This window comes from Mycolicibacterium austroafricanum (assembly GCF_902705885.1).
Lineage (GTDB): Bacteria > Actinomycetota > Actinomycetes > Mycobacteriales > Mycobacteriaceae > Mycobacterium > Mycobacterium vanbaalenii_A.
This window is the reverse complement of sequence record NZ_CACSIP010000006.1, coordinates 54543-110617: the sequence shown is the minus strand read 5'-3', so window position 1 is coordinate 110617 and position 56075 is coordinate 54543. Positions and strand designations below refer to the sequence as shown.

Here is a 56075-nt window from a genome sequence, read left to right as displayed (position 1 = left end):
CGACGACCACCGTGGTGGCCCGGTAGTTGTTCGAGCTGCAGACCTCGACATAGGTATCGGGCAGCCCAGCGATGATGGCGGTGATGTCGGCGTCGGGAGGAGGGATCGGGCCGCCGGAGATGTGGCCGACGACGTCGGGCTCGACCGCGATCACGACATCGGCGCCGGCGACCCGGCTCGACCCGGACCGCGAGACACCACCTGAGTGCAGCTTGACCGTCATGGCGCGCTCGTGGGCCCACCGCACATACCGCTGCGCCTCGCCGTCGCCCAGCCGGTTCCAGTCGTAGAAGATGAACTTGAGCTGATCGATGCCCTCGCGGTGGGCTCGGTCGAAGTGCTCCTCGGACATCCCGGGCACCAACAGCATGGTGCCGGCGTTCACCTTGACGCCCGAGGGCCGCATCCGCCCGGTGGTGTGCTTCGAGGTGATCGCGATGCTGAGTACCAGCTCGGGAGTCAGTGCGTCGAAATTCAGCCCGGGAATGTGCAATTCGCCGGCGGAGACCATCGACGTCGTGCCGCCGTGCAGATAGTTGCCGATCCAGCCGACGGCGTTCTGGGCGGGGGTCCATTCCCCGAAGGTCGGGTGGATGTGCCCGTCCACCAGCCCGGGCATCACCGTCAACCCGCCGGCCGAGAGCACCCGGTCGGGTGCCGCCACGTCCACGCCGATGCCGGCGATCACGCCGTCCTCCACGAGCAGGGTGGTGTCGCGGATCGGTGCGACCATGGAGTCGCCGTGCACCAGGAGGCCGATGTCCTCCACGAGCAGCGTCGTCACTGAGACCTCCCTGATTGGATTTTGTATACACTATCCGACGAGTCGCGCTCGGAGAAATCGCCCCGGCGGAATCGAGAAGCGATGCGGGTCAACGTCGGAACGCCGAACACCACCACCAGCACTATCGCCGCGCCGGCGAGATTCATCGCAAGGCGCACACCGCCCTCGTACCAGGGAAAGAGCTGGGGATACTCGCTGATCACCAGCAACACCGGTGGACCGGTGACTGCCCACCACGTGTAGTTGACCGGACGCAGTGCCATCGCGAGCGTGAAGAGGACGACGGNCAGGGCCGCCACAACAGGGATCGACGGGTGGGCGCCGAGCAGCACCGCGGCGATCACGGCCCCCACGGTGTTACCCGAGAGTCGCTGGGCCAGACGCATTCCGGTGTCGCCGGCGGTGGGCTGCACGGTGAGGATCACGCTGGTGACGAGCCAGTGCCCACCGATCAGATCCTCGGGTAGTAGGCGTGCCAGTGCCACGGCTGCGGCGACCGCGATGCCGACCCGCAGCACATGTGGCCACTGTTCCCGCCAGGCAGTTGCCGCCGTCCCGGCCACCGGCGGTTCGCCGCGGGCCCGGCGGACAGCCGCGGCGCACCCGAACCACCCGCCCCAGGTGAGCATCACGACCAGCACGCCGAGCGCGTACGGCGTCAGCGCCGCGGCAGCCGCGCCGGGTCCGTATCCCTGCGGCATCCCCGGCAGGTCGACGGCGACCAGGACCACAGCCAGCCCAGCCGTAGGCCCGACACGCGCGAGCGCGGCCCCGCACACCGCGATCGCGACCGTGGCCGCGGCGAGCACCGTGGGGTGTCCGGCGGTCAGCATCGCGACCAGGGCGCCGATCAGCACCGCGCACCCACGGATCACCATCGTGGACAGGGCCGGACGCCAGGCCAGCGGCAGCGACGGGACCGCCGTCAGCACCAACCCCAGGCCGACGGCCGAGCCCCACTCGGCATGACCGAGTGCCGTGGTGACCCCGAGAATCGCGCCGAGCCCCACGGCCAGCCACACGGCCATCCCCCACCGGGGGGCACCGACGGGCTGCAGCATCCGGGCGGCCCGCCGGCGTCCGGCCGACGCGGACACCGCCGGTGCGGCGTCAGGAGTCCGCACCGTCCGCACCGTCCGGCGGCGCGGCCACCGCATCCAGTACGGCGGCCACGATGCCCTGGTATCCGGTACAGCGGCAGATGTTGCCGGACAACGCTTCTCGGACCGAGTCCGCGGTCAACGGCTTCTCGGCATCCGGATCGCGCAGCAGTTCGACGGCAGAAACCAGGAATCCCGGTGTACAGAAGCCACACTGCAGCCCGCCACGCTCGGAGAACGCCCGTCTCAGCCGCGCGGCCTCCTCGAACTGGTCCAGACCTTCGACGGTGTCGACCCGCAGGCCGTCGACCTGGACGGCCAGCATCAGGCAGGCACGCGCCGACCGGCCCTCGACGAACACCGAACACGCGCCGCACACGCCATGTTCACATCCCAGGTGGGTGCCGGTCAGCCCGAGCTCATCGCGCAGGAAGTCGGCCAGGGTCAGCCGTGCGGGCACCGTTCTCCGGATCGGGGTCCCGTTCACCGTGACCGAGACCCTCACCGCCGTAGCATCATTCGTCATCGGATGCCCCTTCCTGCGCGCGGGCCCGCCGGCCGGCATCGGTGAGCGCCTCCTCCAGCGCGGCTTCGCAGAGTCTGCGCGCGTAGTCGACGTCGTCCGCGGTCGGCTCGATCCGGGCCGCCCAGTCGCTCGCCAGATGCTGCCACAAACCTTGCGACGGGAGCTGCCCGACGGCGTCGTCGCCGACGAACAGCAACGGCCGGTCCGCCACGCTGAGCACTCCCGCACGCAGGCCATCGATCCTGCCGTCCGGATCCAGCGTGAGCAGACAACCCGCCCCGGCCAGACCGTAGTCCCCGCGCTGGTGCGCGTATTCGACAAAGCCCCAGCCCTGATCGGGCTTGATCGCCGGCACCGAGATCCAGGTGATCATCTCGTCAGGGGTCAGCGAGTTGGTGTAGAACGACACGAACATCTCGTCGGCGGCGACCTGCCGACGTCCCGAAGACACCGATTCGACATGGAAGGTGGCACCGAGAACCAAGGTAGCCAGCGGCATCTCGGCTGCCGGATCCGAATGGGCCACCGACCCGCCGATGGTGCCGCGGTTGCGGATCCCGACGTGTCCGATGTGGCGCGCCGCATCGGAGAGCAGCGGCACCCGCGCGGCGACAAGCGGGTCCACCTCGACGGTCCGGTGTGTGACCAGCGCCCCCAGAACCAGATCGTCGGTGTCGTCGAAGATCCTGCTCAGCTCGGTGAGGCGGCCGATGTCGATGACCGCCGACGGTCGGGCCAGGCGCAGGTTCATCAGCGTTAGCAGCGACTGACCGCCTGCCAGGAGCTTGGCCTCGGGATCCTCGGCCAGCAGCGTGAGCGCTTCGGCCACCGAATCAGGCCGGTGGTAGACGAATTCGGCGGGCTTCACGATCCCACCCCCGCCAGTGCCCGGCAGAGCTCGCCCGTGGCGACCGGGGTGCTGGTGACGTGGAAGCCGTTTCCCAGCGCGTCGTCGACGGCGGCGGCGACGGCGGAGTAGACCGCGATGGTGCCGCTCTCCCCCGCCCCGCGGACGCCGAGCGGATTGGACGGGGTGTCGACATGCAGATGGGTGACGGTCACATCCGGCATGTCGGTGGTCAGCGGCAGGTGATAAGCCGCGAACGTCGTCGACATCGGTTCGCCCGCAGGCGAGTACCGCCACGCCTCGAACAGCGCCCCGCCGATGCCCTGGGCCACGCCGCCGACGATCTGGCCTTCGACGATGCGCGGATTGATCTCCCGGCCGCCCTCGTGAGACACCGCGTAGCGCAGCACCTTCACGATGCCGGTGCGGCGGTGCACCCCGAGGATGACCGCATGCACGCCCATCGTCCATGTCACGGTGGCCACCCGATAGACGGTCGTGACGTCGAGCGCCGCGGCACGCTCGCGCGACCCCCCGACCCGGGTGGCGGCGGCCAACTCGTCCCAGCCGACGGCCCGGTCCCCGGCGGTGAACCGGCCCGCACAGTAGACGGCGTCACCTACACCCATCAGGTCCGCGGCGTGGCGCGAAGCGAGGTCGATCAGCTCGCCACAGGCCTGGTGCACCGCCGACCCAGCCAGAATGGCCGAGCGGCTGGCGAACGTGCCGACCCCGTCCGGGAGTCGTTCGGTGTCGGCGGCGACGTAGCGCACCCGCGGCAGCGGGACGCCGAGCGCATCGGCAGCAACCTGGGCGAACACGGTTTCGTGGCCTTGGCCCGCCGACGCCGCCCCAGCGGTGACCTCGAACCGGCCGGACGGCAGCAGCCGGACCCGCGCCGTCTCGTGCGGCCCTCGGCCCGTGGCCTCCAGGTAGCAGGACAGGCCGTGACCGATGTGGTGATCCGGGTTCTCCACGGCACACGCGGCGATCTCGGATCGTGGCAGCACGCCGATCACCGACTCCAGACAGGCCAGGTAGTCCCCGCCGTCATAGGCGATCGGCATTCCGTCGCGGTAGGGAATCGGCCGGTGGTAGGGCATGTCGGCGGCCGTCAGCAGGTTGCGCCTGCGGATCTCCGCGCACGAGATGCCCACCGCTGCAGCGGCCGCGTCGAGGCTGCGCTCCAGCGAGAACGTGGCCTCGGGTCTGCCGGCGCCACGGTACTGCGCCACCAGGGTCTTGTTCGTCAGAGCGGCCCGTCCTCGAACGTGGACGGCGGGGATCCGGTACGGCCCCATCAGATGGACCGCGGTGTTGGCGATGATGCCCGCGACCCACAGGCTGCCCGCACCGATGTCCACCACGAAATCGACGTCCCACGCCAGGATCCGGCCTTCGGCGTCGACGGCCAGCCGCGCACGGTGTAGCTGGTCGCGGGCCTGAGCACTGGCCACCAAGTGCTCCTGCCGGTCCTCGACCCAGATCAGCCGCCGACCGGTGTGTCTGGCCAGCACGGCCAGCACGATCTCCTCGCCGTAGACGTTGGCCTTGGTCCCGAAGCCGCCACCGACGTCGGGCACGCTGACCTTGACCGCCTCGTGGTCCCAGCCGGTGACGGCGCAGATCGCGTTGCGCACCATGTGCGGGACCTGCGTGGAGGTGTACACCTCCACCCGGTCCTCGTGGTCGCCGAAATGCGCCAGCACACCGCGGCATTCAAGCGGCACCGCCCCGTGGCGTTCCATCCGGTAGGTGCCCTCGACCACGTGGTCGGCCGTCTCCGACGCGTGGTCAGGGTCCCCGAAGTCGTATTCCAGGTAGGCCGCCTGGTTGTCGGGGAGGTGCGCGAACAGCCTGGCGCTGGTCGGCTCGAGAGCGGCCAGGGCGTCGGTCACCGGCGGCAGTGGCTCGTAGGAGACGACGACGTTCTCGGCGGCGTCCTCGGCGACGTAGCGGTTCTCGGCGACCACGACCGCGATCGGCTGGCCCACGTAGTGCACCCGGTCGGAGGCCAGGATCGCCAACCGCTGCTCGGCTAGCACCAGCGCCGTGGCCGCGGTGAAGCCGGGATCGGGTGTGGTGAGCGACGGAATCGGAGCACCCTCGAGGCCGAGATCGGCGGCGCCGAAGATGCCGTACACGCCGGCCATCCCGTCGGCGGCGGTGGTGTCGACGCCGGTGATCCTGGCGTGGGCCTGGGTGGACCGGATGAACACGACGTGCTGGGCGCCGGCGGCATGGTCGGCGAGGAACCTGCCGTTCCCGCCGAGCATGCGGTCGTCCTCGCGCCGCGGCACCGAGCTGCCGACCCATTCTCGGCCGGTGTCCGGCTTCGATGCATCGGCGGTCAATGGATTCGCTTCTCCCACTGCCACAGGGCGATCGAGATGCCGAACGAGATCGTGATCAGCAGCATGATGGTCGCCACCATCGACGGATAGTCACCGTGGCCGTAAGCCTGCAGCACGACCCGGCCCAGTCCGCGTCGCGTCGCGAAGAACTCCGAGAGCACCACGCCGACGACGGCGAGGCTGACGGCCAGCCGGATGCCGGTGAGCAGCGGCCGCCGGATGGCCGGGAAGATGACGTGCACCAGCGTCTGCCACGCGTTGGCGCGTACCGAACGCGCGAGCTTCCAGTAGACCTTCGGGATCTCCTGCACGCCGGTGGACACGTTGATCAGCACCGGGAACAGCGCGAACAGCACACCCATGACGACCTTGGATCCGGACAGGCTGAAGATGGGCAGCAGCACCGGGTACAGCACGATCTTCGGGATGCCGTTGAGCATGATGATGAGCGGCTCGAAGATCAGTCGCAGCTTGCTCGACAGGCCCAGCAGCAGGCCGATCCCCCCACCGACGGCGGTGCCGACGACAAACGCCATCGCCACCGACTGCGCAGTCACCCGCAGGTCGAACAGGTAGGCCGGGTCGGAGAGGTTCTCGAACAACACGGTGAGCGTCTGCAGCGGTGACGGGATGACAAAGGTCAAACCGGACGTCACCTCCCAGGCGATGACCACCAGCACGGCGAGCAGGCTGGCCCCGACGAACTGGTTGCCCAGGATCTTGCGCGCCGAGAACCGGCGAGGCGCAGCGTGTTCGGTGTCGGGCTGGACAGGAAGCACGGCAGTCATGCGTTCCTCCCCCGCAACAGCACCCGCTCGACCGCGGCGAGTGCGATCGTCAGCAGACAGGACAGCAGGAGCACCACGACGATGTAGGCGAACATCGCGATGTTGTCGAAGATCTCGTACAGATAGCGGATCCGGTATCCGAGACCGGCCTGCGCGGTGGTGAATTCCATCGCGATGGTGCCGATGAGCGCGTATACCACCGCGAGCCGCAGCCCGGCCACGATGTAAGGCCCGGCGGCCGGAATGGCAATGGCGAACAGGGTCTGCTGCGGCGAAGTGCGCAACGAGCGCGCCAGTTTCATGTAGACCGGCGGCATCTGGTTCAGCCCGACGGCGGTGTTGAGTGCCATCGGGATGGCCGCCATGATCGTGGCCAGGATGATCACCGACATCGCGTTGATGCCGACGAGCACGATCATCACCGGGTAGAACAGCACCAGCGGCACGGCGTAGAAGGACACCAGGTAGGGCTCGAACACCCGGCCCAGCAACGGGATCTTCCAGAACAGCAGGCCGGCGGCGAATCCGAGCAGGCAGCCGAACAGGATCGCGGCGGCCACCTCGATGCCGGTGCGGCGGGCGTCGAGCCAGAACTGCGGTTCGGTGAGCAAGCCGCCCAACTCCGCGAAGATCACCGAAGGCGCGGGCAGCACGTGGTCGTTCCACCATCCTGCGCGCGATCCGAGCTCGGCGAACGCGGTGAACAGCAGGATCAGCGCCACCGTCGAGCCCGCGCTGAGCGCCAGCGTGCCGAACCGGTGCCCCCGGCGGGGCGGGCGCGGCGGCTCTCCGGACGAGGACACGGCCTCGGTCGGCAGATCGTCGGCGGCTGCGAAGGACTTGGTGGATGCGGCGGTCACTTCGTCGCCGTCTCCTGCTGCTGGAACCCGCGCATGGACTCGGCCTGCAGCGAACCCCAGATCCGGTTGTGCAGTTCGTTGAATCGCGGGGTGGACACCACGCTCGCGTCGCGCTCGCCCGGCAGATCGATGTCGACGACGTCGATGATGGTGCCGGGCCGGTAGGACATCACCCACACCTGCTGCGACAGCAGGATCGCCTCGGAGATGTCGTGGGTGACGAACATGATCGTCTGCTTGGTCCTGGCCCAGATCTGACGCACCTCCGTTCCGAGAAACAATCGGGTCTGCTGGTCGAGCGCGGCGAACGGCTCGTCCATGAGCACCACCTCGGGCTGCACCGCCAGGGTCCGCGCCAGCGCGACACGCTGGCGCATCCCGCCGGAGAGCTGGGACGGGTAGGACTTCTCGAATCCCCCGAGCCCGACGAGTTCGATGGCGTCGGTGGTCCGCTTACGTCGTTCCGGCTTCGGCGTGCCGATCATCTCCATGGCGAAGGCGACGTTCTCCTCGACGGTGCGCCACGGCAACGTCGAGTCCTCCTGGAACACCATGCCGATCTTGGGATCGGGCCCGGTGACGGGCCGGCCTGCCACGCTGACGGTTCCGGCAGTGGCCTTCTGCAGCCCGGCGACCACCCCCAGCAAGGTGGACTTGCCACAACCGCTCGGTCCGACGATCGAGACGAAGCTCGAGTGCGGCACGCTCTGGTTGATGTCGGTGACCGCCGTGACCCGGCGCACGGCCGTGTCGAATACCACTGTCACACCGGTCATCTCGATACCTTGCGGGTCCAAGACGCTGCCTCTCGTCGATAGGTTGGAGCGGTCGTGGCCTGGGCTCAGAAGCTCGCCCGGTCGTCCTCGGGAAGGTACTGCTGATCCAGCACGGTGGCCCAGTCGACCGGCTCGTCGATCTGGCCGGCGGCCACCATCAGATCTGACAGGTTCCCCAGCCCCTCGGGGTCGACCTTGAGGGAGTATCCCTTGGCGAGGTCCGGGCTGTTCCTGAACGCGGCCTGCATGACCTCGGGTGAGACACCCACCAACGGTCCGATCTCGGCTCCGGCTTCATCCGGGTTGGACACCACCCACTCGTTGAGCCGGTCAGCCACCCGGAAGAACGTCCTGATGTTCTCGGGATTGGCCTCGGCGTAGCTGGTGTTGACCGCGACCAGGTCGGCGGGCAGGTCGCCGAGCACATCGCGAGCGTTCACCAGGATCTCGGCGTTCTCGGTGGCCTGCTTCTCGGCGATGAAGGGCTGCATCGCCCAGCCCGCGGTGATCTGGTTGGCCCTGGCTGCGGTCCAGTTGTCGCCCATTCCGCCCACCGCCTGCGCCTTGACGCCCTGTCCGAGTTCCTGCTCGAGGCCCTTGACCAGTAGCTCCGTCGACGACCCTGCCGAACTGAAGCCGAGTGTGGCGCCCTCGATGGTCCGTCCGGGCGGGCTGATCCAGGAGAAGTCGTTGATCTGGAACCACGGGGCGATCACCGTGAGGTTCGAATCCGGCTGCTGCGCAGCCAGGATCACCGAGGTGTTCCCGGCGATCGCCATGTCGGCGTCACCGCTGGTGACGACACGTAGGGTGTTGCCACCCCCGCCGCCGGAGTAGAGGTCGACCTTCAACCCCTCCTCCTCGAACCACTTCTTGTTGATCCCCGCCTGCAGGATCGCCATGAAGGGCAGGCTGTCCACCCCGGTCGCGGAGATGCTCAACGTGTCGGTGGTGGCGCCACCGCCCTCGGCGGGACCCGCGGATTCGTCGGCACACGCGGTGGCGCCGACGAGGAGGGCGGATGCGGCAGCGAGTGCGCCGATGACCTTCGGGAACCTTGACATCAGAGAAGCCTCCGAGCGTTAGTGGATATTGGATCCAACTATAGAAAGTGGTGTGATCTGCGTCAACCGCTAACTGTTACGTCGACGTGAAATGATCCCGGCGATCTCCAGCCCCACGGCCACCCCGGTCATCGCGGCTGCCGCGACCAGCCCCGCCCCGCCGGTGAACCCTTCTCGGTCTGAATCACGTTGCGGTAGAGCTATTTTGGTGGCAGCACCGGGAACGGCCACGGCATCGACCACGCCGTCGGCCGGTGTCAGTGACCGCTTCAACGCCGGCGGAGCCCCCGGGACGGTGCTGCCCGGCGCGGGATGGGCCGGCGGGACCGGGGCGCCGGACACCGTCACGCCAGACGACCGCGGACGATGTCGGCGAAGGTCCGGATGGTGCCCTCGCGGCTCTGCCCCGGCCTGACGAACGGCACGATCGAGACCTGATCCACGCCCAGCGACTCGATCTCCTTGAGTCGCTGGGCGCACTCCGTCTCGGTGCCTGCCAGCGCGAACAGGTCGACGAGTTCGTCGGGCACCAGATCGGCGTGGGCGGCCTCGGGGTTCATGTGCTCGTAGTAGTTGTACTGCTCCCGGATCCTGTTGATGGCCTTCTCCAGTACCGGGTCCACCTTGGCGGGCAGCGGGCGGATCGCAACGCGGGAGACGTGCGCGCGCACCAGGTCGCGCGCCTCGGTGCTGTCGTCACCGATCGCGGTCGGGGTCCACAGCACGATGTGGAGGTCGTCGAGCGTCCGGCCACTGCGTGCCGCACCACGTTCGATCGTCTGCAGCGCGGCCTCGATGAAGTGCGGTGCGGTACCGACCAACACGATCACCCCGTCGGCGATGCGTCCCGACATCTCGAGGATCTTGGGAGCGGATGCGGCGATGTAGATCGGGACGTCGACCGGGCCGCTCAGATAGTTCAGGTGGTACTCGGCGCCACTGGTGGGCTCGGCGACCTTCTCCCCGCGCAGCAGCGCCCGCAGGTCCTCGATCGAGCGCTCGAGCTCGGCGAGTTTGAGGGGCTTGAGGCCCATCGTGCGCAGCGAGGAATCACCCGTGCCGATCCCGAGAGCGACACGGCCGCCGGTGAACTCGGCGAGCGTCGCCCAAGTGGAAGCCAGCAACGATGGATGCCGGGTGACCGCGTTGGTCACCCCGGTGCCGAAGACGATGCGCTCGGTCCCGACCGCGGCCGCACCCATCACGGTCGACGACTCACGCCAGATGTTCTGGGAGTCACCGAACCAGACGTTGTCATACCCGAGGTCCTCACAGAGTCGGACGTAGGAGCACATCGCTGCCGTCGGTTCGGTGGGAAACAGTCCTACGCCCATGCTCAGCATCCAGCAGCCTCCTCGGGCCATGTCGACGATTGATGTATATCGTATCCAATCGTAAGGTGAGGACATTCGATCCACAACCGCTGACCACCGGGAGACAGCATGCAGCTCGTCAACGAGTTCGCGGTCGACGCACCGCTGCACGCCACGTGGACGGTGCTGACCGACATCGAGACGGTGGTCGGGTGCATTCCGGGCGCAGCGCTCGATCATCGCGACGGTGACGACTTCCACGCCCACGTCGCGGTCAAGGTCGGCCCCATCGGAATGACGTTGGCGGGCACGGCGACGCTGGTGCGGCAGGACGACGCCGCCAGGGAGATGGTCGTACGGGGCAACGCCCGCGACCGCAGGGGAAATGGGTCGACGGAGGCCACCGTCCGGTTGGCGGCCCGAGACGACGGATCCCGATCGGTGGTCACCGTGACCACCGATCTCGAACTCAGCGGCCGCATCGCCCAGTTCGGCAAGGGTGCGATCACGCCGGTGAGCAACCGCATCATCGGACAGTTCGTCGACCAGCTCAACGCCACGATCCTCGGCGACGACGGACCCGCTGCGTCACCTGCGACGGGCCCGGCCCGGACATCGGTCCGCACCCGCCGGCCCGAGTTAATCACCTTGGCGCTCAACGGGTTCGCCGGTGTCGCACTCGGCCTGGCGATCGGTCGGTGGCTGGATCGCCTCAGGATTCGGCGGTAGCCACACCGACCACCAGGTCGAGTTCCACGCAGGCGCCCCCGGGCAACGAGGCGACGCCGATGGCGGTGCGCGCATGCGCACCCACGTCGTCACCGAAGCCGGCGAGCAACACCCGCGAGGCTCCGTCGATCACCGCCGGGTGGGCGTCGAAATCGGGCACTGCGCGGACATAGCCGCGCAGTGCGACGACCATGGTCACCCCGTCGAGGCCGACGGCCGCGTCGATGGCCCCGAGCAGGTTCAGCGCAGCCGACCCGGCCTGCTCGGCAGCTTGTTCCACGTCGACATCGGCGCCCACTACCCCGCGCAAGGCCGGCACGCCCTCCCGGCGGGCGGTGGCGCCCGACACCCACAACTGATCGCCGCAACGGCGACTCGGGAAGTACGCCCCCTTGGGAGCCGGCGGGTCGGGGAGCACCATCCCCAGCGCGAGCAATCTGTCGACCACAGTCATGCCGAGGCGTTGGATTCCTCGTCGAAGATCTGGTGGATCGGTGCGAGGGCATGCGCCCGATGCTCGTGATTGAGCTTCACCATTCGTTCGACGTCCCGCTCGGCCATCGCGTCGATCATCAGCACGTGCTCTTTGCAGACCTTCGGCATGTCGAGCAGGGGCAGATACAGCGGCCGGTATGCGTCGGCGGTGTTCCACAACTGTGTCACGATGCGCTTGGTGCGCGCCATGCCGCTGGCGTGGAAGCTCAGGAAGTGGAACTGCCGGTTGGCCACCCCGACCGCGATCGGGTCACCGGCAGCCTGTGCGGCATCCATTTCCTCGTTGCACGAACGCATCTCGTCGACGATCTCGTCGGTGACATTCGGCATCGCATCGCGGATCAGCGCCTCCTCGAGGATGGTCCGTAGCGTGAACACCTCCACGAGGTCCTCGAGGCTGAGCTTGGTCACCCGGTAGCCGCTGTGCGGAACGTAGGTGATGTACTCCTCTGCCTCCAGGGTCTTGAGTGCTTCCCGAATCGGAATGCGCGACATGCCGAACTGCTCGGCCACGGCTTCCTGGACGATCCAGCTACCTGGGGCCAGCTTGCCGGTCGTGATGTCGTGCCGCAGCGCCTCGGCCACCGCCTGCTGAGCGGTCTTGGGCCGCACGAAGTCCGACCGCCGTCCCCGGACGGCATCACCGGAGTACCCGGCGGGCGTTGCTCGATCTGCGCCCTCGGATTCGGAGCGCTTGGCGGCGGTGCGCGGTGGCATCGGCTCTCGCTTTCAGCTGATATTGGATACTCTATGCGGCCACCCTGGCGGGGAGTCAACTCTGCAGACCATCGTGACCGATCGCCGCGCCCGGCGCCCCTCGGACGCGCCGGTCGTCGCGGCGACGACGCCGTGGTGCCCCTCCGCTGCGCGGTCGCGCCCAAGGGGTGCGGTCATCACCCGATCCGACTGTTCCGTGCGCCCGAGCGATCACCGGCCAACCGCGCTGCGGCGGTGGATTCTTCGGGATGGGTCGGCCCCGGTCAGTCGAGCTGCTGGCTGATCTCCCGCTCACTGACCGAGGTGCCCAACGCAGCCACCCACCCAGTGATCTGGCGAGCGATGTTGCGTTCGGTCAGGCCGACGGCCGCGAGCACCTCTCCGCGGGACGCGTGGTCGAAGAACTCCTGCGGCAGCGCCGCGTCGCGGCACGGAACGTCGACCTCGGCCCGTCGCAGCGCACCCGACACCGCCGAGCCGACGCCGCCGTGCACACCGTTGTCCTCGAGGGTCACCACGAGCTTGTGGCCGGTCGCCAGCGCCGAGATCTCGGCGGGCACCGGCAGCACCCATCGGGGGTCGGCGACAGTCACGCCGATGCCCTGATTACGCAGCAGTTCGGCGATCCCGAGCGCCATCTTCGCGAACGGCCCGACGGCCACGACGAGTACGTCGTCGGACAGGCCGTCGGCCGCAACCGCCAGCACATCGACGCCCCCACGTCGTTCGACCGCCGGAATGTCCTCGCCCACATCCCCTTTCGGGAAGCGGATCGCGGTAGGCCCGTCGTCGACGTCGAGCGCCTCGCCCAGTTCCTCCCGTAGCCGGGCGCCATCGCGGGGCGCTGCGACCCGCATGCCCGGCACGATGCCCAGAATCGAGAGGTCCCACATGCCGTTGTGGCTGGCGCCATCGGGGCCGGTGACTCCGGAGCGGTCCAGCACCATGGTCACCGGCAGCTTGTGCAGGGCCACATCCATCATGATCTGGTCGAATGCCCGGTTGAGGAACGTCGAGTAGATCGCGACCACCGGATGCATGCCACCCATCGCCAGGCCGGCGGCCGACGTCATCGCGTGCTGTTCGGCGATGCCGACGTCGAAGAATCGGTCCGGGAACCGGTCCCGGAAGGCACTGAGCCCGGTGGGCCCTGGCATGGCTGCGGTGATCGCCACAACATCACGACGCTTGCTCGCCAGCCTGATCAGCGCCTCGGCGAAGGTCGAGGTCCACCCGGGCCCGGGAACCGTCGTGGCCAGCCCGGTCTCCGGGTCGATGACGCCGCACGAGTGCATCTGATCGTCTTCGTCGTTCTCCGCCGGCGGGTAGCCCATCCCCTTGCGGGTGACGACGTGCACGACGACCGGGGCGTTGAAACCGCGCGCATGGCGCAGTGCGCTCTCCACCGCGTGCTCGTCGTGACCGTCGATCGGACCGACGTATTTGAGCCCCAGATCGGTGAACATCACCTGGGGGGACAGCGCGTCCTTGATGCCCACCTTGATGCTGTGCATGCACTGGTAGCAGAACTCGCCGATCATCGGCAGACCGCGCACCGCCCTGCGTCCCTCTTCGAGGGCCCGCTCATAGCCCGGCTGCAACCGGAGTCCGGCGAGGTGCTCGGCGAAGCCGCCGATGGTGGGCGCGTAGCTGCGGCCGTTGTCGTTGACGACGATGACCACGGGCCGGCCCGACGCCGCGATGTTGTTCAGCGCCTCCCAGCACATGCCGCCGGTCAGCGCCCCATCACCGACCACGGCGACGACGTGCCGATTGCGGTGTCCGTTCAGCTCGAAGGCCTTGGCCAGGCCGTCGGCGTACGACAGCGACGAACTGGCGTGGCTGGACTCCACCCAGTCGTGTTCGCTCTCACTGCGCGACGGGTAGCCCGACAGACCGTCCTTCTTGCGCAGCGTGTCGAAGTCGCGGGCGCGACCGGTGAGCATCTTGTGCACGTAGGCCTGATGCCCCGTGTCGAACAGGATCGGATCGTGCGGGGAATCGAAGACGCGGTGCAGCGCCAACGTCAACTCCACGACGCCGAGGTTCGGTCCCAGGTGCCCGCCGGTGGCCGCGACCTTGTGGATCAGGAAGTCGCGGATTTCACGGGCCAGTTCGTCCAGCTGCGCCTGCGTCAGGTGCTGCAGATCAGCGGGACCGCGGATCTGTTCAAGCATTCGGCCAGTCTACGCACGGCCAGCACCATCAGTCCTGCCGAGATTGGTAGATGTCGGGCACTCCGTCCTGATCGGCGTCGGCGGTCTCCTGGACGTGAATGCGCCGGTAGGCGCGGTTCCTGGTGAGAAGCACGCTCGCAGCGAGCAGCGCCGCCAGCAGTGACCCACACAACACGCCGACCTTCACCAATTCGTCACGATCGGACCCCAGTCCGTATGCGAGATCGCCGATCAGAAGCGACACGGTGAACCCGATACCGGCGAGCATCGACATGCCGAGCACATCCACCCAGCGCAGCGACGCGTCCAGCGTCGCGCGGGTCACCGAGGCCATCACCCGGGTGACCCCGAGGATGCCGACCGGTTTTCCGATCACCAGGCCCAGCACGATGCCGAGCGCGATGGGGTCGCTGAGTGCATTGGCGAGGCCGCTGAAACCGCCGATGCTCACCCCTGCCGCGAAGAACGCGAACACCGGGATCGCGAGCCCTGCCGAGACCGGCCGGGTGCGGTGCTCGAAGTACTCGGCCATCCCCGACTCCACTTCGACGCCGCGCCGCCGCGCCGACCGCCGCACCGGTACCGCAAATCCCAACAGCACGCCGGCGACCGTGGCGTGCACGCCGGATTCGTGCACCAGCACCCAGGTGACGAGCGCGAGCGGGACCAGCACCCACCACGCCTGCACCCCGCGCTGCACACACACCGTGAACAGCGCCAGCGGCACCAGCGCCAGCCCGAGCGCCACCGCGTTGATGTCCACGGTGTAGAAGATGGCGATCACGGTGATCGCCAGCAGGTCGTCGACGACGGCGAGGGTCAGCAGGAAGGTGCGCAGCGCCGCAGGAAGGTGCGTCGAGATGACCGCCAGCACGGCCACCGCGAACGCGATGTCGGTCGCGGTCGGAATCGCCCAGCCCCGCAGCGCGCCATCACCGGTGTTGAGGTTGACCAGGACGAAGATCAGCGCGGGCACCACCATGCCACCGACGGCCGCGGCGATCGGCAGCGCGGCGCGACCGGGGTCGCGCAGGTCCCCGGCGACGAACTCGCGCTTGAGTTCCAGCCCGACCACCAGGAAGAAGATCGCCAGCAACCCGTCCGCGGCCCATGCGCCGACGGTGAGGTTCAGGTGCAGGCCGAACGGCTCACCGCCGATCTCGAGGTCCCGCAGCGCGAAGTAGCTCTCCGCCCACGGGGTATTCGCCCAGATGAGTGCCGCGCCCGCGGCCACCAGCAGGATGACCCCGCCGACGGTCTCCTTGCGCAGGATCGTGGTGATCCGACTCGTTTCCGACCAGGAACCGCGCGCAAAGAGCGCCGGTTTGCGCACTGGCGGGACACGGTCGGCAGGCATGGTGGGACCCCTCTGTGCTCAAGGCTCGACAAATACGCGCCGACAAGCTTCCCGGCACGCCTATTACGATCAATGTAAGTCATCTCCCACCCACGTACTCGTCGAGCCGGGTTCCGTGCAGTCGGTGAGTTACCGGGAGCCTGACCGCAACGATGCCGCGGTACGCCCGGATCGATGGCATCCGATGCGATGCGGAGCGTGCAGATGACGACACAGTCGCCCGGCCGGCTACCGCAGCTGTCCAAGCGCGGGCGGGGCTGGGCGATCGCGGCGGCTGTGGTTCTCGGGTTGCTTCTGGTCGGCCCACCGGTGCTCGACCTCTACGTCGACTGGCTGTGGTTCGGGGAGGTCGGCTTCCGGTCGGTGTGGGCGACCGTGCTGCTCACCAAGCTGGCCACCTTTGCGACGGTGGCGGTGTTGGTCGGCGGCTGCGTGGCGATCGCCATCGTGTCGGCCTACCGCTCCCGCCCGGTGTTCGTCCCCGAGCGCAAGCCCGAGGATCCGCTGACGACATACCGCACCGCGCTGATGACGCGGCCGGGACTGGTCACCCTCGGCCTCGCCGGCGGCCTCGGTCTGGTGTGCGGGCTGATCGCGCAGTTGAACTGGGCGACGGTGCAGTTGTTCCTGCACGGCGGCGCGTTCGGCATCGTCGATCCGGAATTCGGCCACGACATCGGGTTCTTCGTCTTCGATCTGCCGTTCTACCGGTCGGTGCTGAGCTGGTTGCTGGTCGCCTCCGTGTTGGCACTCGTCGCCAGCCTGGTGACGCACTACCTTTTCGGCGGCTTTCGCGTGGTAGAGGGCAAGGGAACGCTCACCCAGCCCGCGCGCATCCAACTCGCGATGCTCGCCGGCATCGTGATTCTGCTCAAGGCGGCGGCCTACTGGTTCGACCGCTACGAGCTGCTGACCGGCGGCCGAAAGGAACCGACGTTCACCGGCGCGGGTTACACCGACATCAACGCGGTGCTGCCCGCACGACTGGTGCTGTTGGCGATCGCCGTGCTGTGCGCCGCCTCGTTCTTCGCCGTCGTCTTTCTGCGCGACATGCGGATCCCGGCGATGGCCACGGCACTGCTGGTGCTGTCGTCCGTGCTGGTCGGCGGCGTGTGGCCGATGCTGATGGAACAGTTCTCGGTACGTCCCAACGCGGCCGACGTCGAACGGCCCTACATTCAGCGCAACATCGACGCCACCCGACAGGCGTTCCGGCTCGACACAGACGCCGTCGAGTACCGGGCCTATCCGGGCATCGGCACCAAGCCCCCGCAGGAAGTGCCGGCAGACCGGACCACGATCGCCCAGGCACGCCTGCTCGACCCCAACATCCTGTCGCGGACGTTCACCCAGCAGCAGCAGCTCAAGAACTTCTACAGCTTCCCCGACATCCTCGACATCGACCGGTACCGCATCGACGGTCAGTTGCAGGACTACATCGTCGGTGTTCGTGAGCTCTCTCCGGACAGCCTGACCGGCAACCAGACCGACTGGATCAATCGCCACACCGTCTACACACACGGCAACGGCTTTGTCGCCGCCCCGGCCAACCGGGTCAACGCCGCAGTCCGCGATGCCGCCGAGGCATCCGAAACCAACAGCGGCTACCCGATCTACGCGGTGAGTGACATCGCCACGCAGGGATCGGGCAGACAGGTCATCCCCGTGGACCAACCCCGGATCTACTTCGGTGAGGTCATCGCCAGAACCGACCCCGACTACGCCATCGTCGGTGGTGCCCCGGACTCGCCTCCGCGCGAGTACGACACCGACACCTCGACCTACACCTACACCGGTGCCGGCGGTGTCTCGATCGGAAACTGGTTGAATCGCAGCGTGTTCGCGGCGAAGTTCGCCGAACGCAACATCCTGTTCTCCCGGGCGATCGGCTCGGAGTCCAGAGTGCTGTTCCACCGCGACCCGAAAGAACGGGTGCAGCGGGTGGCGCCGTGGCTCACCACTGACGACAACGCCTATCCCGCGGTGGTCGACGGCCGGATCCTGTGGATCGTCGACGCGTACACGACCCTCGACGCCTACCCCTACGCGCAGCGGATGTCGCTCGAGGGGCCGGTCACGACCGACAGCGGCGTCGTGCGAGCGGGTGGTGAAGTCTCGTACGCGCGCAATTCGGTCAAGGCGACCGTCGACGCCTACGACGGCACCGTGACGCTCTACCAGTTCGACACGGACGATCCGGTGCTGGCGGCGTGGATGCGCTCGCTACCCGGCAGCGTCAAAGCCGAAGACGAGATCTCCGACGCGCTGCGGGCCCACTTCCGCTATCCCGAGGACCTCTTCCGGATCCAGCGCGAACTCTTGGCCAAGTACCACGTCAATGAGCCGCGAGAGTTCTTCACCACCAACGCGTTCTGGTCGGTGCCGAGCGATCCGACCGATGATGCGAACCCGGCACAACCACCGTTCTACATCCTCGTCGGGGACGAGGAGACGGCCGAGCCGTCGTTCCGGCTTGCCACTGCGATGGTGGGATACAACCGGGAGTTCCTGTCCGCCTACATCTCTGCGCACTCCGACCCCGACGACTACGGCAAGCTCACCGTGCTGCGCCTGCCGACCGACACCCTGACCCAGGGGCCGCAGCAGATTCAGAACTCGATGATCTCCGACACCAGGGTGGCTTCGGAACGCACGCTGCTCGAACGGTCGAACCGGATCCACTACGGCAATCTGTTGACGCTGCCGATCGCCGACGGCGGCGTGCTCTATGTGGAACCGCTGTACACCGAACGCATCTCGACGAACCCGAACAGCTCGACCTTCCCGCAGCTGTCCCGCGTGCTGGTCAGCTTCCGCGAACCCGATGACGGCGGTGTCCGGGTGGGCTACGGCCCGACGCTGGCCGAGGCGCTCGACCAGGTCTTCGGGCCGGGTACCGGCCGGGTGGCCACCGCGCCCGGCGGCGACGCCGCGTCCGCTCCCCCGCCGGAGCCTGAAGCCGCACCGGGTCAGCCTCCGACGGAAGCCGCACCCCCGGCAGCGGTCCCGGCGCCCGGCCTCGAGGAGCCTGCGACTTCGGCGGCCGAGCTCAGAGAAGCACTCGAGGAGATGCGCGAGGTGCTCGAACGAATGCAGCAGGCAGTCGACGGACTCGAGGCGGAAGGTCCGTAGCGGCGCCGACTCAGCGGGTGAGCACCGCGATGCACTCGACGTGGTGGGTCAGCGGGAACGAGTCGAACGCCTCCAACTTCTCCACGGCGTAGCCATGCCCACGGTAGAGCCCGATATCCCGTGCGAAAGAAGCTGCCTCACAACCGATGTGGACGATGCGCGGCACCTCGGCGGCTGCCAGCAGATCGATCACGTCGCGGCCCGCTCCGGCGCGCGGGGGGTCCAACACCGCGACGTCGGCGCGGCTGCGCTGCCCGGTCAGCGCTCGCCGCACCGAATCGGTGAGAACCTCAACCCAGCTCAGGTCGGCAAGCGCGGTGCGCGCGGCGCGGGAAGCGCCCCGCGAGGTGTCCACGGTGAGCACCCGGCCGGTCTCACCGACCTCCCGGGCCAACGCCGCCGCGAACACGCCTGCGCCACCGTAGAGGTCCCACGCCGTCATCCCCGGTTGCAGCCCCGCCCATTCGGCGACCAGCGAGCTGTAGAGCTGCGGGGCGTCGCGGTGCGCCTGCCAGAACGCCGTCACCGGCACCCGCCAGCTGCGCTCGTCCACCCGCTGCACCGCCTCGTAACCACCTTCGGCCACCGTCGTCTTGCGGGCAGCGCGAGAACCCGACACCACCACGTGGCGGACACCCTCGTCGTCGACGGCCACATGGATCTCCGAACCGGCGGGCCAGCGGGTGTCGGCGATCCCGGCGAGCATGCCCGCCGGCAACTGCGCGCAGTCGAGCCGGCGCACCAGTTCGGCACTGTGATAGCGGTGAAAACCCGCCCGGCCGTCCGCTGAGGTGTCCAACCGCACCCGGGTCCGCCATCCGGTCGCGCCCAGCTCACCCACCGGCGCGGCGGCGGCATCGTCTTCGTCGCGCCAGCGGTAGCCGCCAAGTCGCGCAAGCTGATTGGCCACCACAGCGCCCTTGAGCCGGCGCGCGGCAGCCGGGTCGGCGAACGCGAGGTCGCAGCATCCCGCTGCGTGCACCCCGGCGATCGGACACAGCGACTCGATCCGGTCTGCAGAGGGTTCGAGCACCTCGACGACGTCGGCGTTCCAGTAGGAGCCGCGAGCGCCGGCTCCACCCGTCACCCGGACCCTGACCTTCTCCGACGGCAGCGCGTACCGCACGAACACCACCCTGCCGTCGTGGCGGGCCACGCAGCTGCCACCGTTGGCCGCGGCCCCGGTGGTCAGCGTGAGTTCCTCGGGAGCGGAATCGATGCTCAATCCAGGAACCCCCTGCGTGCATCACCGGGCGCCGACTGCGGTTCCAGCTTCTTCAACCGCTCCGACGACGTCAGCTGCCACGGGACGGAGGTCACCATGACGTTGGGTTCGAACAGCAGCCTGCCCTTCAGCCGCAGCGCACTCTGGTTGTGCAGCAACTGTTCCCACCAGTGGCCCACCACGTACTCGGGGATGAACACGGTGACCACGGTGCGCGGTGAGTCCTTGCTGACCCGTTTGACGTATTCGAGTACCGGACGGGTGATCTCCCGGTACGGCGAGGCGATCACCTTCAACGGCACGCTGATGTCGCTGTGCTCCCACTTGTGCACCAGCGCGCGCGTCTCGGCGTCGTCGACGCTGACCGTGATGGCCTCGATCAGATCGGGGCGGGTGGCGCGGGCGTAGGCCAGCGCGCGCAATGTCGGCAGATGCACGTTGGACACCAGCACGATCGCATGGTTGCGGCTGGGCAGCACGATGTCCTCGGCCTCGGCGGCACGCAGTTCGAGCTCGCGGCTCACCGACGCGTAATGCTTGTGGATGAGTTTCATGATGGCGAACAGCGAACCCATCGCCAGGATCGCGATCCAGGCGCCCGCCAGGAACTTGGTGGCGACGACGATGATCAGCACGGTGCCGGTGCAGATGAAGCCGACGGTGTTGATGATCCGGGAGCGCTTCATCCGGCCGCGGGCATCGGCGTCGGTCTCGGTGCGCAGCAGCCGGGTCCAGTGCCGCATCATGCCCATCTGGCTCAACGTGAACGACACGAACACACCGACGATATAAAGCTGGATCAGGGCGGTGACCTGCGCCTGGAACGCCACGACGAACGCGATCGCGCCGAAGGCCAGAAAGAGGATGCCGTTGGAGAACGCCAGCCGGTCGCCCCGGGTGTGCAGCTGGCGGGGCAGGAAACGGTCCTGCGCCAGAATCGATCCGAGCACCGGGAAACCGTTGAACGCGGTGTTGGCCGCCAGCACCAATATCAGCGCCGTGACACCGGCGATCAGGAACAGCCCGATCGGCGAGCTGTGGAACACCGCGTCGGCCAGCTGCGCCACCAACGTTTTCTGCTCGTAGTTCTCCGGTGCGCCGACGAGCTGTTCGCCCGGGCGCTCCGCGATCTGCACGCCCGTCGCCTGGGCCAGCATGATCACCCCCATGAACATGGTGATCGCGATGATGCCCAGCCCCAGCAGGGTGGTCGCGGCGTTGCGCGACTTGGGCTTGCGGAACGCCGGAACGCCGTTGCTGATCGCCTCGACGCCGGTCAGCGCGGCACTGCCCGACGAGAATGCCCGCGCGACCAGGAACACCAGCGCGAAGCCGAGGATGTCACCGTGCTCGGAGGTCAACTCGAACTCGGCGGACTCGGCACGCAGCGGCTCATCGAGCGCGTAGATCTGGAAGAACCCCCAGACCAGCATCGTGTACATGCCGATCATGAACGCGTAGGTGGGTATCGCGAAGGCGGTCCCCGATTCCCGCACCCCGCGCAGGTTCAGCGAGGCCAGCAGCAGGATCGCCGCGACCGCGAACCACACCTTGTGCTCGTTGACGAACGGCACCGCCGAGCCGATGTTCGACATCGCCGAGGACATCGACACCGCGACCGTCAGCACGTAGTCCACCAGCAGCGCGCTGGCCACGGTGAGGCCGGCGGTGGGACCGAGGTTGGTGTTGGCGACCTCGTAGTCGCCGCCACCCGACGGGTAGGCGTGCACGTTCTGCCGATAGCTGGCGATCACGATGAACATCACCCCCGCCACGGCGAGGCCGATCCACGGCGCCATCGAGTAGGCGGCGAGCCCCGCCACCGACAGCACCAGGAAGATCTCCTCGGGTGCGTAGGCCACCGAGGACAGCGCATCGGAGGCGAAGACCGGCAGGGCTATCCGCTTGGGCAGCAGGGTGTGCGACAGGTTGTCGCTGCGGAAGGGCCGGCCCAGCACTAGCCGCCGTGCGGCGGTAGAAAGCTTGGACACGAGAGCCAAGAGTAGGCCCACAGCGTCATCGCGGTAGCGTTCACACTGCGCAGGTCTAGCAACAGCAGTTCGAGTGAGCCATCGCTGGCTCCGGCCGGAAAGGACCGTCAGGTGCGTGTAGTGGTCATGGGATGTGGCCGGGTGGGCGCATCCCTGTCGGACAGCCTGGCCCGCATCGGCCATGACGTCGCGGTGATCGACCGGGACGGCACGGCTTTTCACCGGCTCTCCCCCGACTTCTCCGGCCAACGGGTACTCGGCATGGGGTTCGACCGGGACGTGTTGCTGCGCGCAGGCATCGAGGATGCCGCCGCCTTCGCGGCGGTGTCATCGGGTGACAACTCGAACATCATCTCCGCGCGGGTGGCCCGGGAGACGTTCGGCGTCGCCCGCGTCGTCGCGCGCATCTACGACGCCAAGCGAGCGGCGGTCTACGAACGGCTCGGCATCCCGACCGTCGCCACCGTGCCCTGGACCACCGACCGGCTGCTCAATGTCCTGACCCGCGAGACCGAGACCACCAAGTGGCGGGACCCGACCGGCAATGTCGGGGTCACCGAACTGGCGCTGCACGAGGACTGGATGGGGCACCGGGTCGCCGAACTCGAAGCCGCCACCTCCGGCCGGGTGTCGTTCATGATCCGCTTCGGCGCCGGCTTGCTGCCCGAGGCCAAGACCGTCATCCAGGCCGGCGACCAGGTGTACCTGGCCGCCGTCTCCGGCCACATCGCCGAGGCGCTGGCCATCGCGGCACTGCCCCCGAGCGAAGATTCGGGCAACGCATGAAGGTCGCCATCGCCGGGGCTGGTGCCGTGGGTCGCTCCATCGCCCGCGAGCTGATCGAGCACCACGAAGTCACGCTGCTGGAGCGCAACCCGGGTCACATCGATGTCGACGCCATCCCGGCGGCGCACTGGCGCCTGGGTGACGCATGCGAGCTCAGCCTGCTGGAATCGGTCAAGCTCGAGGAATTCGACGTGGTGATCGCCGCCACCGGAGACGACAAGGCCAACGTGGTCGTCAGCCTGCTGTCCAAGACCGAGTTCGCGGTCCCGCGGGTGGTGGCCAGGGTCAACGACCCCCGCAACGAATGGCTCTTCGACGAGGCATGGGGGGTCGATGTCGCGGTGTCCACGCCGCGGATGTTGGCCTCGTTGGTCGAGGAAGCGGTCTCGGTCGGCGATCTGGTCCGGCTGATGGAGTTCAGCAAGGGCCAGGCCAATCTCGTCGAGATCACGCTGCCCGACGACACCCCGTGGGGCGGCAAGCCGGTGAAGCGTCTCGAACTGCCCCGGGATGTGGCGCTGGTGACGATCCTTCGGGGTCCGCGCGTCATCGTTCCCGAAGGCGACGAACCGCTCGAGGGCGGCGACGAGTTGCTGTTCGTCGCGGTCGCCGAAGTGGAAGACGACCTGCGCGAACTGCTCCTGCACCCGCGCCTGCGCTAAGCCTCAGCGCGGCTTTTGCACCGAATCGTCGGGTTCGGACGTCACGTCGACGTCGCCCGCCGTGTCGTGCTCGTGCAGCGCCCGCTGAGCGGCCCTGATCGCCAGGTAGGTCACCAGCGCCGCCACCGCGGTCAGCGGCCAGCCCATCGCGATCCGGGCCACCCCCAGCCAGCCTGTCTGGTCGGCGTCGTAGAGATGGTTCTGCACCACGAACCGTGCGCTGAATACCGCCACCCACACCAGCGTCGCCAAGTCGAAGGCGCGTACCGCTCGGGGCACGTCACGCCACCGCCGGTCATGGGTGTTCACCCACCCCCAGATGTAGCCGACCAGTGGTCGACGGATGAGGACCGATGTGGTGAACACGACGGCCCAGAACAGCGACATCCAGATGCCGAGCAGGAAGTACCCCTTGGAGGCCCCGACGAGGTAGGCGATCAGCGCACTGATGCCGACCGCGAAGAAGCCCGAGATGGCCGGTTGCACCGAGTCCCGGCGGAACAGCCGCCACCCGAGGATCAGCGTCGCGACCCCCAGGGCGGCGCCGATCGCGGGCATCAGCCCGAACGCCGAGGACACCGGGACGAACACCACGACCGGCAGCGAGGAGTAGATCAGCCCGCTGATGCCGCCCATCTGTGCGAGGACGGCCGCTCCCCGCGGTGCTGAGGCCTCGCCCGGTTCGGTACCGGGGGCACTCACTTCTGGATCTCGTAGTGGGGGTTGTAGATCGCTTTGGAACCGTTGTCCAGTTTGCCCACTCGGCCGTGCACCTTCAGGGTGCGGCCGGACTCGATACCCGGGATGCGACGCTGCCCCAGCCAGACCAGCATCACCGAGTCGGTGCCGTCGAACAGTTCGGCCTTGACGCCGCCGGCGCAGCTCTTGCCGTTGCACTCCACGCTGCGCAGCGTGCCGACCATGGTCACCTCCTGGCCGCGGTGACAGTCGATCGCCTTCTGCGCGCCGGTGCTCGCGGCTTCATCGCTGAGCTCCTGGACGTCAAGTTGTTCCGGGTCCTCGGTCAACCGACGGGTGAGCCGCCGAAGATACCCCTCGGCCGTGGCCATGGCTTCTCCTGAGTCCTGTCAATCCACCGTGGATCGACCTAACCCTCGCCACGGTAGACCTCTTGGTACCGATGTGCCACGTAGGGGCGACCTCGTCGCGCCACCGATTCCGCGGCGGTGCACGATCGTGACATGACGGTCGATCTGCGCGGTGTCACCACCGTTCTGCTTCCTGGCACAGGATCCGACGACGACTTCGTCTACCGGGCCTTTTCACGCTCACTCCACGAGGTCGGCGCGTCCGTCGTGACTCCGTCGCCGCAGCCGCATCGGCTGCTCGACGGGTATCGGGACGAACTCGACAGTGCGGCGCGGGCGGGCGGTTCGCGGCCGATCGCGGTCGGGGGCGTCTCCATCGGCGCCGCCGTCGCCGCGGCATGGGCGCTGTCACATCCCGGTCGGGTGGTCGCGGTGCTGGCCGCGCTGCCGGCGTGGACCGGCGCGCCCGACGGGGCGCCGGCGGCGCTGGCGGCCCGCCATTCCGCGGAGTTGCTGCGGCGAAACGGCCTGGTGTCGGCGACCGCGCAGATGCAGGCGTCGAGCCCGACGTGGCTGGCCGAGGAGTTGACCCGGTCGTGGGTCGGGCAGTGGCCGGCGCTGCCGGAGGCAATGGAGGCGGCGGCCCGGTATGTCGCGCCGACGGTCGGCGACCTCGAGTCGCTCGCCGCGCCGATGGGGGTGGTGTCGGCCGGTGATGACCCGGTGCATCCGCTCGAGGTCGGTGTCGAATGGGTGTCGGCGGCGCCGCGCGCGGCTCTGCGCACCGTGACGCTCGACGAGATCGGGAGTGATCCGGGCGTCCTGGGCGCGCAGTGCCTGGCGGCGCTGTGGGAGGCCGACGACCCGGCCCGTCCGCCGCGAGCGCCCCAGTAGCCCGACGCGAGCGCGCCAGTAGCCCGACGCGAGCGCGCCAGTAGCCCGCCGGAACTGTGTTCCGTGCGCAAAACAGCGGGTGCGGGCCTGCTGGAATACCGTTCCGGCGGGGCGGTCCCCGGCGGGGCGGTCCCCGGCGGGTGTGATCCCGGCTATCCCCCGGTGCCGGTGATGGTGGTGCGCAGTTGTTGCATCGCCGACCCCTGGGTGCCGCGGCGGGCCGCCGGCTGCTGTTGTTCCGGCGGCTGCTCCTGCTGGGCGGCCTGTGGCTGGGGTTGGCCGGACGCCGCCGCCTGCTGCGCGGCTGCCTGCTCGGTGGCGGCGCGCAGTTGCGCAGCCATGGCGTCCGGCAGTTGTATCGCCAGTGGGGTCCGGACCGGCATCGGTGTGTCACCGCGGCGAACGACCGTGTCGGCCAGCGCATCCCGCGCCTGTTGCGCCAGCGCAGTGATGCGCTCGTGGGGCCCGCTGACGACGCACCTGATCATCCAGCGATATCCGTCCACGCCGATGAAGCGCACCACGCCCGCATTCTCGGCGCCCACTCCGACGACCTCGCGACCCCACGGACCGTCCTCGATGCTGACCTTGGGAACGTCTTTGCGCAGCGAGTCGGCCAGCTCCGAGGCGACCTCGCGCCACAGTCCGGCGGACTTGGGCGCCGCATAGGCCGCAATCGTGAAGCGGCCGTTCGCAGTCACCACCCAGACTGCGCTGGGCACCCCGGTGTTGCTCAGCTCGACCTGAACCTGCCCCGCCTCGGGCATCGGAATCAACACCGACCCCAGGTCGAGCCGGGCCACCGCCGCGACCGCCGGATCGTCGAAGTCATCGATGTCGAACGGGCCTTCGAGCTCCTCGCCGGCATCCGCGGCCGTGTCCTCGAGGGAGTCGGAGCTGTCGTTTCGTTGTCTCTTCAGTGCCATTTCACAAACTCGCATGTCCGCCGGAGGAACCGTGGCCACCGTCGCCACGGGTTGTGTCGGCCAAGCCGGCCTCGTCGAAGGACGTCACCTCGATCAGCTCGGGCAGTTCCACTCGCTGCACCAGCAACTGGGCTATCCGATCTCCACGACGGACGACGATCGGGGTCCGGGGGTCGAGGTTGATCAAGGAGACCTTCACCTCGCCACGGTAGCCCGCGTCGATGGTGCCGGGACTGTTGACGATCGAAAGACCCACGCGGGCAGCCAGACCCGACCGTGGATGCACGAGCCCGACCATGCCGAACGGTATCGCCACCGCGACGCCCGTCGGCACAAGAGCCCGCTCACCGGGCCCCAGTTCGACGTTCTGGGCGCTGTAGAGGTCGACTCCCGCGTCGCCATCGTGGGCGCGGCTGGGCAGCGGCAGGTCGCGATCCAGTCGCACTACCGCCAGAGAGGTGGACACGACGTCAGAGATTACTCTTGGCCGCGTGTCCGACACGCGCGCCACCACGCAAACCGTTCGCTACCGCGAACGGCTGTGGGTCCCGTGGTGGTGGTGGCTGCCCGGCCTGGGCCTGGCCGCCCTGATCGCACTGGAGGTCAACCAGGGCATCAAGACGCTGCCCAACTGGGTGCCGTTCGCGGTGCTGCTGCCGGTCGCGGTCGTGGTACTGCTGTGGCTCGGACGGACCGAGTTGCGCGTCACCAGCGGTGAAGGCGAAACCGAACTGTGGGTCGGGGACGCCCACCTGCCTGTGAGCGTCGTCGCGCGCTCCGCCGAAGTGCCCCGCTCGGCCAAGTCGGCGGCGCTGGGCCGACAGCTTGATCCGGCCGCCTACGTCGTGCACCGGGCGTGGATCGGGTCGATGACACTGCTGGTCCTCAACGATCCCGACGATCCCACCCCGTATTGGCTTATCAGTGCCCGGCATCCGGACAAAGTGCTCGCCGCGCTGACGTCCTGACCTCAGGCGGCGCAATCGGTGCAGATCATCCGGCCGTTCTTCTCGCTGGCCAGTCGGCTGCGGTGATGGACCAGGAAGCAACTCGAGCAGGTGAACTCGTCGGCCTGCTTGGGAATCACCCGTACCGACAACTCCTCGCCGGAAAGATCGGCACCGGGCAGCTCGAACGATTCGGCGGACTCGGATTCGTCAACGTCGACCACCGCCGACTGGGCCTCGTTGCGCCGTGCCTTCAGTTCTTCGAGTGAGTCCTCGGAAACGTCATCGGTCTCGGTGCGCCGTGGGGCGTCGTAGTCAGTCGCCATCTGTGTCCCCTCCGTGGAGCTAGTGCAGCAGTGCTTTGTACCAGCGTCGAACGCATCCGCCAAATGATTCGTGCCCGGAATGCCACCGCTTCTATTGTGATTTACATCACATCCACGAACGCGCCGGTCGGAGCCCCGGTAGTCGCTGCGCTTAGAGTGCACAACGTGGTCGCGCAAATCACCGAGGGAACGGCGTTCGACAAGCACGGACGACCCTTCCGCCGCCGCAGCTTTCTGCCCGGGATCGTGCTGTTCGCATCCCTGGCCGTCGTGACCGCACTCGTCTGGATGATCGCGCTGTCGCGTCCGCCGGAGGTCCGCGAGGCGGCGGTCTGCAACCCGCCCCCCACGCCCGCTGACCCGAACGCGTTCACACCCCGGCTGGGCGAACAGGTTCCCCGCGCCGAGATGACCGACGTGACGCCGGCCAAGCTCGCCGACACCAACGTCCGGGTACTCAACGCCAGCGGCCAGGGTGGGCAGGCCGCCGAAGTCGCCGGAGCGCTGCGCGACCTCGGTTTCGCCGAACCCGAGGCGGACAACGACCCGATCTACGAGACGGCGCGGCTGGCCTGCCAGGGGCAGATCCGGTTCGGACCGTCCGGGCGGGCCGCGGCAGCCGCGGTCTGGCTGGTGGCCCCGTGCACCGAGCTGTTCCAGGATGAGCGCACCGAAGACACCGTCGACCTCGCCCTGGGCACCGACTTCACCGAGCTGAGCCGCGGTGACGACATCGATGCCGTGCTCGCGAGCCTGCTGCCCGACGCCACCCAGCCCGCCGACCCGGCGTTGCTGTCCAAGATCCACACCGGAACGTGTTGATCGGGCCCACCCGCGCAGCGACGGTCCGCGGCCACGGAGCTACATAGCGCCGCAGTCCCGCAGCGCGTCGGTCAGCGCCGCGCTGATTCCCGGCGCCGCGGCCACCACCAGACCGGGGCCGTCCACCGACGGTGGCAATCGCACCTGTGCCCCCGCCTCGGTGGCGATCAGCGCCCCGGCCGCCCAATCCCACACATGGACGCCTTCTTCGTAGTAGGCGTCCAGCCTGCCCGCGGCCACCATGCACAGGTCCAATGCGCACGAACCGATCCGGCGCAGATCACGCACCCGCGGCAGCAGTCCGGCGACGACCTCGCCCTGTCGGCGGCGTAGTTCGGGCCGGTAGCCGAAGCCGGTGCCCACCAGCGCCATCGGCAGGTCGGTCAGCGCACTGCAGCGCAACCCACTCACGACGCCGTCGCGGAGCAGGCGGGCGCCATGTCCCCGCGCCGCCGAGTACACCGCGCCCGCAGCCACGTCGGCGACTGCTCCGGCGACCGAGACCCCGCCGCGCTGCACACCGACCGACACCGCATACGCCTCGATCCCGTACAAGAAATTCACCGTGCCGTCGATGGGGTCGAGCACCCAGGTGAGCTCCCCGTCCGCCGGTTCCGTAGGCCCGCCCTCCTCTTCTCCGAGGATGCGCTCCCCCGGGCGCAGTTCGGCGAGCCGGTCCCGCAGCAGCCGTTCGGTCTCGGTGTCGACCACGGTGACCGGGTCGGTCGCGGTGCTCTTGAAACTCACGGCGCGCACCGCACGCGCTGCCGATTCGTCGTCGCCCCCGGCGCCAACAACCTCGCCCCCGGCGCCAACAACCTCGCCCCCGGCGCCAACAACCTCGCCCCCGGCACCGAAAACCTCCGCGCGGCGCCTCCTGACGAACGCCGCCGCCTCCGAGGCCAACTGCTCGGCCAACGAACGAAGCTCCACAGCTGCGGTGTCCATCGGGGTCACACACCCATCGCAACACACCCGGCGACCGCGGACGATCCGGGGATGCAGGACCGACCCGCATCTCCATGGGCGAGCCGATAGTGTGTGGGACGCACCTGCGCAGAGGAGCTCGCATGACCGCCACTCAATCCGGTCCAGCCGGTACCGAATCCGGTTCCGGGCAGCAGCGCCGCGGTTTCGGCGTCGACGTCGGCGGCAGCGGCGTCAAGGGCGGCATCGTCGACCTGGACACCGGCTCGTTGATCGGTGAGCGGTTCAAGGTGCTCACCCCCCAGCCGGCGACGCCGGCGGCAGTCGCCGAGACCATCGCCGAGGTCGTCGCGCATTTCGACTGGCAGGGCCCGCTGGGGGTGACCTACCCCGGGGTGGTGACCGACGGGATCGTGCGCACAGCCGCCAACGTCGACAAGGGGTGGATCGGTGCCGACGCGCGCGAGGTCGTCGGCGGGGCGCTGGGCGGGCGGGATGTGACGGTGCTCAACGATGCCGACGCGGCCGGACTCGCCGAAGAGAAATTCGGTGCGGGGCGGGACAACACGGGCGTCATCGTGCTGCTGACGTTCGGCACGGGAATCGGCTCGGCCGTCATCCACAACGGCGTGCTCCTGCCCAACACCGAGTTCGGGCACCTCGAGGTCGGCGGCAAAGAGGCCGAGCACCGCGCCGCCAGTTCGGTCAAGGATCGCAAGGAATGGTCGTACGAGCGCTGGACGGAAGAAGTCACGAAAGTGCTGGTGGCGATCGAGAACGCGATCTGGCCGGATCTGTTCATCGCCGGCGGGGGCATCAGCCGCAAGGCCCACAAATGGATTCCGCTGCTGCAGAACCGGACGCCGGTGGTCGCGGCGGCCCTGCAGAACACCGCGGGCATCGTCGGTGCCGCCATGGCTGCCGAGACCGACGTCACCGCTACTCACTAGTAACCTCCGGGTGAACCCGGTGTGGCGGCGTCAAATTTGCCGCTCGGCGCGGCACCGACCCACACTGTCGTTACAATGGTCGACGGCGGCCGCCTACCGAGTAGCGGCGAAGCATCCCGAGTTGAGATCAACGCCGACATTCGACATAGCCGACACTTTTCGGTGGCGCACGTGTGCGCGCCGGAACCAGCACGACCGAAAGGGTGTACGTGGCAGCGACAAAGGCAAGCCCGGCAACCGATGAGCCGGTGAAGCGCACCGCCACCAAAGCCCCCGCAAAAAAGGCTGCGCCGGCGAAGTCGGCGAACGGCTCCGCGCCGGCCAAGAAGGGCGCGAAGAGCGCTGCGGCGAAGACCACCAAGCCGGGTGCGGCGAAAGGCGACACGCCGGCCGCCCGGGGTCGCGCCAAGAAGGCGACCGCACCTGCCGTCGAGGGGGCCGACGAGGATCTTGCCGACTCCGACACCACCGAGGACGTGGTCGTCGAGCCGGGTGACGATCTGGAGGTCGACGAGACCGACCTCGACCTCGAGGACATCGTCGTCGACGACGACGCCTCCGACGAGGCGAGCGACGACGACACCGAAGACGCGGCCGATGACGCCGACGGCACCACCAAGGCCGCGCCGAAGGCCGCCGGCAAGGCCGCCAAGGTCGACGACGCCGAGGACGACGGGATCGCCGAACCCTCGGAGAAGGACAAGGCCTCCGGAGATTTCGTCTGGGACGAAGAGGAATCCGAGGCGCTGCGGCAGGCCCGCAAAGACGCCGAGCTGACGGCCTCGGCCGATTCGGTTCGCGCCTACCTCAAGCAGATCGGCAAGGTCGCGCTGCTCAACGCCGAGGAAGAGGTCGAGCTCGCCAAGCGCATCGAGGCCGGCCTCTACTGCACGCAGTTGATGACGGAGTTCGCCGAGCGGGGCGAGAAGCTGACGACGGCGCAGCGCCGCGACTACCAGTGGATCTGCCGTGACGGTGACCGCGCCAAGAACCATCTGCTCGAGGCCAACCTGCGCCTGGTGGTGTCGCTGGCCAAGCGCTACACCGGCCGCGGCATGGCGTTCCTGGACCTCATCCAGGAAGGCAACCTGGGCCTGATCCGCGCGGTGGAGAAGTTCGACTACACCAAGGGCTACAAGTTCTCCACCTACGCGACCTGGTGGATCCGCCAGGCCATCACGCGCGCGATGGCCGACCAGGCCCGCACCATCCGCATCCCGGTGCACATGGTCGAGGTCATCAACAAGCTCGGCCGCATCCAGCGCGAACTCCTCCAGGACCTCGGTCGTGAGCCGACGCCCGAGGAACTCGCAAAGGAAATGGACATCACGCCGGAGAAGGTGCTGGAGATCCAGCAGTACGCGCGTGAGCCCATCTCCCTGGACCAGACCATCGGCGACGAGGGCGATTCGCAACTCGGGGACTTCATCGAGGACAGCGAAGCCGTGGTGGCCGTGGACGCGGTGTCGTTCACGCTGCTGCAGGATCAGCTGCAGTCGGTGCTGGAGACGCTGTCCGAACGCGAGGCGGGGGTCGTCCGGCTGCGTTTCGGCCTGACCGACGGACAACCACGGACTCTCGACGAGATCGGCCAGGTCTACGGGGTGACGCGGGAGCGCATCCGCCAGATCGAGAGCAAGACGATGTCGAAGTTGCGGCACCCCAGCCGCTCCCAGGTGTTGCGCGACTACCTGGACTGAGCACTGGACTGAGCAGTGCCGGTCACACCAAGGGACCGCCGACTCGTTTGGTCAAGGGATCGACCGCGTGCGGGCAGGATTGCAAACTGCTGCTGTTCGAGATGGTGCTGCCGGACCGCCCGACACTGTCCCTGGCGTTCCTGCTCGACCTGGAGATGCTGGTGACCTCGGGCGGCCGGGAACGCACCCGGGCAGAACACGCAATCTGTTGGCACAGGCCGGTTTCCGGCTCGACCGGGTGGTGAGCACCGCAACCCCGACGTCGATCCTCGAGGCGTCGCCGATCTGAGCCGGCCCGGTTCAGTCGCCGCTGTCGCCTGAGCCGCGGCTTCCGTCGCCGCCGCTGCCACCCTGTCCCCCGGAGCCGCCGCTGCTGCCCGTCGGCCCGCTACCGGCACTGCCGGCGCTTCCGGAATCACCTGCGGCACCGTCGCCGGCCGCGCCGCCGCCACCGCCACTGCCGCCGAAACCGCCCGATCCCCCGCCGCCGGTCGCTCCCCGGTCACCGTCGCGACCGGCCGGGCCCTGGGCACTGCCGGCTCCGCCCGTGCCAGGGGCGCCGCCGGGGCCACCATCACCACCGTCGCCGCCGGAACCGCCGAATCCGCCGCGGCCGCCCTGACCGGGTTTCACCGTCCCGCCTGCGGAATCGGAGACGTCGGCGCCACCGTCGCCGCCGGAGCCACCGTCACCGCCGACCGCGCCGTCACCGCCGGTGCCGCCCGCTCCCCCGGAACCACCGGCTCCGCCACTACCGGTGAGCCGGCCGCCGCGGCCGCCCGCCCCGCCGTCTCCGCCGCTGGTGCCCAGCGCACCTGCCGCGCCTGTGCCACCGTTGCCGCCGGCACCGCCGGGCCCGCCGAAGCCGAGGGTGGGACCGACCTTGACATCGCCACCGTCACCGCCGTCGCCACCACGGGCGCCGGTGCCGCCGTCGCCCCCGGCGCCGCCGTCAGATCCGAAGACCGCGACGGTGGGTGAGAATCCCTGCGCGAGACCGGCGTCACCGCCGTCGCCGCCCCGCCCGCCGCCGGCGCCGTCGCCACCGTCACCACCCGCACCACTGACGCTGAAGTCGTGCGGAGCGGCGAACCACGGCGTCACCCCTTGACCTTGGCCACCCTGACCACCGGACTGGTTCGTACCGGCCGCGCCGTCGGCGCCGCGGCCGCCCATTCGGCCGATCAGCATGCCGTCGACAACATTGTTGGAGTGCAGCAGCCCCGTCGACCCCAAGAAGTTCGGGGTCCCGGTCGAGGCGCTGCCACCGGCCGCGGGATTGCTTCCGTCTAGGCCTTTCCCGCCGTCGCCGCCGTCACCACCAGCACCGCCGTCGCCGAACAGCAGGCCGGCGGCACCGCCCGATCCGCCGTGCCCGCCCGCAATGCCCTCGGCACCGGCTGCGCCGTGGCCACCGTCACCGCCGTCGCCGGCGAGCAGTCCGGCGCTACCGCCGTCGCCGCCGGCCTGACCGGCCCGCACACCGTCACCGCCGCGGCCGCCGTCACCGCCCAACAACCCGGCGTTTCCGCCCCGTCCGCCGTTGGCCCCGTCACCACCGCCGCCCCACAGCAGCCCGCCGTTGCCGCCGTTGCACGCTGAGCCCGCACAGTCGGCGGCGGCGTCGATACCGTCACCGATCAGCCAACCACCGTCGCCGATCATCGGAACCGCTGCCGCCGACCGGGTATCCGAACCGCCCGACGCGCGCTGGCTCCCCGGTGATATCCACCACAGCTCATCGGACACCGGCGTCTGCGGCGCCAACAGCGCATCGAACGAGGCCAGCTCGACGGCGCGGACCGGAGCCGCCGGGGCCCCGGTCTGGGTGGACAGCAACACCCCGATGCCGACTGCCGCCGCGCTTCCCGCACCGGCGGCGACCCAGCGGTGGGCGGAGACTCCTCGCCCTCCGACACTGCTGCGCCCTCCGACACTGCTGCGGTCGATCACGTCACGTGCGGTGCGGCGGCGTTGAGCCATGCGCAGTTCCCCCTGGTCTGCTCGGTCTCCGGAATCCGCCGAAATCTAACATGGCAAATCGCCGACTTGGTCAATTACCTTGTCGCAGCGGTGTACCGTGTTGCGGCTTGAATTAGCTGACACAGCATCCACATTCGGAAGTCGCGGTAGCTGGACCGGATTGGCGACCCACGGCGTTCGCGGACGTGCCCGATCGCCGCACGGTACCGGTCGGATCGCTGCGAATACCGCAAAGAACAGTGACAACGCCGGACGGGAGGCCGGCGGCACGCGGCGATCAGCGTTTGCGGTCGCGCACCTTGTACGACGATGGCCAGGATTCGCGCGTCTCGTCGCCGACAAGCGGAATGCCTTTGCTGCCGATCCTGATGTCGTAGGCCTCCTTGCCCGCTCCCACTTCGCGGTTGGCGTGCTCGGTGGCCAGGTAGATCAGTTGATCGATCTCTGCCTCGGCGAACGCGACGAAAGTGGTCTTGCGAACGACATCGTCCGCCGCCGGCACCATCCGGTCCGGCAGCACCCGCGTCAGCAACGCCGCGACGCCCAGCAGTGCGAACGGCACCACCCAGTAGCAGACGAAAGACAACGGCGTACGGGTGTCCAGAATGGTCGCGTCACCCCGCAGGATCGGTGGGATCACCGACGACAGCGCCATGCCGCCGAACGCCGCTATCCAGATCCAGGTCAGCAACGAGGTGATCCGGGCGAAAGGCTCGCTCTCGATCACCTCCTTGGGCTGACCAACCACGGCGAACTCGCGGACGAACGGCCTACCGATCAGCGCACTGACCAGGGCCACCAGGAAGATCCCGACGGTGCTCAGCGGCTGGATCCAGCGCTCCATGAAGTCCTGGCTGACCACCAGGGTGAGCACTGTCAGGAGGAAAAACGTAGCGACAGCGCCGATCTCCATCGTCCGCCCGGGCGAGTCACTGAGCCGGGAGACGACCACGGCCGCGATCGCCACCGCAAAGGCCACGAGCACCGCGGTGACGAAGGGGACGTTGCCGACGAGCACCCAGTAGACGATCCACGGCGCGAAGCCAAACAGTATTCCCACGACGGGTCAGTGTATTGAGTCACAACCCGCCCGCCACCGCGGGCTCCGCGACAGCACCGAGAACGCCCACGGCGCGGTAGTGAAATACGTTGTGCTGCAATGTGTTTGATCCGGACAGGTCAGGCTCCGCGCGGCGGGAACCGGCCATCGGGCCCGCAACGGTAGGGCGTGACGCTTATCACAGCTGCCGCCGGTAGGGGTCCATACAAATGTGGGAACACCATTCCCGCGGGATCGGTGGGAACTCCGCGTTCCCACCGGACCGGAGAGGAGAGACGTGCAGCGTCGATGCGGAGCAGCATCAGATCTGTCCGGCCGGCGTAGAGCCGATTGGCGGGCAGATGCACTTGCTCCGGTGTCGACAGGTGCACAAAGCCCACCGCGTCGAGCGAATCCGGGCGCAGTTCGCCCGACCGGCGGGCCGCGTCCCATTGCGACGCAGAGCACAGATGAACCAGGACGTCGGTCATACCGCTGGCCCCCTCTTGTCGCAACACATACATCCGTGAGACACGACACACCCGTAAACCCCCGGGGAACAAGGCCGGAACCCCAAGCGTCTGACAGAGTAGAAGAACGTCGCCACATCCTATGGAGGTGCCATGACCGCAACGCTGACCAGTCCCGAATTGACCAAGGCTGACCGCTGCGACCGTTGTGGCGCCGCGGCCCGCGTACGGGCGAAGCTGCCGTCGGGCGCCGAGTTGCTGTTCTGCCAGCATCACGCGAACGAACACGAGGCCAAGTTGGTTGAGCTGGCCGCGGTCCTCGAAGTGAGCCAGTTGGAGCCGTAACGGCCCATCGGCGATGCTGGACTGGTCATGAGTGACCAGTCAGCACCGCCCACGCAGCGGCCGAGGCCCTCGCGCCACCACTTTCGGCACATCACCGGCCGGACTCTGGCAAAAAGTTGGGACGACTCGATTTTCTCGGAGTCGGCACAGGCTGCCTTCTGGTGCGCACTGTCGCTGCCCCCCTTGCTGCTGGGGATGTTGGGCAGTTTGGCCTACGTCGCGCCTCTGTTCGGCCCGGACACCCTGCCGATGATCCAGAGCCAGCTGGTCAGCACCGCCGGGCGCTTCTTTTCCCCCAACGTGGTCGTCGAGATCATCGAGCCGACGGTGCGCGACATCATCAAGGGCGCCCGGGGCGAGGTGGTGTCGCTGGGATTCGTCATCTCGCTGTGGGCGGGTTCGTCGGCCATCTCGGCGTTCGTCGACTCGATCACCGAGGCCCACGGGCAGACCCCGCTCCGCCATCCCGTACGGCAGCGGTTCTACGCGCTGGGCTTGTACGTGGTGATGCTGGTCGGCGCCATCGTCACCGCCCCGTTCCTCGCGCTGGGCCCGCGCAAGATCGCCGAGTTCATCCCCGACAGCTGGGATCACTTTCTTCGTTTCGGCTACTACCCGGTGCTGTTCCTGGCGCTGGTGGTGGCGGTGAACCTGCTCTACCGGGTGTCGCTGCCCAACCCGCTGCCGTCGCACCGGCTGGTGTATGGCGCGGTGCTGGCCGCGGTGGTCTTCCTGGTGGCGACGTGGGCGCTGCGGGTTTATCTGACCTGGATCACCAGCACCGGTTACACCTACGGCGCGCTGGCCACACCGATCGCATTCCTGCTGTTCGCGTTCTTCCTCGGCTTCGCGATCATGTTCGGCGCGGAGTTGAACGCCGCGATCGAGGAGGAGTGGCCGGCGCAGGCCACCCATGCCAAACGCCTTCGGTGGTGGCTGGAGTCGAAAGCCAGCGCCTTCAGCGGCGCACCCACCGCGCTACCGGCCGAAACCCCCCGACCGGACCCCGCGCCTGCCGACGACGCGCCCGCCGTGGTCGCCAAGGGCGACGCCGCTACTTCTTGAGCTGCTCGTAGATCTGCTTGCAGTCCGGGCACACCGGCGAACCGGGCTTGGCCGACCGGGTGACCGGGAACACCTCACCGCACAGCGCGACGACGTGCGTGCCCATCACCGCGCTCTCGGCGATCTTGTCCTTCTTGACGTAATGGAAGACCTTGGGGGTGTCGTCGTCAGTCCCGTCGTCGACGCGTTCGTCGGTGTCGGTGCGCTCGATGGTCTGCGTTTGCATGCCACCATTCTGCCTCGCCACAGTTCGGTAAGAAACGTCACCGGCACACCAGGCCCCGATGTGCAACAGTGGAGTGATGAAACAAGGCCAGGAGCTGAGTTTCGACGACGACGGTCGGCCCGTGTTGATCACCCGGGCCGCGCTCGCCCACGAAGAACAGCACCGCGCCCGGGTACGTAAGTACCTCACGCTGATGTCGTTCCGCATTCCTGCATTGATCCTCGCTGCGGCGGCCTATGGCATCTGGCACAACGGCCTCATCTCCCTGGCGATCATCGTGCTGTCGATCCCGCTGCCGTGGATGGCTGTGCTGATCGCCAACGACCGTCCCCCCAGACGCGCCGAGGAACCCCGGCGGTACGACTCGAAGCGACGCATCCCGCTGTTCCCGACAGCCGAGCGTCCCTCGCTCGAGGGCACGACTGCCCAGTGGCCGCGGACCGAAGCCGAGCACTCCGGGTACGAAGCAGACGAATTCCGCGGCGACGTTCCCCGCTGAGCGCCGCTGGGATCACTTCTCAGCACATTCTCAGGTCGAGCTCCGAAAACCGCAGCTCAGCAGGTGTGAGCGGCGCTGAGGTTGGGAACTCTTTGAACTCATAGAGCGTTGTAGCTCTTGAAAGTTCGACCCGATCAGGAGGCCGTAATGGCAAATGCCACCAGCAGTCGCTTCGACCAAGATCTGGATGCCCAGAGCCCAGCCGCAGACCTGGTGCGCGTCTACTTGAACGGCATCGGCAAGACCGCGCTGCTCAACGCGGCCGACGAGGTCGAACTCGCCAAGCGAATCGAGGCGGGTCTGTACGCCCAGCATCTGCTCGACACCCGCAAGCGTCTCGGCGACAACCGCAAGCGCGATCTCGCGGCCGTGGTGCGCGACGGTGAGGCGGCGCGGCGTCACCTGCTCGAAGCCAACCTTCGCCTGGTCGTCTCGCTGGCCAAGCGCTACACCGGGCGCGGGATGCCGCTGCTCGACCTCATCCAGGAGGGCAACCTCGGGCTGATCCGCGCGATGGAAAAGTTCGACTACGCCAAGGGGTTCAAGTTCTCGACGTACGCCACGTGGTGGATCCGCCAGGCGATCACCCGCGGGATGGCCGACCAGAGCCGCACCATTCGTCTGCCCGTCCATCTCGTCGAGCAGGTCAACAAGCTCGCCAGGATCAAGCGCGAGATGCATCAGAACCTGGGGCGCGACGCCACCGATGAGGAACTGGCCGAAGAGTCGGGTATCCCGGCGGAGAAGATCGCCGACCTGTTGTCGCACAGCCGCGACCCGGTGAGCCTCGACATGCCCGTCGGCAGCGACGAGGAGGCTCCGTTGGGCGACTTCATCGAAGACGCCGAGGCGATGTCGGCTGAGAACGCCGTGATCTCCGAATTGCTGCACACCGACATTCGCTATGTGCTGACGACGCTGGACGAGCGCGAACAGCAGGTGATCCGGCTGCGGTTCGGCCTCGACGACGGCCAGCCCCGCACCCTGGATCAGATCGGCAAGTTGTTCGGGCTCTCCCGGGAGCGGGTGCGCCAGATCGAGCGGGAAGTGATGGCCAAGCTGCGCAACGGGGAGCGCGCCGACAGGCTGCGTTCCTACGCCAGCTAGCCCGACCCCAGCCAGACCACGTAGCCAGACCACGTAGCCAGATCACCACGGAAAGCCCGCCGGATTCTCGGCGGGCTTTCTGTCTTCACCGTTGCTTGTCTGGCCCGTGTCGCCAGGTGAAGCACCGCTGTTCAGCGGGTCGACCGGTAGACTCGCCTCAGACGGAGGGTGTGCGAATGAACGATCTGGTCGATACCACCGAGATGTATCTGCGAACCATTTACGACCTCGAGGAAGAGGGCGTAATCCCGCTGCGCGCGCGGATCGCGGAACGTCTCGATCAGAGTGGACCCACCGTGAGCCAGACCGTGTCGCGGATGGAGCGGGACGGGCTCCTGCACGTCGCGGGCGATCGTCACCTGGAGTTGACTGACAAGGGCCGGGGGCTGGCGGTCGCGGTGATGCGCAAGCACCGGCTGGCCGAACGGCTCCTGGTGGACGTCATCGGGCTGCCCTGGGAAGAAGTACACGCCGAGGCGTGCCGGTGGGAGCACGTGATGAGCGAGGATGTCGAGCGCCGGTTGGTCCAGGTGCTCAACAACCCGACCACGTCCCCGTTCGGCAACCCGATCCCCGGGCTGTCCGAGCTCGGCGTCGGCGACGACCTGATCAACGAGACGATCAGCCTGGTTCGCCTGACCGAGCTGCCCGCCGGGATGCCCGTGGCGGTGGTGGTGCGCCAGCTCACCGAGCATGTCCAGGGCGACGCCGAGTTGATCGCGCGGCTGAAGGACGCCGGTGTGGTGCCCAACGCCCGCGTGACCGTCGAAGTCAACAACCACGGTGGCGTGATGATCGTCATCCCGGGCCACGAGCAGGTCGAACTCCCGCACGAGATGGCCCACACGGTCAAGGTCGAGAAGGTCTGACCCGGCGCGCACGCTAGCCCGCCCGGCGGCCGAACAACCGCTTCGGCGGCAGCCGCACCCCGAGTTGTTTGGCCAGCCGGTAACCGGTGCGGGCCAGTTCCCGTATCTGCTCGGGCCGCATTCCCGACTGCAACGCGTGATCGAGCATGCCGGCCATCCGATGCGACGGCGCGCACCGCAGCGCAGCGTCCAGAGAGATCCCCGCAAGCGGACCGTCACCCCGCGCGTAGGCCGAAAACGCCAGCAGTACCAGCGCTTCCACTCGCCACGGCTCGGGCAACAGACGGGCAAGGTCGGCCCACAACGATTCGGCCGCGCCCGCATGGTCGCCGACGGCCAGGGCGTACAGGGTGTCGCGCACCCGAGGATCGGTCAGTGCCAACGCCAGCCGTGTCAGCTGCTCGTCGGCCAGCGGGCGGCCGTCGGTGAGCTGTTCGGCGCAGGCCAGGGCGTGCTCGATGTCGCTTCTGGCCTGAGCATCCGGACGGTCGGTAGCCAGCGCACCGGCCGCGTCGATCCCCCGGGCGAGCGCGGCGCTGCGTTCGGGATCGGCTTGGGCGACCACGGCGACCAACTCTGAGCGCCGGGCGTAGAGCCGCCGACCGTCCAGCACCGCAGCGACAGCGATGGGTGATGCCGCTGGATCCTCGACCACCCCGGCGCTGCCGCATCCGTCCGCGCAGTACCACCGCCCACCTGCGGCGACTTTGTCGACCACGTGCGCGGCGGCCAGTTCGACGTCCCACCGCGCGAGCTCGACGGCCAGTTCGTGCGTCAACTCCCGGTACTCGTCTGCGCACATCTGGCATGCCGCGCCCTCGTTGTCGACGATCACCGCGATCGCGATCTCCGCTCGCGAGGCGGCCGCCAGTTCGGCGAGGTGACTCAGCGAATAGTCCGCTCCTTCGGAGAGGTCGGCACGCATCACCGCGCCCATCTCACCGTGTGCAGCGGTCACCAGCACCAGCGAGTTCTCGGGGACGAACCCGAGCACAGCGGGCAGTGCCGCAATCAGGACGCCGGGTCGGTCGAGCGGATTATCGGGGCGGTGTGTTGTGGTCATACCGCCAACCTCGCAACACCTGCCGACGGCGAGGCGCCGTCGGCGCCGTGCCGGACCCGAACTGTGGATGGAATCGCGATTGGGGATCGCAGCCCGCTCGAGTGACGAGAGTTCACCTGGAGTTGACGTCGGCCGACATGCGAGACCTGGGCAACCGGCGTAGATCTTGTGGCATGGGTTCCACGCAGGAATACGACCTCGTCGTGATCGGGTCCGGCCCGGGTGGGCAGAAGGCAGCCATTGCCGCGGCGAAACTCGGCAAGTCTGTCGCCGTGATCGAACGCGGCCTGATGCTGGGCGGGGTGTGTGTCAACACCGGCACCATCCCGTCGAAGACACTGCGTGAGGCCGTCGTCTATCTCACCGGGATGAGCCAGCGTGAGCTCTACGGCGCCAGCTACCGCGTCAAGGAGAAGATCACCCCGGCCGACCTCCTGGCACGCACCCAGCACGTCATCGGCAAGGAGATCGACGTCGTGCGCTCACAACTGATGCGCAACCGCATCGAGCTCTACGTCGGACACGCCCGGTTCATCGACGCGCACACCATCCACGTCGACGATCCCGGCCGCGCCGAACGCGTCACCGTCAGCGGCCGCTACGTGGTCATCGCCACTGGCACCAAACCCGCCCGCCCGATCGGTGTCGAGTTCGACGAGAACCGGGTGCTCGACTCCGACGGCATCCTCGACCTCAAATCCATCCCCGGCTCGATGGTCGTGGTCGGCGCCGGAGTCATCGGCATCGAGTACGCCTCGATGTTCGCGGCCTTGGGCACCAAGGTCACCGTCGTCGAGAAGCGGGCCAACATGCTGGAGTTCTGCGACCCGGAGATCATCGAGGCGCTGAAGTTCCACCTGCGCGACCTGGCCGTCACCTTCCGGTTCAGCGAAGAGGTCACCGCCGTCGACGTGGGCGCTGCGGGCACCGTGACGACGCTGGCCAGCGGCAAGCAGATCCCGGCCGAGACCGTCATGTACTCAGCGGGCAGGCAGGGCCAGACCGATCATCTCGNCCTCCCCAACGCCGGCCTGGAGGCCGACAACCGCGGCCGCATCTTCGTCGACGACAACTATCAGACCAAGGTCGACCACATCTACGCCGTCGGCGATGTCATCGGTTTCCCAGCCCTGGCCGCGACGTCGATGGACCAGGGCCGGCTGGCCGCGTACCACGCGTTCGGTGAACCCTGCAAGGGGATGACCGAACTTCAGCCCATCGGGATCTACTCCATCCCGGAGGTGTCCTACGTCGGGGCGACCGAGGTCGACCTGACCAAGGAGGCGGTGCCCTACGAGGTCGGTGTGTCCCGGTACCGCGAGCTGGCTCGTGGCCAGATCGCCGGCGATTCCTACGGCATGCTCAAACTGCTGGTCTCCACCGAGGATCTGCGCCTGCTCGGTGTCCACATCTTCGGCAGCAACGCCACCGAGATGGTGCACATCGGCCAGGCCGTGATGGGCTGTGGCGGCACCGTCGAGTATCTCGTCGACGCCGTCTTCAACTATCCGACCTTCTCCGAGGCCTACAAGGTCGCGGCGCTGGACGTGATGAACAAGCTGCGCGCGCTGCACCAGTTCCGGTCCTGAGCCACGTCGGTCTCCGCCGGGTACGGAATGTGACAAGGGTGTGAGCGCGTTCGAACAAATGGGTGCCGGGGGTATACCGCAGTGGCGGGGAACCCCACGTGCGGGACACTGGTAAGACACAGTGCGAACGACACCCACTGTCGCGACCACAGTGGCAAGGAGGCAGATATGGCTGAGAACACCGACGACCCAGGTCAGCAGTACCAACCTGAGCAGACAGGCATGTACGAACTCGAGTTCCCCGCCCCCCAGCTCTGGGCCGCAGACGGCCGCGGCCCGGTGTTGATCCACGCCCTCGAGGGCTTCTCCGACGCGGGCCGGGCGATCCGGCTGGCGTCCGAACACCTCAAGAACACCCTCGACACCGAGTTGGTGGCGTCGTTTGCGATCGACGAACTGCTCGACTACCGGTCGCGGCGGCCGTTGATGACGTTCAAGACCGACCACTTCACCCACTACGACGACCCCGAACTCAACCTCTACGCGTTGCACGACAGCGTCGGGACCCCGTTTCTGCTGCTCGCCGGCTTGGAACCCGACCTGCGCTGGGAGCGCTTCATCACCGCGGTGCGGCTGCTGACCGAGCGGCTCGGGGTGCGCCGGGTCATCGGTCTGGGCGCCATCCCCATGGCGGTGCCGCATACCCGGCCGATCACGCTGACCGCCCACTCCAATGACAAGGAGCTGATCGCCGGACACCAGCCCTGGGTCGGCGAGGTGCAGGTCCCCGGCAGCGTCTCGAGCCTGCTCGAGTTCCGGATGGCCCAGCACGGACATGAGGTCGTCGGGTTCACCGTGCACATCCCCCACTACCTGGCGCAAACCGATTACCCCTCTGCCGCGGAAACGCTGCTGGCAGAGGTCGCCAGGAGTGGATCGCTGCAGATCCCGACGGCCGCGCTGGCCCAGGCTGCCGCCGAGGTCCACGACAAGATCAATGAGCAGGTTGCCGCCAGCCCGGAAGTAGCTCAGGTGGTGGAGGCGCTGGAGCGCCAGTACGATGCATTCGTTGCCGCCCAGGAGAACCGGTCCCTTCTGGCGCACGACGAGGATTTGCCCAGCGGGGATGAACTCGGCGCCGAGTTCGAACGATTCCTCGCTCAGCAGACCGGTGAGAACGACAGGAAAGACGGGGACGATCCCACCGGGAGTCCCTAGCCGAGGTAGCTGCCATCGGTCCCGACGACGAAGTGGGCGACATGACCGTGACCAGCAGGTTCGCGCAGTGACAGACCGCAAGCCCAACCTGCGCTCCGTGCGGGAATGCACCCCCGCGTTGCACTACCGGACCATCCACGGCTACCGCAGGGCCTTCCGGGTGGCGGGATCCGGTCCGGCGATCCTTCTGATCCACGGCATCGGCGACAACTCCACCACCTGGAGCACGGTGCAGGCCAAACTCGCGCAGCGATACACCGTCATCGCGCCCGACCTCCTCGGTCACGGCAAATCCGACAAACCTCGGGCGGACTACTCGGTGGCTGCCTACGCCAACGGCATCCGCGACCTGCTCAGTGTGCTCGGCATCGACAGCGCCACCGTGATCGGTCACTCACTCGGCGGCGGCGTGGCGATGCAATTCGCCTACCAGTTTCCGCAACTGGTCGACCGATTGATCCTCGTCGGCGCCGGAGGCGTCACCAAGGAAGTGAACATCGCGCTGCGGATCGCCTCCTTGCCCATGGGCAGTGAGGCGCTGGCGTTGCTACGGCTTCCGCTGGTGCTGCCCGCCTTGCAACTCGTCGGACGCGCAAGCGGCACGATGTTCGGATCGACCGGGATGGGCCGCGACATCCCCAACATGTTGCGCATCCTCGCCGACCTGCCCGAACCCACCGCTTCCTCGGCATTCGCCCGCACACTGCGCGCAGTGGTCGATTGGCGCGGCCAAGTGGTGACCATGCTCGACCGCTGCTACCTCACTCAATCGGTTCCGGTGCAACTGATCTGGGGTAGAAGCGACTCGGTCATCCCCGTCAGCCACGCCGAGATGGCACACGCCGCGATGCCGGGCTCACAGCTGGAGATCTTCGAGGGTTCGGGCCATTTTCCGTTCCACGACGACCCGGACCGCTTCGTCGAGGTCGTCCAGAGGTTCATCGATTCCACTGAACCCGCCGTCTACGACCAGGATTACCTCCGCGGCCTGCTGCGGGCAGGCATCACCGAGGGTGCGATCTCCGGTTCGGTGGACACCCGCGTGGCAGTGCTGGACGCAATGGGTGGCGACGAACGCAGCGCCACCTGACCTTCGCGCCGTCAGATCGCCGGTTGGTCGCCGGGCCAGCACGTAGCATCGGCAGCATGGCCATCGACGTGACAGTGCTGCGCGTATTCACCGACCAGGACGGCCGATTCGGCAACCCGCTGGGCGTGGTGGAGTCGACCGCCGTGGACCCGGCTGACCGGCAACGCGTCGCGACCGAATTGGGTTACAGCGAAACCATCTTCGTCACGCTGCCAGACACGGGGAGCAGCACCGCCCACGCCCACATCTACACCCCCACCACCGAACTCCCGTTCGCCGGACACCCCACCGTGGGCGCATCCTGGTGGCTCAAGCACAAGGGCACACCTGTGCGGACCCTGCAGGTACCGGCCGGGATCGTGCAGGTGAGCTACACCGACGACCTGACATCGGTCAGTGCCCGCGCCGAGTGGGCGCCCGACTTCTCGATTTACGACCTCGCCACACCCGACGACCTGGCGGCCGTCGACCCCGACGACTACGGCGACGAGGTCGAGCACTACCTGTGGACCTGGCTGGACGAATCCGCGAGCACGATCAGGGCGAGGATGTTCGCACCGCGACTCGGGGTGCGCGAGGACGAGGCCACCGGTGCGGCCGCGGTGCGCATCACCGAGTACCTCAGCCGCGACCTGACCATCGTTCAGGGCCAGGGTTCCGTAATCCACACCACCTGGAGTCCGGAAGGCTGGGTGCGGGTCGCCGGGCGGGTCGCCGACGACGGGATGCGTCAGATCGACTGAGCCGGCTGGCCGTGCGCCGCCACGTCGCGATGCGCACGCAACGCCTGGATCTCCCGCTCGAAATCCTCGGCGGAAGAAAATGACCGATAGACCGAGGCGAATCTCAGATAGGCCACCTCGTCGAGGTCGCGCAACGGGCCGAGGATGGCCAGGCCCACCTCGTGACTCGGCACCTCCGGCGAGCCCGTCGCCCGCACCGCATCCTCGACCTGCTGTGCCAGCAGGTTGAGAGCGTCGTCGTCGACCTGGCGGCCCTGACAGGCGCGACGCACACCTTTGATGACCTTTTCCCGACTGAAAGGCTCGGTCACACCGCTGCGCTTGACCACCGCGAGTACGGCGGTCTCGACGGTGGTGAATCGCCGCCCACACTCGGGGCACGACCTGCGCCGACGAATCGCCTGCCCTTCGTCGGTCTCGCGGGAATCGACGACGCGGGAGTCGGGATTACGGCAGAACGGACAGTGCATCACCGCTCCTTCGCCGCACCGACGGACAACCGCTTCGAACGCCCTCGAGCGTACCTGCGTGATCTGTGGCCGGCTCGAGGGCGGACCGATTGGCGCGTACTTCACGACAGAGGTCCTCAGCGTGCTTGAGCAGCAGGGCATTCGGAAACTGCGGCGGATCAGGCGACCGGAGCGATCAGCGTCTGCCCCGCCGCCAAGGTCACCGATTCGAGTTCGTTCAGTTCGCGAATCCGGTCGACGACTTCACCGACCGGCGCATCGGGCGCCACGCGCTGCGCGACCTGTTGCAACGACTCTCCGGTGTGCACCTGAACCACCGCCAGCCGACCCGGGATCTCGGCGTCGGTGCCCACCACCCCGCCGGACTGGGCCACCAGGCCGAGCCAGATCGTGATCACACCGGCGATCAGGGCCAGCAGCACGGTGGTGGCAGGGGTGATCGGCCGCCGCCGATGAGAGGCCCTCGAGACGAGGACGCCGGTACCGCGGTGGCGCACCGGCGCCCCGCCCGGCCGCAGCGGGGCCGACCGCCGCGCTGCGGCCGGGCGGACCCGCGGCCGCTCGATCACGGTGCCCGGGATCTCGCGGCCCCGGTCGCGGAGCGCACCGTCGGCTTCGAGGTCGTTCCAGACCTCATGGGTGTGGAGGATCGTCATCTGTCTGCCCTTTCGGTCGAGGAGTTCGCTCTTGTGTTCGAACCATAGTCGATCATGTGTTCGATGAATAGAACACGTGATCGAACTGTTGCGAACGTTAGAGCACCCCACCGACATGTCCGATGGACCGCCGATCGGCAGTGGGACCGCAACGCGCGGGCCGACAACACGCCTCGAACACATGTTTGATTATCGAGCCGGTCCGGGTTACATTCGGGTTCATGAGCGATGACAGCAGCGACAGCTCGGCCGGCGCGAGTGAGCTCCGGCCACGTGAGGCGGGACTGACCGAGCGCCAGCGCACCATTCTGGACGTCATCCGCGCCTCGGTGACCACCCGCGGGTATCCGCCGAGCATCAGAGAGATCGGCGACGCGGTCGGTTTGACGTCCACCTCCTCGGTCGCCCACCAACTGCGCACCCTCGAGCGCAAGGGGTTTCTTCGACGCGACGCCAATCGCCCCCGTGCAGTCGACGTGCGCAGCCCTGAGGACAGCGCCCCGCCGATCGTCACCACCGACGTGTCAGGGTCCGATGCACTGCCCGAACCCACGTTCGTGCCCGTCCTCGGACGGATCGCGGCCGGCGGCCCCATCCTGGCCGAGGAGGCCGTCGAAGACGTGTTCCCACTCCCCAGGGAACTCGTCGGCGAGGGCTCGCTGTTCCTGCTGAAGGTGGTCGGCGAATCCATGATCGACGCCGCGATCTGCGACGGCGACTGGGTCGTCGTCCGGCAGCAGAGCGACGCCGACAACGGTGACATCGTCGCGGCGATGATCGACGGCGAGGCCACCGTGAAGACACTCAAGCGCACCCGGGGTCAGGTGTGGCTGATGCCGCACAATCCGGCGTTCGACCCGATTCCCGGCAACGATGCCGCCGTGCTCGGCAAGGTGGTCACCGTCATCCGCAAGATCTGACGCCGGCCGGTCCGGCGCTAGTCGCCTCGGACGAATCCGTTCGTACGTGCCATTTCCTCACTGGCGAACCAGATCTCGGCGGGCGCCTCGTCGTAGTCGGCACCGCCGGGCACCCAGTACAGACCCGACCCGGTGTCCGCCTTGATCGGGTAGCCCTCGGGGATCTCGTTCGGATCGTCGAGCGGCAGGTGCAGGGCGGTGGCCGACGGCGCCGGTTCGTCGAACTCGATCCGCGCGTGGCGGCCGGTGTCGGTCAGCGGATCGTGGTCGAAAGCGACCAACGGTTCCCGGTCGGACACCACGGGCGGCTCATCATGCGGTGTGGTGTCGAGCGCGACCTCGGCGACGTCCGGAACGCGCGTGGGCGCGGTGTCCACGGAGTCGGGGTCTTCCTGCCCGACGTCCTCCTGCACGGCCTCGCCCTCGGCGTCGCTCGGCGATCCCACAGGGGCGCCCCAGAAACTCAGTGGCCCCGAGGGGAAGTCGTCGGACGGAGTCGGTGGTGCCGGAACACCTGACGACAGCGAGCCGAGGCCCTCACGGGCATATCGGTCGCCGAACAGCGTGTCCTCCCGGCCACCCTCGTCCTGGTAGCCGCCGCTCGCCTGCCCGGGCCCGAAGTCCTCGTCGTCAGCGGAGACCGAGCCGGGGGCCGGGCCGAAGATGTCGTCGTCGTCGCCACCGCGCCGCCGTTTCCGGACCACGGCGACCGCCACCAGACCGGCCAGCAGCAGCAGCGGCACCACGGCCAGCAACCACCACCACGTCCACCGGAACGTGGCCTCACCGGTGTCGGCCGCCTGCGGTGGCGCCAACGGCGCTTGCTGCTGGGAGACCGAGATGTCGGTCAGCTGCGAGGCGAGACCGGGCGGTTCAGTGCTGAACGATCTCGTCTCGGTGTTCCAGGAGACAGCGCCCTGACTGAACCGCTGGGTGATCACCTGCCCGTTCTGGGTCTGGTCCGCCACGGGAGCGCCGAGTTCGCCGGTGGCGCCGCCGAGCTCTCCCCAGGCAGCCTTCATCGGGCCGCGGACGATCACCGCGCCGTGGTCCGGTGTCCAGAAGATCACCGGTTCGTCCTCGGCGGCGAATGTGCTCATCCGGCTCGCCGGGGCCACGCCGCCGTCCACCTCGCTGGTCACCGGGAATCCGAGGTCACCCTCCGGTCCCCCGACACTCTCGTACTTGGCCAGTACCTGACCGGTCATCACGTTCGCTCCGGTGGCCGGGCTGTAGAAGATCTTGCCGTTGACGAAGTCCTGGCCGAAGCCGTCCGCGCCGATCGGATAAGGCTCACCTTCGGCGGCACCGAGCGGACCCAGCGGCCCCCCGGCCGCACGCCGGGCGGCGTTGATCGCCGACACCGGATCATCGGGGATGTCCAGGTCCGTCAACTGGTCGGCCAGCTCGGGCGGAACCGTGGTGAACGTCTTGGCACGCGAGTCATAGGAGATCTCACCGCCGGTGAACCGCTGGGTGACGACCGAGCCGTCGTATGTTGCGTCTTCAGCGGGTACACCGAGCACTCCCGACGACCCTCCCAGCTGGTCCCACGCCGCGTTGACCGCGCCACGGACCACCCGTGCGCCCGTCTCCGGCGTCCAGAAGATCACCGGATTGTCGGGAGCACTGAACGTGCTGTTGCGGCTGCCGGGCGCCCGGCCCGGGCCTTCGTCGATCTCGGGGAAGCCCAGGTCGCTGTCGGTGGGTCCACCCAGCGATTCGTACTTCTCCAGGATCGCGCCCTGCATGAAGTGAGCACCGGTGTCGGGGGTGAAGAACATCTTGCCGGATGCGAAGTTCTGCGCAAAGCCTTCGCCGGCCGGGTACACATCACCCGACTTGGGCCCCAGCGGGCCGGTGTCGCCACCGTTGGCCTGCCAAGCCGCGGTGATCGCGTCGCTGGCCTCGATCTCGGGCTGTGCCAGCGCGACGGGCGCCATCAGGAGCGCCGTGGCAACCCCCAACAGCCCGATCGTCGCGCGACCGACCACACGTATGCGCAGCATGGGCTGCCGGATCATTCATCCTCCCCGCGATCGGCGACAGGTGCTCAGCAAGACTTCGAAGCCGTGCTTCAAAAAGTCCTGCGAAAGTACCGCGTCCGTTCACTTTGCGTCAGCAGACGCCGATTACCAAGGACCCTCGCCGGTTCGACAAAAAGAATATGCGGTCCTGCACTACCGCCGCGGCCACTTCGGATGGGGGATTTACACCCCGAGGCTGCGCCCGATGATCTCTTTCATGATCTCGGAGGTGCCCCCATAAATGGTCTGGACCCGCGCATCAAGATAGGCGCGTGCGACCGGGTATTCGCGCATATAACCGTAGCCACCGTGCAATTGCAGGCACCGGTCGATCAAATGGACCTGCTTCTCGGTCGAATACCACTTGGCCATGGCAGCCTGCTCGGCGGTCAGCCGATCGTCGAGGTGAAGACGGATGTACTCGTCGACCATCATTCGCACCACTGTGGCTTCGGTCGCGAGTTCGGCCAGCACAAAACGGCTGTTCTGGAAGCTGCCGATGGGCTTTCCGAACGCCTTGCGTTCTTTGGCGTATTCGACCGTCTGCCCGAGCACCGCCTCCATCGCAGCGGCCGCCATGATGGCGATCGAGATCCGCTCCTGCGGCAGGTTCTGCATCAGGTACACAAAACCTTGCCCCTCCTCCCCGAGCAGATTCTCCGCCGGCACCTTGACGTCGGTGAATGACAGCTCTGCGGTGTCCTGGGCGTCGAGGCCGAGTTTGTCGAGATGGCGGCCGCGCTCAAAGCCCTCCATTCCGCGCTCGACCATCAGCAGCGAGAACCCCAGCGCGCCCTTGTCGGGGTCGGTCTGGGCCACCACGATCACCAGGTCGGCATGGATACCGTTGGTGATGAACGTCTTGGCGCCGTTGAGGATGTAGTGGTCGCCGTCCTTGACCGCTCTGGTCTTGATGCCCTGCAGATCGCTTCCGGTGCCCGGTTCGGTCATCGCGATCGCGGAGATCAACTCACCGGTGCAGAACCCGGGTAGCCAGCGCTGCTTCTGCTCCTCGGTGCACAGCCTGGTCAGATACGGCGCGACGACGTCGTTGTGCAGGCTGAAACCCAGCCCGCTGAACCGCCCCGCCGTCACCTCCTCGGTGATGACGGTGTTGTACCGGAAGTCCGAAACACCCCCACCGCCGAACTCCTCGGGCACCGCCATACCCAGGAAGCCCTGTTTACCGGCCTCCAGCCATACGCCTCGGTCCACGATTTTGTCTTTCTCCCACTCCTCGTGGAAGGGCGCGACATGACGTTCCAGGAATGCGCGGAAGGACTCACGGAACAGCTCGTGCTCGGGTTCGAACAGGGTGCGCTCGTAGGCGACGACTGAGGCGGTTGCAGATGAGGCGGCGGCGCCCATGGGGAATCCCTCCGTGGTTGGTACGGGCTGTTACCGCCAACGTACCCCATCCAACCGGATGGTTGGCCGACGGCGAACGGGCTCGCGCGTGGCCGCCGTAGACTGCCCGCCATGGCCCCGGCCGAGCCTCGAGCCCTGTCCAGCCTGACGCACTGGGGGGCCTTCACCGCCACCGTCGAAGCCGGCGACATCACATCGGTCAGCCCGCTCGACGGTGACACCGATCCCTCTCCGGCCCTCGGCAACCTGCCAGGGTCGATCCGTCACAGATCACGCATCACCTCCCCCGCCGTCCGTCGCGGCTGGCTCGAGGCCGGCCCCGGCCACACCGACCGGCGCGGCGCCGACGAGTTCGTCGCGGTGTCGTGGGACGAACTCACCGAGCTCCTGGCCGCCGAATTGCGCCGCGTGGTGCAGTACCACGGCAACGGGGCGATTTACGGTGGGTCATACGGCTGGGCCAGCGCAGGCAGATTCCACCACGCTCAGAGCCAGGTCCACCGTTTTCTGAACTGCCTTGGCGGTCATACCTTTTCGCGTCACTCGTACAGCCTCGGCGCGACCGGGGTGATCATGCCACGAGTGGTGGGCACCCACGACGATCTGTTCAAGCGCTCCACCGCATGGGACGTCATCGTGAATCACACCGAACTGCTGGTGTGTTTCGGCGGATTGGCCTTGAAGAACACCGGGGTCAACCACGGCGGTACCACCGCCCACCCCGCGCGCGAGGCGCTGCACCGGTTCCGGAAACGCGGCGGACGCGTCGTGTCCTTCTCGCCACTGCGCGACGATGTCGACGGCCCGTGTGTGTGGCATGCCCCGGTGCCCGGCACCGACGTGGCGATCATGCTGGCACTGGCCTACGTGCTCGCCACCGAATCGCTGGCGGACCGGGACTTTCTCGCCACCTACTGCACCGGTTACGAGCGATTCGAGCGCTATCTGCTGGGCACCGACGACGGCGTGCCGAAATCACCGCGGTGGGCTGCGCGGATCTGCGGGCTGGCCGCAGCCGATCTGACGGCGCTGGCCCGTGAGATGGCCGCTGCGCGAACGATCGTCACGGTGAGTTGGTCACTGCAGCGCACCCGCCACGGCGAGCAGGCACCGTGGATGGGCCTGACGCTGGCCGCGATGCTGGGGCAGATCGGGCTTCCCGGAGGTGGTTTCGGGCACGGTTACGGGTCGATGAACGAGCCGGGATTACCACCGCTGCGCTGCGGACTGCCGCGCCTGCCGCAGGGCGTCAACCCCGTATCCACCTTCATCCCCGTCGCGGCGGTCAGCGACATGCTGCTGCACCCTGGGGAGCCGTTCGACTATAACGGACTTCGGTTGCGCTATCCCGATATCAAGCTGGTGTACTGGGCGGGCGGCAATCCGTTTCACCACCATCAGAACATCCCGCGCCTTCGCCGTGCGCTGGGCCGGCCCGATACGGTGGTCGTCCACGATCCCTACTGGACCGCGATGGCCAAGCACGCCGACATCGTGGTGCCCTCCACCACGTCGCTGGAGCGCGAGGACCTCTCCGGTTCCAGGAACGACCCCGTGTTGATGGCGATGCCGAAACTGACCGAGCCGTACGCGGACTCACGGGACGACTATCAGACCTTCGCGGCGCTGTCCCGCCGGCTGGGTTTCGACCACCAGTTCACCGAAGGCCGGACCGCACGGCAGTGGCTGGTGCACTTGTACGAAAAGTGGTCGGCAGAACTGGATTTCGAGGTGCCCGAGTTCGATGAGTTCTGGCGGGCCGGCCAGTTGCGGTTGCCGACCGAGGACGGGCTGACGCTGCTGGCCGACTTCCGCGCCGACCCGTCGTCCCACCGCCTCGCCACGCCCAGCGGTTTGATCGAGATCTTCTCCTGCGCGATCGACGGATTCGGCTACGACGACTGCGCGGGCCACCCGGCGTGGTACGAACCCACCGAGTGGCTCGGAGGTCCACGCGCCGCCCGCTACCCGCTGCACCTGTTGGCCAACCAGCCGGCCAGCAGGCTGCACGGTCAGCTGGACGGCGGGGCGGCCAGCCAGAAGTCGAAGGTCTCGGGCCGGGAACCGATCAGGATGCATCCCTCGGACGCTCGCGCGCGTGGCGTGGGGAACGGTGACGTCGTGCGGGTGTTCAACGACCGGGGTGCGTGTCTGGCCGGCGTGGTACTCGACGCCGGGGTACGGCCCGCGGTGGTACAACTGTCCACCGGGGCCTGGTTCGACCCTTTGGATCCCGCCGACCCCGACGCCATGTGCGTACACGGCAACCCGAATGTGCTCACCGACGACGTCAGCACCTCATCGCTGGCCCGCGGCTGCACGGGCGCGCACGTGCTGGTCCAGGTGGAGAGATTCACCGACGCGCTACCACCGGTGCGGGCCCATGAGCCGCCGGTCATCCGGCGACCCCTGGGTCAGAACGTCGTCTGAGTACGCCCCCGCGCACCGGCGCCGCGGGTACCGCGCCGCCGGTTGCCATGCGCGCCCCGGGCGGGCACACCGCGGCGGTGGTCGGGACCGCGTTCGGGCTTCGATCCGGCGGCTCTGGCTGCCGGCGCGACGACCTTCGGCGCCGCGCGCAACGGTGCGATCTCACCGACGAGTGCGTGCACCGGCTCCGAGTCGGCCGTGACTTCCTGCGGCCGCACGGTGATACCCGCGCGACGCAGCAGCTGCTGGGTGTCCCTGCGCTGCTCGGGCAGGACGACGGTGACGACGTCTCCGTCGCTGCCCGCCCGCGCGGTGCGCCCGGAACGGTGCAGGTAGGCCTTGTGTTCCATCGGGGGGTCGACGTGCACGACGAGTTCGACCCCGTCGACGTGGACACCGCGGGCGGCGATGTCGGTGGCGACCAACACACGGGCACTGCCGGTGGTGAAGGCCGCCAGGTTGCGGTCACGCGCAGGTTGCGAGAGATTGCCGTGCAGATCTACCGAGGGAACCCCCGATTCGGTGAGCTGCTTGGCCAGCTTGCGGGCCTGATGCTTGGTGCGCATGAACAGGATTCGGCGTCCGGTCCCGGAGGCCAGCCGGTGCACGAGATCCTTCTTCTGCTGGGCTCCACCGACGTGGAACACGTGGTGGGTCATCACGGCGGGCACTTCGTCGGCCTCGTCGACCGAGTGCATCACCGGGTTGCTCAGGAATCGTTTCACCAGCTTGTCGACGCCGTTGTCCAGCGTCGCGGAGAACAGCAGCCGCTGGCCACCGGCGGGAGTCGCCGCCAAGATGCGGGTGACTCCGGGAAGGAAACCGAGGTCGGCCATGTGATCAGCCTCGTCGAGAACGGTGGTGCGGACGTCGTCGAGACGGACCAACTTCTGCCGCATCAGATCCTCGAGGCGGCCGGGACATGCCACCACGATGTCGACGCCGGAGCGCAGCGCACTGACCTGCTTGCTCTGCGACACACCACCGAAGATCGTGGTGACGCGCAGGCCGGAGGCCGAGGCCAACGGCTGCAGCACAGCGGTGATCTGGGTGGCGAGTTCACGCGTGGGGGCCAGGATCAGCCCCGTCGGGTGTGAGGGTCGACTGCGGCGCCCGTTGAGGGTCGCCACCAGCGGCAGCGAGAACGCGAGTGTCTTGCCGCTGCCCGTCTTCCCGCGGCCGAGCACGTCGCGTCCAGCGAGCGCATCGGGCAGGGTGGCGGACTGAATCGGGAACGGTTCGGTGATGCCGCGCTCGGTGAGTGCCTGTACCAGCGATGCGGGCACGCCGAGATCAGCGAAGGATTGGGGGGTCATGTGTGTGCCTTTCCGGCCTGTTCGGGCAGCGTGTGCCCGGGCAACCGCGACGGGAACCGTCCAGCGGAAGTGCGCACACAGTGGCGGTTTCGCCGTAGTGGGTAGTCGGTCGTCAGCGTTTCCGGGAGTGGGCGGTGTGCTCGACGAGATGTGATGAGCTGTCCGCAGCCGACGTTCACGATGAGCCTACCGCACCACCAACCACACCCGCATCTGTGGCGGTCAGAACGTCGCGAACTCACCGAGGCCGGCCGCCAGCGCGATCGGCACCCGCCCCTTGATCCTGGTGCCAGAAGCAGTGTGCTCCATGGCATCGACGCGTCCGTCGGCGTGCACCCGGTTGACGAGATCTCCTCGGCTGTAAGGGATTGTGACATCAATCACTACGTCGCGCGGCGCCACCATCTCCGCCATCCGGGTCCGCAGCCGGTCCAATCCCTCACCCGTGCGAGCGGAGACGAACACCGCCTCGGGCAGTGCCCGCCGCAGCTTCGCCAGTGCCAAATCGCCGGCTGCATCGATCTTGTTGACCACCAACAATTCTGGAGCCATCTGACCGTCACGAACCTGGTCTGATGTCGCCGCCGGAGCCGCTCCGGCGATCACCTCTCTGACCACCTGCCGCACCGCATTGATCTGCGCGAGCGGATTGACGTCCGAGCCATCCACGACGTGCACGAGCAGATCCGCGTCGATCACCTCCTCGAGGGTCGACCGGAACGCCTCGACGAGCTGGGTGGGCAGATGCCGGACGAACCCCACGGTGTCGGTGAGCACGATCTCCCGCCCGTCAGCGAATTCGCCACGGCGAGTGGTCGGCTCGAGGGTGGCGAACAACGCGTTCTCGACCAGCACCCCGGCGCCGGTCAACGCGTTGAGCACACTGGACTTCCCGGCGTTGGTGTATCCGACGATGGCCACCGAGGGCTTGTCACTGCCGAGCCGACGGCTGCGCTGCGTGTCGCGAACCTGCTTCATTTCGCGGATTTCCCTCCGCAGCTTGGCCATTCGCTCACGGATCCGGCGGCGGTCGGTTTCGATCTTCGTCTCACCAGGTCCGCGGGTCCCCACGCCACCCCCGCTGCCGCCTGCGCCGCCGCCCTGCCGGGACATCGACTCACCCCAGCCGCGCAGCCGCGGGAGCATGTACTCCATCTGCGCGTAAGCGACCTGCGCCTTGCCTTCGCGGCTGGTCGCGTGCTGGGCGAAAATGTCCAGGATCAGCGCGGTGCGGTCGATGACCTTGACCTTCACCGCCTTCTCCAGTGCATTCAACTGCGCCGGACTGAGCTCACCGTCGCAGATGACGGTGTCGGCGCCGGTGGCCAGCACCACCTCACGCAGCTCGGCGGCCTTGCCGGACCCGATGTAGGTCGACGGGTCCGGCTTGTCGCGACGCTGGATGAGACCTTCGAGCA

At 68.0% G+C, this 56075-nt stretch carries 55 protein-coding genes (2 of these 55 cut by a window edge); 21 read left to right on the top strand and 34 right to left on the bottom strand.

Annotated elements, in window-relative coordinates; all coding sequences use genetic code 11:
• The 11 genes from BEMPMBAN_RS06025 to BEMPMBAN_RS05975 all read right to left on the bottom strand — a co-directional run.
• Positions 1-784, bottom strand: the 5' portion of a protein-coding gene (locus tag BEMPMBAN_RS06025; RefSeq protein ID WP_159229523.1) for an amidohydrolase family protein. Its footprint begins 452 nt before the window's first position; only the first 784 of its 1236 coding nucleotides appear in the window; it begins with the start codon at positions 782-784; its stop codon lies beyond the left edge, outside the window.
• Positions 781-1413 carry an FUSC family protein gene (locus BEMPMBAN_RS33100; RefSeq protein ID WP_425294935.1) on the bottom strand — a complete coding sequence of 211 codons (633 nt, stop codon included), beginning with the start codon at positions 1411-1413 and terminating at the stop codon, positions 781-783. Before BEMPMBAN_RS33100 ends, BEMPMBAN_RS06025 begins: the two co-directional genes overlap by 4 nt.
• A gap of 481 nt (positions 1414-1894) precedes the next feature.
• On the bottom strand, positions 1895-2410 hold the full coding sequence (locus BEMPMBAN_RS06015) for a (2Fe-2S)-binding protein (RefSeq protein WP_159229521.1): 516 nt from the start codon (positions 2408-2410) through the stop codon (positions 1895-1897).
• A complete protein-coding gene (locus BEMPMBAN_RS06010) occupies positions 2400-3278 on the bottom strand; it encodes an FAD binding domain-containing protein (RefSeq protein ID WP_159229520.1) in 879 nt (292 codons plus the stop codon). The genes BEMPMBAN_RS06015 and BEMPMBAN_RS06010 overlap by 11 nt, the downstream gene beginning before the upstream one ends.
• Entirely contained in the window at positions 3275-5611 is a 2337-nt protein-coding gene (locus tag BEMPMBAN_RS06005) for a xanthine dehydrogenase family protein molybdopterin-binding subunit (RefSeq protein ID WP_159229519.1), read from the bottom strand. The genes BEMPMBAN_RS06010 and BEMPMBAN_RS06005 overlap by 4 nt, the downstream gene beginning before the upstream one ends.
• Complete coding sequence (locus BEMPMBAN_RS06000; protein WP_159229518.1) at positions 5608-6399, bottom strand: ABC transporter permease; 792 nt, start codon at positions 6397-6399, stop codon at positions 5608-5610. The genes BEMPMBAN_RS06005 and BEMPMBAN_RS06000 overlap by 4 nt, the downstream gene beginning before the upstream one ends.
• Positions 6396-7259: an ABC transporter permease gene (locus BEMPMBAN_RS05995; protein WP_159229517.1), complete on the bottom strand. Its 864-nt coding sequence runs from the start codon at positions 7257-7259 to the stop codon at positions 6396-6398. Before BEMPMBAN_RS05995 ends, BEMPMBAN_RS06000 begins: the two co-directional genes overlap by 4 nt.
• On the bottom strand, positions 7256-8035 hold the full coding sequence (locus BEMPMBAN_RS05990; RefSeq protein WP_200845884.1) for an ABC transporter ATP-binding protein: 780 nt from the start codon (positions 8033-8035) through the stop codon (positions 7256-7258). Before BEMPMBAN_RS05990 ends, BEMPMBAN_RS05995 begins: the two co-directional genes overlap by 4 nt.
• 65 nt (positions 8036-8100) lie before the next feature.
• Positions 8101-9099 carry an ABC transporter substrate-binding protein gene (locus tag BEMPMBAN_RS05985; RefSeq protein WP_159229515.1) on the bottom strand — a complete coding sequence of 333 codons (999 nt, stop codon included), beginning with the start codon at positions 9097-9099 and terminating at the stop codon, positions 8101-8103.
• 69 nt (positions 9100-9168) lie between these two features.
• A complete protein-coding gene (locus BEMPMBAN_RS05980) occupies positions 9169-9447 on the bottom strand; it encodes a hypothetical protein (protein WP_234897312.1) in 279 nt (92 codons plus the stop codon).
• Positions 9444-10433, bottom strand: coding sequence for an LLM class flavin-dependent oxidoreductase (locus BEMPMBAN_RS05975; RefSeq protein ID WP_234897311.1), 990 nt, complete (start codon positions 10431-10433; stop codon positions 9444-9446). Before BEMPMBAN_RS05975 ends, BEMPMBAN_RS05980 begins: the two co-directional genes overlap by 4 nt.
• Before the next feature lie 108 nt (positions 10434-10541).
• On the opposite strand from BEMPMBAN_RS05975, the gene BEMPMBAN_RS05970 reads away from it, so the two are divergent.
• Positions 10542-11141: an SRPBCC family protein gene (locus tag BEMPMBAN_RS05970; protein WP_159229513.1), complete on the top strand. Its 600-nt coding sequence runs from the start codon at positions 10542-10544 to the stop codon at positions 11139-11141.
• On the opposite strand, the gene BEMPMBAN_RS05965 is transcribed toward BEMPMBAN_RS05970, so the two are convergent.
• The 4 genes from BEMPMBAN_RS05965 to nhaA form a co-directional block, all read right to left on the bottom strand.
• On the bottom strand, positions 11125-11595 hold the full coding sequence (locus tag BEMPMBAN_RS05965; RefSeq protein ID WP_159229512.1) for a RidA family protein: 471 nt from the start codon (positions 11593-11595) through the stop codon (positions 11125-11127). The two genes, BEMPMBAN_RS05970 and BEMPMBAN_RS05965, sit on opposite strands and share 17 nt — an antisense overlap.
• A complete protein-coding gene (locus BEMPMBAN_RS05960) occupies positions 11592-12353 on the bottom strand; it encodes a GntR family transcriptional regulator (RefSeq protein ID WP_159229511.1) in 762 nt (253 codons plus the stop codon). Before BEMPMBAN_RS05960 ends, BEMPMBAN_RS05965 begins: the two co-directional genes overlap by 4 nt.
• Before the next feature lie 263 nt (positions 12354-12616).
• Positions 12617-14530 (bottom strand): 1-deoxy-D-xylulose-5-phosphate synthase, encoded by a 1914-nt coding sequence (gene dxs / locus BEMPMBAN_RS05955; RefSeq protein ID WP_159229510.1) that lies wholly within the window; start codon positions 14528-14530, stop codon positions 12617-12619.
• Positions 14531-14558: 28 nt separating this feature from the next.
• Positions 14559-15887, bottom strand: coding sequence for a Na+/H+ antiporter NhaA (gene nhaA / locus BEMPMBAN_RS05950; RefSeq protein WP_159229509.1), 1329 nt, complete (start codon positions 15885-15887; stop codon positions 14559-14561).
• 204 nt (positions 15888-16091) lie between these two features.
• Here nhaA and BEMPMBAN_RS05945 point away from each other — a divergent pair, with 204 nt between their 5' ends.
• Positions 16092-19019, top strand: a complete 2928-nt coding sequence (locus BEMPMBAN_RS05945) for a UPF0182 family protein (protein WP_159229508.1) — start codon at positions 16092-16094, stop codon at positions 19017-19019.
• A 10-nt stretch (positions 19020-19029) separates the two neighbouring features.
• On the opposite strand, the gene BEMPMBAN_RS05940 is transcribed toward BEMPMBAN_RS05945, so the two are convergent.
• Both BEMPMBAN_RS05940 and BEMPMBAN_RS05935 read right to left on the bottom strand, forming a co-directional pair.
• The gene (locus tag BEMPMBAN_RS05940) at positions 19030-20244 is read right to left on the bottom strand and encodes a class I SAM-dependent RNA methyltransferase (RefSeq protein ID WP_159229507.1); all 1215 of its coding nucleotides are present in this window, start codon (positions 20242-20244) and stop codon (positions 19030-19032) included.
• Positions 20241-22244, bottom strand: coding sequence for an APC family permease (locus tag BEMPMBAN_RS05935; protein WP_200845883.1), 2004 nt, complete (start codon positions 22242-22244; stop codon positions 20241-20243). Before BEMPMBAN_RS05935 ends, BEMPMBAN_RS05940 begins: the two co-directional genes overlap by 4 nt.
• 102 nt (positions 22245-22346) lie before the next feature.
• Between BEMPMBAN_RS05935 and BEMPMBAN_RS05930 the strand changes: the two genes are divergently transcribed.
• Complete coding sequence (locus tag BEMPMBAN_RS05930) at positions 22347-23021, top strand: potassium channel family protein (protein WP_159229505.1); 675 nt, start codon at positions 22347-22349, stop codon at positions 23019-23021.
• The gene (locus BEMPMBAN_RS05925; RefSeq protein ID WP_159229504.1) at positions 23018-23683 is read left to right on the top strand and encodes a potassium channel family protein; all 666 of its coding nucleotides are present in this window, start codon (positions 23018-23020) and stop codon (positions 23681-23683) included. Before BEMPMBAN_RS05930 ends, BEMPMBAN_RS05925 begins: the two co-directional genes overlap by 4 nt.
• Before the next feature lie 3 nt (positions 23684-23686).
• Here the strand turns inward: BEMPMBAN_RS05925 and BEMPMBAN_RS05920 are convergent, their stop codons facing one another.
• Together BEMPMBAN_RS05920 and BEMPMBAN_RS05915 are read right to left on the bottom strand one after the other, a co-directional pair.
• Complete coding sequence (locus tag BEMPMBAN_RS05920) at positions 23687-24385, bottom strand: DUF3159 domain-containing protein (RefSeq protein WP_159229503.1); 699 nt, start codon at positions 24383-24385, stop codon at positions 23687-23689.
• Positions 24382-24753 (bottom strand): OB-fold nucleic acid binding domain-containing protein, encoded by a 372-nt coding sequence (locus BEMPMBAN_RS05915; protein WP_159229502.1) that lies wholly within the window; start codon positions 24751-24753, stop codon positions 24382-24384. The genes BEMPMBAN_RS05920 and BEMPMBAN_RS05915 overlap by 4 nt, the downstream gene beginning before the upstream one ends.
• Before the next feature lie 132 nt (positions 24754-24885).
• Here BEMPMBAN_RS05915 and BEMPMBAN_RS05910 point away from each other — a divergent pair, with 132 nt between their 5' ends.
• Positions 24886-25626 carry a serine aminopeptidase domain-containing protein gene (locus BEMPMBAN_RS05910; protein ID WP_159229501.1) on the top strand — a complete coding sequence of 247 codons (741 nt, stop codon included), beginning with the start codon at positions 24886-24888 and terminating at the stop codon, positions 25624-25626.
• A 152-nt stretch (positions 25627-25778) separates the two neighbouring features.
• On the opposite strand, the gene BEMPMBAN_RS05905 is transcribed toward BEMPMBAN_RS05910, so the two are convergent.
• Positions 25779-26552, bottom strand: a complete 774-nt coding sequence (locus tag BEMPMBAN_RS05905) for a DUF3710 domain-containing protein (protein ID WP_234897310.1) — start codon at positions 26550-26552, stop codon at positions 25779-25781.
• Between the two features lies 1 nt (position 26553).
• Positions 26554-27018, bottom strand: a complete 465-nt coding sequence (gene dut / locus BEMPMBAN_RS05900; RefSeq protein ID WP_159229499.1) for a dUTP diphosphatase — start codon at positions 27016-27018, stop codon at positions 26554-26556.
• 25 nt (positions 27019-27043) lie between these two features.
• Between dut and BEMPMBAN_RS05895 the strand changes: the two genes are divergently transcribed.
• Positions 27044-27520: a DUF3093 domain-containing protein gene (locus tag BEMPMBAN_RS05895; RefSeq protein WP_159229498.1), complete on the top strand. Its 477-nt coding sequence runs from the start codon at positions 27044-27046 to the stop codon at positions 27518-27520.
• A gap of 2 nt (positions 27521-27522) precedes the next feature.
• Here the strand turns inward: BEMPMBAN_RS05895 and BEMPMBAN_RS05890 are convergent, their stop codons facing one another.
• On the bottom strand, positions 27523-27825 hold the full coding sequence (locus tag BEMPMBAN_RS05890; RefSeq protein ID WP_159229497.1) for a DUF4193 domain-containing protein: 303 nt from the start codon (positions 27823-27825) through the stop codon (positions 27523-27525).
• A 165-nt stretch (positions 27826-27990) separates the two neighbouring features.
• Here BEMPMBAN_RS05890 and cei point away from each other — a divergent pair, with 165 nt between their 5' ends.
• Positions 27991-28647, top strand: a complete 657-nt coding sequence (gene cei / locus BEMPMBAN_RS05885) for an envelope integrity protein Cei (RefSeq protein ID WP_159229496.1) — start codon at positions 27991-27993, stop codon at positions 28645-28647.
• Positions 28648-28686: 39 nt separating this feature from the next.
• Here cei and BEMPMBAN_RS05880 read toward each other — a convergent pair whose 3' ends face one another.
• Complete coding sequence (locus tag BEMPMBAN_RS05880) at positions 28687-29595, bottom strand: inositol monophosphatase family protein (RefSeq protein ID WP_159229494.1); 909 nt, start codon at positions 29593-29595, stop codon at positions 28687-28689.
• Between the two features lie 122 nt (positions 29596-29717).
• On the opposite strand from BEMPMBAN_RS05880, the gene ppgK reads away from it, so the two are divergent.
• The 3 genes from ppgK (at position 29718) to BEMPMBAN_RS05865 (ending at position 32469) form a co-directional block, all read left to right on the top strand.
• On the top strand, positions 29718-30524 hold the full coding sequence (gene ppgK / locus BEMPMBAN_RS05875; RefSeq protein ID WP_159229492.1) for a polyphosphate--glucose phosphotransferase: 807 nt from the start codon (positions 29718-29720) through the stop codon (positions 30522-30524).
• Positions 30525-30733: 209 nt separating this feature from the next.
• Positions 30734-32224, top strand: a complete 1491-nt coding sequence (locus BEMPMBAN_RS05870; protein WP_234897309.1) for an RNA polymerase sigma factor — start codon at positions 30734-30736, stop codon at positions 32222-32224.
• A gap of 47 nt (positions 32225-32271) precedes the next feature.
• Positions 32272-32469, top strand: a complete 198-nt coding sequence (locus tag BEMPMBAN_RS05865) for a class I SAM-dependent methyltransferase (RefSeq protein WP_159229489.1) — start codon at positions 32272-32274, stop codon at positions 32467-32469.
• Positions 32470-32524: 55 nt separating this feature from the next.
• On the opposite strand, the gene BEMPMBAN_RS32900 is transcribed toward BEMPMBAN_RS05865, so the two are convergent.
• From BEMPMBAN_RS32900 to BEMPMBAN_RS05850, 3 genes are all read right to left on the bottom strand, one after another.
• Entirely contained in the window at positions 32525-34207 is a 1683-nt protein-coding gene (locus tag BEMPMBAN_RS32900; RefSeq protein ID WP_159229487.1) for a hypothetical protein, read from the bottom strand.
• Between the two features lie 277 nt (positions 34208-34484).
• The gene (locus BEMPMBAN_RS05855; RefSeq protein WP_159229485.1) at positions 34485-35267 is read right to left on the bottom strand and encodes a hypothetical protein; all 783 of its coding nucleotides are present in this window, start codon (positions 35265-35267) and stop codon (positions 34485-34487) included.
• A 119-nt stretch (positions 35268-35386) separates the two neighbouring features.
• The gene (locus tag BEMPMBAN_RS05850) at positions 35387-35737 is read right to left on the bottom strand and encodes a DUF952 domain-containing protein (RefSeq protein WP_159229483.1); all 351 of its coding nucleotides are present in this window, start codon (positions 35735-35737) and stop codon (positions 35387-35389) included.
• A gap of 132 nt (positions 35738-35869) precedes the next feature.
• Between BEMPMBAN_RS05850 and BEMPMBAN_RS05845 the strand changes: the two genes are divergently transcribed.
• Both BEMPMBAN_RS05845 and BEMPMBAN_RS05840 read left to right on the top strand, forming a co-directional pair.
• Positions 35870-36061, top strand: a complete 192-nt coding sequence (locus BEMPMBAN_RS05845; protein ID WP_159229482.1) for a DUF7455 domain-containing protein — start codon at positions 35870-35872, stop codon at positions 36059-36061.
• 27 nt (positions 36062-36088) lie between these two features.
• Positions 36089-37126: a YihY/virulence factor BrkB family protein gene (locus BEMPMBAN_RS05840; protein WP_159229480.1), complete on the top strand. Its 1038-nt coding sequence runs from the start codon at positions 36089-36091 to the stop codon at positions 37124-37126.
• Here the strand turns inward: BEMPMBAN_RS05840 and BEMPMBAN_RS05835 are convergent.
• Positions 37116-37352 carry a DUF3039 domain-containing protein gene (locus BEMPMBAN_RS05835; RefSeq protein WP_159229478.1) on the bottom strand — a complete coding sequence of 79 codons (237 nt, stop codon included), beginning with the start codon at positions 37350-37352 and terminating at the stop codon, positions 37116-37118. The two genes, BEMPMBAN_RS05840 and BEMPMBAN_RS05835, sit on opposite strands and share 11 nt — an antisense overlap.
• A 76-nt stretch (positions 37353-37428) precedes the next feature.
• Here BEMPMBAN_RS05835 and BEMPMBAN_RS05830 point away from each other — a divergent pair, with 76 nt between their 5' ends.
• From BEMPMBAN_RS05830 to BEMPMBAN_RS05820, 3 genes are all read left to right on the top strand, one after another.
• Positions 37429-37851 (top strand): DUF3099 domain-containing protein, encoded by a 423-nt coding sequence (locus tag BEMPMBAN_RS05830; RefSeq protein ID WP_159229477.1) that lies wholly within the window; start codon positions 37429-37431, stop codon positions 37849-37851.
• A 147-nt stretch (positions 37852-37998) separates the two neighbouring features.
• Positions 37999-38958 carry a sigma-70 family RNA polymerase sigma factor gene (locus tag BEMPMBAN_RS05825; RefSeq protein WP_159229475.1) on the top strand — a complete coding sequence of 320 codons (960 nt, stop codon included), beginning with the start codon at positions 37999-38001 and terminating at the stop codon, positions 38956-38958.
• A gap of 176 nt (positions 38959-39134) precedes the next feature.
• Positions 39135-39827 (top strand): iron-dependent transcriptional repressor DtxR, encoded by a 693-nt coding sequence (locus BEMPMBAN_RS05820; RefSeq protein ID WP_159229473.1) that lies wholly within the window; start codon positions 39135-39137, stop codon positions 39825-39827.
• A 13-nt stretch (positions 39828-39840) separates the two neighbouring features.
• Here BEMPMBAN_RS05820 and BEMPMBAN_RS05815 read toward each other — a convergent pair whose 3' ends face one another.
• Positions 39841-40890 carry a DUF4192 domain-containing protein gene (locus BEMPMBAN_RS05815; RefSeq protein WP_159229470.1) on the bottom strand — a complete coding sequence of 350 codons (1050 nt, stop codon included), beginning with the start codon at positions 40888-40890 and terminating at the stop codon, positions 39841-39843.
• A gap of 173 nt (positions 40891-41063) precedes the next feature.
• On the opposite strand from BEMPMBAN_RS05815, the gene sthA reads away from it, so the two are divergent.
• The 4 genes from sthA (at position 41064) to BEMPMBAN_RS05795 (ending at position 45470) form a co-directional block, all read left to right on the top strand.
• Positions 41064-42479, top strand: coding sequence for a Si-specific NAD(P)(+) transhydrogenase (gene sthA, locus BEMPMBAN_RS05810; RefSeq protein ID WP_159229469.1), 1416 nt, complete (start codon positions 41064-41066; stop codon positions 42477-42479).
• Positions 42480-42647: 168 nt separating this feature from the next.
• The gene (locus tag BEMPMBAN_RS05805) at positions 42648-43637 is read left to right on the top strand and encodes a proteasome assembly chaperone family protein (protein WP_159229467.1); all 990 of its coding nucleotides are present in this window, start codon (positions 42648-42650) and stop codon (positions 43635-43637) included.
• 67 nt (positions 43638-43704) lie between these two features.
• A complete protein-coding gene (locus BEMPMBAN_RS05800; protein WP_159229465.1) occupies positions 43705-44727 on the top strand; it encodes an alpha/beta fold hydrolase in 1023 nt (340 codons plus the stop codon).
• Between the two features lie 56 nt (positions 44728-44783).
• Positions 44784-45470, top strand: coding sequence for a PhzF family protein (locus BEMPMBAN_RS05795; protein ID WP_159229464.1), 687 nt, complete (start codon positions 44784-44786; stop codon positions 45468-45470).
• Here BEMPMBAN_RS05795 and nrdR read toward each other — a convergent pair.
• Positions 45458-45940 carry a transcriptional regulator NrdR gene (nrdR, locus tag BEMPMBAN_RS05790; RefSeq protein WP_159229462.1) on the bottom strand — a complete coding sequence of 161 codons (483 nt, stop codon included), beginning with the start codon at positions 45938-45940 and terminating at the stop codon, positions 45458-45460. The two genes, BEMPMBAN_RS05795 and nrdR, sit on opposite strands and share 13 nt — an antisense overlap.
• Positions 45941-46098: 158 nt before the next feature.
• Positions 46099-46596 (bottom strand): LysM peptidoglycan-binding domain-containing protein, encoded by a 498-nt coding sequence (locus BEMPMBAN_RS05785; RefSeq protein WP_159229460.1) that lies wholly within the window; start codon positions 46594-46596, stop codon positions 46099-46101.
• A gap of 221 nt (positions 46597-46817) precedes the next feature.
• Between BEMPMBAN_RS05785 and lexA the strand changes: the two genes are divergently transcribed.
• Complete coding sequence (lexA, locus tag BEMPMBAN_RS05780; protein ID WP_159229458.1) at positions 46818-47516, top strand: transcriptional repressor LexA; 699 nt, start codon at positions 46818-46820, stop codon at positions 47514-47516.
• A gap of 17 nt (positions 47517-47533) precedes the next feature.
• On the opposite strand, the gene BEMPMBAN_RS05775 is transcribed toward lexA, so the two are convergent.
• Together BEMPMBAN_RS05775 and BEMPMBAN_RS05770 are read right to left on the bottom strand one after the other, a co-directional pair.
• Positions 47534-49540: an LGFP repeat-containing protein gene (locus BEMPMBAN_RS05775; RefSeq protein WP_159229457.1), complete on the bottom strand. Its 2007-nt coding sequence runs from the start codon at positions 49538-49540 to the stop codon at positions 47534-47536.
• 186 nt (positions 49541-49726) lie between these two features.
• A complete protein-coding gene (locus tag BEMPMBAN_RS05770) occupies positions 49727-50911 on the bottom strand; it encodes an acyl-CoA dehydrogenase family protein (protein ID WP_159229455.1) in 1185 nt (394 codons plus the stop codon).
• 111 nt (positions 50912-51022) lie between these two features.
• Here BEMPMBAN_RS05770 and BEMPMBAN_RS05765 point away from each other — a divergent pair, with 111 nt between their 5' ends.
• Positions 51023-53341, top strand: a complete 2319-nt coding sequence (locus BEMPMBAN_RS05765) for a molybdopterin-dependent oxidoreductase (RefSeq protein ID WP_159229454.1) — start codon at positions 51023-51025, stop codon at positions 53339-53341.
• Here BEMPMBAN_RS05765 and BEMPMBAN_RS05760 read toward each other — a convergent pair.
• Positions 53326-54657 (bottom strand): DEAD/DEAH box helicase, encoded by a 1332-nt coding sequence (locus BEMPMBAN_RS05760; RefSeq protein ID WP_159229452.1) that lies wholly within the window; start codon positions 54655-54657, stop codon positions 53326-53328. The two genes, BEMPMBAN_RS05765 and BEMPMBAN_RS05760, sit on opposite strands and share 16 nt — an antisense overlap.
• 222 nt (positions 54658-54879) lie before the next feature.
• Positions 54880-56075: the 3' portion of a GTPase HflX gene (gene hflX / locus BEMPMBAN_RS05755; protein ID WP_159229450.1), read on the bottom strand. Its footprint extends 232 nt past the window's final position; only the last 1196 of its 1428 coding nucleotides appear in the window; its start codon lies beyond the right edge, outside the window — the gene reads right to left on this strand; its stop codon occupies positions 54880-54882.

Excerpts from the sequence above, each read along its gene's own strand:
- BEMPMBAN_RS05890 (WP_159229497.1), bottom strand. The coding sequence starts at position 27,825 with ATGGCGACTGACTACGACGCCCCACGGCGCACCGAGACCGATGACGTT.
- BEMPMBAN_RS05960 (WP_159229511.1), bottom strand. The coding sequence starts at position 12,353 with ATGCCACCGCGCACCGCCGCCAAGCGCTCCGAATCCGAGGGCGCAGAT.
- BEMPMBAN_RS05945 (WP_159229508.1), top strand. The coding sequence starts at position 16,092 with ATGACGACACAGTCGCCCGGCCGGCTACCGCAGCTGTCCAAGCGCGGG.
- BEMPMBAN_RS05775 (WP_159229457.1), bottom strand. The coding sequence starts at position 49,540 with ATGATCCGGCAGCCCATGCTGCGCATACGTGTGGTCGGTCGCGCGACG.
- BEMPMBAN_RS05815 (WP_159229470.1), bottom strand. The coding sequence starts at position 40,890 with ATGACCACAACACACCGCCCCGATAATCCGCTCGACCGACCCGGCGTC.
- BEMPMBAN_RS06015 (WP_159229521.1), bottom strand. The coding sequence starts at position 2,410 with ATGACGAATGATGCTACGGCGGTGAGGGTCTCGGTCACGGTGAACGGG.
- BEMPMBAN_RS05840 (WP_159229480.1), top strand. The coding sequence starts at position 36,089 with ATGAGTGACCAGTCAGCACCGCCCACGCAGCGGCCGAGGCCCTCGCGC.
- BEMPMBAN_RS05910 (WP_159229501.1), top strand. The coding sequence starts at position 24,886 with ATGACGGTCGATCTGCGCGGTGTCACCACCGTTCTGCTTCCTGGCACA.
- BEMPMBAN_RS05825 (WP_159229475.1), top strand. The coding sequence starts at position 37,999 with ATGGCAAATGCCACCAGCAGTCGCTTCGACCAAGATCTGGATGCCCAG.
- BEMPMBAN_RS05820 (WP_159229473.1), top strand. The coding sequence starts at position 39,135 with ATGAACGATCTGGTCGATACCACCGAGATGTATCTGCGAACCATTTAC.
- BEMPMBAN_RS05835 (WP_159229478.1), bottom strand. The coding sequence starts at position 37,352 with ATGCAAACGCAGACCATCGAGCGCACCGACACCGACGAACGCGTCGAC.
- BEMPMBAN_RS05970 (WP_159229513.1), top strand. The coding sequence starts at position 10,542 with ATGCAGCTCGTCAACGAGTTCGCGGTCGACGCACCGCTGCACGCCACG.
- BEMPMBAN_RS05850 (WP_159229483.1), bottom strand. The coding sequence starts at position 35,737 with ATGACCGACGTCCTGGTTCATCTGTGCTCTGCGTCGCAATGGGACGCG.
- lexA (WP_159229458.1), top strand. The coding sequence starts at position 46,818 with ATGAGCGATGACAGCAGCGACAGCTCGGCCGGCGCGAGTGAGCTCCGG.
- BEMPMBAN_RS05915 (WP_159229502.1), bottom strand. The coding sequence starts at position 24,753 with ATGGCCACGGCCGAGGGGTATCTTCGGCGGCTCACCCGTCGGTTGACC.
- BEMPMBAN_RS05880 (WP_159229494.1), bottom strand. The coding sequence starts at position 29,595 with ATGGACACCGCAGCTGTGGAGCTTCGTTCGTTGGCCGAGCAGTTGGCC.
- BEMPMBAN_RS05795 (WP_159229464.1), top strand. The coding sequence starts at position 44,784 with ATGGCCATCGACGTGACAGTGCTGCGCGTATTCACCGACCAGGACGGC.
- BEMPMBAN_RS32900 (WP_159229487.1), bottom strand. The coding sequence starts at position 34,207 with ATGGCTCAACGCCGCCGCACCGCACGTGACGTGATCGACCGCAGCAGT.
- BEMPMBAN_RS05765 (WP_159229454.1), top strand. The coding sequence starts at position 51,023 with ATGGCCCCGGCCGAGCCTCGAGCCCTGTCCAGCCTGACGCACTGGGGG.
- BEMPMBAN_RS05990 (WP_200845884.1), bottom strand. The coding sequence starts at position 8,035 with ATGACCGGTGTGACAGTGGTATTCGACACGGCCGTGCGCCGGGTCACG.
- BEMPMBAN_RS05965 (WP_159229512.1), bottom strand. The coding sequence starts at position 11,595 with ATGACTGTGGTCGACAGATTGCTCGCGCTGGGGATGGTGCTCCCCGAC.
- BEMPMBAN_RS05830 (WP_159229477.1), top strand. The coding sequence starts at position 37,429 with ATGAAACAAGGCCAGGAGCTGAGTTTCGACGACGACGGTCGGCCCGTG.
- BEMPMBAN_RS05760 (WP_159229452.1), bottom strand. The coding sequence starts at position 54,657 with ATGACCCCCCAATCCTTCGCTGATCTCGGCGTGCCCGCATCGCTGGTA.
- BEMPMBAN_RS05985 (WP_159229515.1), bottom strand. The coding sequence starts at position 9,099 with ATGTCAAGGTTCCCGAAGGTCATCGGCGCACTCGCTGCCGCATCCGCC.
- BEMPMBAN_RS05805 (WP_159229467.1), top strand. The coding sequence starts at position 42,648 with ATGGCTGAGAACACCGACGACCCAGGTCAGCAGTACCAACCTGAGCAG.
- BEMPMBAN_RS05785 (WP_159229460.1), bottom strand. The coding sequence starts at position 46,596 with ATGACGATCCTCCACACCCATGAGGTCTGGAACGACCTCGAAGCCGAC.
- BEMPMBAN_RS05905 (WP_234897310.1), bottom strand. The coding sequence starts at position 26,552 with ATGGCACTGAAGAGACAACGAAACGACAGCTCCGACTCCCTCGAGGAC.
- BEMPMBAN_RS05925 (WP_159229504.1), top strand. The coding sequence starts at position 23,018 with ATGAAGGTCGCCATCGCCGGGGCTGGTGCCGTGGGTCGCTCCATCGCC.
- BEMPMBAN_RS05770 (WP_159229455.1), bottom strand. The coding sequence starts at position 50,911 with ATGGGCGCCGCCGCCTCATCTGCAACCGCCTCAGTCGTCGCCTACGAG.
- dxs (WP_159229510.1), bottom strand. The coding sequence starts at position 14,530 with ATGCTTGAACAGATCCGCGGTCCCGCTGATCTGCAGCACCTGACGCAG.
- BEMPMBAN_RS06000 (WP_159229518.1), bottom strand. The coding sequence starts at position 6,399 with ATGACTGCCGTGCTTCCTGTCCAGCCCGACACCGAACACGCTGCGCCT.
- nhaA (WP_159229509.1), bottom strand. The coding sequence starts at position 15,887 with ATGCCTGCCGACCGTGTCCCGCCAGTGCGCAAACCGGCGCTCTTTGCG.
- ppgK (WP_159229492.1), top strand. The coding sequence starts at position 29,718 with ATGACCGCCACTCAATCCGGTCCAGCCGGTACCGAATCCGGTTCCGGG.
- BEMPMBAN_RS05845 (WP_159229482.1), top strand. The coding sequence starts at position 35,870 with ATGACCGCAACGCTGACCAGTCCCGAATTGACCAAGGCTGACCGCTGC.
- BEMPMBAN_RS05975 (WP_234897311.1), bottom strand. The coding sequence starts at position 10,433 with ATGGGCGTAGGACTGTTTCCCACCGAACCGACGGCAGCGATGTGCTCC.
- nrdR (WP_159229462.1), bottom strand. The coding sequence starts at position 45,940 with ATGCACTGTCCGTTCTGCCGTAATCCCGACTCCCGCGTCGTCGATTCC.